48 protein-coding genes and 3 pseudogenes (1 of these 51 running past the window's edge) are annotated in these 53,924 nt (G+C 73.5%); 30 read left to right on the plus strand and 21 right to left on the minus strand.

Annotated features, from left to right (window positions below; all coding sequences use genetic code 11):
• Positions 1 to 364: the 5' end (the start) of a phosphatase PAP2 family protein gene (locus BXY45_RS13215; protein ID WP_109774976.1), read on the minus strand. 497 nt of this gene lie to the left of the window's left edge; the window shows 364 of its 861 coding nt (coding positions 1-364); the start codon lies at positions 362 to 364; the stop codon falls past the left edge of the window.
• Positions 365 to 420: 56 nt separating this feature from the next.
• Positions 421 to 1,176, minus strand: coding sequence for an LmeA family phospholipid-binding protein (locus tag BXY45_RS13220; RefSeq protein WP_170131495.1), 756 nt, complete (start codon positions 1,174 to 1,176; stop codon positions 421 to 423).
• A 33-nt stretch (positions 1,177 to 1,209) separates the two neighbouring features.
• Here BXY45_RS13220 and uraD point away from each other — a divergent pair, with 33 nt between their 5' ends.
• The 13 genes from uraD to BXY45_RS13285 all read left to right on the plus strand — a co-directional run bounded on the left by uraD (position 1,210) and on the right by BXY45_RS13285 (position 14,680).
• On the plus strand, positions 1,210 to 1,713 hold the full coding sequence (uraD, locus tag BXY45_RS13225; protein WP_109774978.1) for a 2-oxo-4-hydroxy-4-carboxy-5-ureidoimidazoline decarboxylase: 504 nt from the start codon (positions 1,210 to 1,212) through the stop codon (positions 1,711 to 1,713).
• An 81-nt stretch (positions 1,714 to 1,794) separates the two neighbouring features.
• A complete protein-coding gene (gene uraH / locus BXY45_RS13230) occupies positions 1,795 to 2,121 on the plus strand; it encodes a hydroxyisourate hydrolase (protein ID WP_109774979.1) in 327 nt (108 codons plus the stop codon).
• A gap of 8 nt (positions 2,122 to 2,129) precedes the next feature.
• On the plus strand, positions 2,130 to 2,990 hold the full coding sequence (gene pucL / locus BXY45_RS13235; protein ID WP_109774980.1) for a factor-independent urate hydroxylase: 861 nt from the start codon (positions 2,130 to 2,132) through the stop codon (positions 2,988 to 2,990).
• Positions 2,987 to 4,369, plus strand: coding sequence for a DUF6986 family protein (locus BXY45_RS13240; protein WP_109774981.1), 1,383 nt, complete (start codon positions 2,987 to 2,989; stop codon positions 4,367 to 4,369). Before pucL ends, BXY45_RS13240 begins: the two co-directional genes overlap by 4 nt.
• Complete coding sequence (gene allB, locus BXY45_RS13245) at positions 4,366 to 5,793, plus strand: allantoinase AllB (RefSeq protein WP_109774982.1); 1,428 nt, start codon at positions 4,366 to 4,368, stop codon at positions 5,791 to 5,793. Before BXY45_RS13240 ends, allB begins: the two co-directional genes overlap by 4 nt.
• On the plus strand, positions 5,790 to 6,878 hold the full coding sequence (gene alc, locus BXY45_RS13250; protein WP_109774983.1) for an allantoicase: 1,089 nt from the start codon (positions 5,790 to 5,792) through the stop codon (positions 6,876 to 6,878). Before allB ends, alc begins: the two co-directional genes overlap by 4 nt.
• A gap of 206 nt (positions 6,879 to 7,084) precedes the next feature.
• Positions 7,085 to 8,401, plus strand: a complete 1,317-nt coding sequence (locus BXY45_RS13255; RefSeq protein ID WP_109774984.1) for an extracellular solute-binding protein — start codon at positions 7,085 to 7,087, stop codon at positions 8,399 to 8,401.
• A gap of 3 nt (positions 8,402 to 8,404) precedes the next feature.
• Positions 8,405 to 9,298: a carbohydrate ABC transporter permease gene (locus tag BXY45_RS13260; protein ID WP_109774985.1), complete on the plus strand. Its 894-nt coding sequence runs from the start codon at positions 8,405 to 8,407 to the stop codon at positions 9,296 to 9,298.
• The gene (locus BXY45_RS13265) at positions 9,295 to 10,119 is read left to right on the plus strand and encodes a carbohydrate ABC transporter permease (protein WP_211319544.1); all 825 of its coding nucleotides are present in this window, start codon (positions 9,295 to 9,297) and stop codon (positions 10,117 to 10,119) included. The genes BXY45_RS13260 and BXY45_RS13265 overlap by 4 nt, the downstream gene beginning before the upstream one ends.
• 121 nt (positions 10,120 to 10,240) lie before the next feature.
• Complete coding sequence (locus tag BXY45_RS13270) at positions 10,241 to 12,325, plus strand: putative bifunctional diguanylate cyclase/phosphodiesterase (protein WP_109774986.1); 2,085 nt, start codon at positions 10,241 to 10,243, stop codon at positions 12,323 to 12,325.
• 11 nt (positions 12,326 to 12,336) lie between these two features.
• Positions 12,337 to 13,293: a tRNA (adenosine(37)-N6)-dimethylallyltransferase MiaA gene (gene miaA, locus BXY45_RS13275; RefSeq protein WP_245961796.1), complete on the plus strand. Its 957-nt coding sequence runs from the start codon at positions 12,337 to 12,339 to the stop codon at positions 13,291 to 13,293.
• A gap of 10 nt (positions 13,294 to 13,303) precedes the next feature.
• Positions 13,304 to 14,275, plus strand: coding sequence for a diaminopimelate epimerase (gene dapF / locus BXY45_RS13280; protein WP_109774988.1), 972 nt, complete (start codon positions 13,304 to 13,306; stop codon positions 14,273 to 14,275).
• 213 nt (positions 14,276 to 14,488) lie between these two features.
• Positions 14,489 to 14,680, plus strand: a complete 192-nt coding sequence (locus BXY45_RS13285) for a hypothetical protein (RefSeq protein WP_109774989.1) — start codon at positions 14,489 to 14,491, stop codon at positions 14,678 to 14,680.
• Positions 14,681 to 14,691: 11 nt separating this feature from the next.
• Here the strand turns inward: BXY45_RS13285 and BXY45_RS13290 are convergent, their stop codons facing one another.
• Positions 14,692 to 15,339, minus strand: coding sequence for a class I SAM-dependent methyltransferase (locus BXY45_RS13290; protein ID WP_245961797.1), 648 nt, complete (start codon positions 15,337 to 15,339; stop codon positions 14,692 to 14,694).
• 122 nt (positions 15,340 to 15,461) lie between these two features.
• On the opposite strand from BXY45_RS13290, the gene hflX reads away from it, so the two are divergent.
• Positions 15,462 to 16,976 carry a GTPase HflX gene (gene hflX / locus BXY45_RS13295; protein WP_109774990.1) on the plus strand — a complete coding sequence of 505 codons (1,515 nt, stop codon included), beginning with the start codon at positions 15,462 to 15,464 and terminating at the stop codon, positions 16,974 to 16,976.
• Positions 16,977 to 17,161: 185 nt separating this feature from the next.
• On the opposite strand, the gene BXY45_RS13300 is transcribed toward hflX, so the two are convergent.
• A complete protein-coding gene (locus BXY45_RS13300) occupies positions 17,162 to 17,386 on the minus strand; it encodes a PDDEXK family nuclease (protein WP_109774991.1) in 225 nt (74 codons plus the stop codon).
• Between the two features lie 151 nt (positions 17,387 to 17,537).
• On the opposite strand from BXY45_RS13300, the gene BXY45_RS13305 reads away from it, so the two are divergent.
• The 3 genes from BXY45_RS13305 to BXY45_RS13315 are packed head-to-tail and all read left to right on the plus strand — an operon-like array spanning position 17,538 to position 21,288.
• Positions 17,538 to 19,667 carry an ATP-dependent DNA helicase gene (locus BXY45_RS13305; RefSeq protein WP_245961798.1) on the plus strand — a complete coding sequence of 710 codons (2,130 nt, stop codon included), beginning with the start codon at positions 17,538 to 17,540 and terminating at the stop codon, positions 19,665 to 19,667.
• A gap of 9 nt (positions 19,668 to 19,676) precedes the next feature.
• Positions 19,677 to 20,087, plus strand: coding sequence for an OsmC family protein (locus BXY45_RS13310; RefSeq protein WP_109774992.1), 411 nt, complete (start codon positions 19,677 to 19,679; stop codon positions 20,085 to 20,087).
• A 34-nt stretch (positions 20,088 to 20,121) separates the two neighbouring features.
• Positions 20,122 to 21,288, plus strand: a complete 1,167-nt coding sequence (locus BXY45_RS13315; protein ID WP_109775028.1) for an NAD(P)/FAD-dependent oxidoreductase — start codon at positions 20,122 to 20,124, stop codon at positions 21,286 to 21,288.
• A gap of 12 nt (positions 21,289 to 21,300) precedes the next feature.
• Here the strand turns inward: BXY45_RS13315 and lexA are convergent, their stop codons facing one another.
• Complete coding sequence (gene lexA / locus BXY45_RS13320; protein WP_245961799.1) at positions 21,301 to 21,972, minus strand: transcriptional repressor LexA; 672 nt, start codon at positions 21,970 to 21,972, stop codon at positions 21,301 to 21,303.
• Positions 21,973 to 22,082: 110 nt separating this feature from the next.
• Here lexA and BXY45_RS13325 point away from each other — a divergent pair, with 110 nt between their 5' ends.
• The 3 genes from BXY45_RS13325 (at position 22,083) to BXY45_RS13340 (ending at position 27,668) form a co-directional block, all read left to right on the plus strand.
• Positions 22,083 to 23,543, plus strand: a complete 1,461-nt coding sequence (locus tag BXY45_RS13325) for a purine-cytosine permease family protein (protein WP_245961800.1) — start codon at positions 22,083 to 22,085, stop codon at positions 23,541 to 23,543.
• A gap of 106 nt (positions 23,544 to 23,649) precedes the next feature.
• The gene (locus BXY45_RS23315; RefSeq protein WP_170131496.1) at positions 23,650 to 25,677 is read left to right on the plus strand and encodes a glycoside hydrolase family 26 protein; all 2,028 of its coding nucleotides are present in this window, start codon (positions 23,650 to 23,652) and stop codon (positions 25,675 to 25,677) included.
• Positions 25,674 to 27,668: a glycosyltransferase family 2 protein gene (locus BXY45_RS13340; protein ID WP_109774995.1), complete on the plus strand. Its 1,995-nt coding sequence runs from the start codon at positions 25,674 to 25,676 to the stop codon at positions 27,666 to 27,668. Before BXY45_RS23315 ends, BXY45_RS13340 begins: the two co-directional genes overlap by 4 nt.
• Here BXY45_RS13340 and BXY45_RS13345 read toward each other — a convergent pair.
• Positions 27,649 to 28,728: an NAD(P)-dependent oxidoreductase gene (locus BXY45_RS13345; protein WP_170131497.1), complete on the minus strand. Its 1,080-nt coding sequence runs from the start codon at positions 28,726 to 28,728 to the stop codon at positions 27,649 to 27,651. The genes BXY45_RS13340 and BXY45_RS13345 overlap by 20 nt on opposite strands.
• Before the next feature lie 133 nt (positions 28,729 to 28,861).
• Between BXY45_RS13345 and BXY45_RS13350 the strand changes: the two genes are divergently transcribed.
• A complete protein-coding gene (locus BXY45_RS13350; RefSeq protein ID WP_109774997.1) occupies positions 28,862 to 29,119 on the plus strand; it encodes a hypothetical protein in 258 nt (85 codons plus the stop codon).
• Here BXY45_RS13350 and BXY45_RS13355 read toward each other — a convergent pair whose 3' ends face one another.
• Both BXY45_RS13355 and BXY45_RS13360 read right to left on the minus strand, forming a co-directional pair.
• Positions 29,120 to 30,355 carry a M20 metallopeptidase family protein gene (locus BXY45_RS13355; protein ID WP_425468330.1) on the minus strand — a complete coding sequence of 412 codons (1,236 nt, stop codon included), beginning with the start codon at positions 30,353 to 30,355 and terminating at the stop codon, positions 29,120 to 29,122.
• 23 nt (positions 30,356 to 30,378) lie between these two features.
• Positions 30,379 to 31,215: an undecaprenyl-diphosphate phosphatase gene (locus BXY45_RS13360; RefSeq protein ID WP_109774998.1), complete on the minus strand. Its 837-nt coding sequence runs from the start codon at positions 31,213 to 31,215 to the stop codon at positions 30,379 to 30,381.
• Positions 31,216 to 31,419: 204 nt separating this feature from the next.
• Here BXY45_RS13360 and BXY45_RS13365 point away from each other — a divergent pair, with 204 nt between their 5' ends.
• The 5 genes from BXY45_RS13365 (at position 31,420) to BXY45_RS24725 (ending at position 37,690) form a co-directional block, all read left to right on the plus strand.
• A complete protein-coding gene (locus BXY45_RS13365; RefSeq protein WP_211319545.1) occupies positions 31,420 to 34,605 on the plus strand; it encodes a DEAD/DEAH box helicase in 3,186 nt (1,061 codons plus the stop codon).
• Positions 34,606 to 34,615: 10 nt separating this feature from the next.
• A complete protein-coding gene (locus tag BXY45_RS13370) occupies positions 34,616 to 35,503 on the plus strand; it encodes an SWIM zinc finger family protein (protein WP_109774999.1) in 888 nt (295 codons plus the stop codon).
• Between the two features lie 74 nt (positions 35,504 to 35,577).
• Complete coding sequence (gene nrdR, locus BXY45_RS13375) at positions 35,578 to 36,081, plus strand: transcriptional regulator NrdR (RefSeq protein WP_109775000.1); 504 nt, start codon at positions 35,578 to 35,580, stop codon at positions 36,079 to 36,081.
• A gap of 8 nt (positions 36,082 to 36,089) precedes the next feature.
• Complete coding sequence (locus tag BXY45_RS13380; protein ID WP_109775001.1) at positions 36,090 to 36,746, plus strand: lipoate--protein ligase family protein; 657 nt, start codon at positions 36,090 to 36,092, stop codon at positions 36,744 to 36,746.
• Positions 36,743 to 37,690, plus strand: a complete 948-nt coding sequence (locus BXY45_RS24725) for a serine hydrolase domain-containing protein (protein WP_342799559.1) — start codon at positions 36,743 to 36,745, stop codon at positions 37,688 to 37,690. The genes BXY45_RS13380 and BXY45_RS24725 overlap by 4 nt, the downstream gene beginning before the upstream one ends.
• 37 nt (positions 37,691 to 37,727) lie before the next feature.
• Here BXY45_RS24725 and BXY45_RS13390 read toward each other — a convergent pair.
• Positions 37,728 to 38,546, minus strand: a pseudogene (locus tag BXY45_RS13390) (GlxA family transcriptional regulator); the annotation flags it as partial.
• Positions 38,547 to 38,588: 42 nt separating this feature from the next.
• Here BXY45_RS13390 and BXY45_RS13395 point away from each other — a divergent pair.
• Positions 38,589 to 39,327, plus strand: a pseudogene (locus BXY45_RS13395) (MBL fold metallo-hydrolase).
• A gap of 21 nt (positions 39,328 to 39,348) precedes the next feature.
• Here the strand turns inward: BXY45_RS13395 and BXY45_RS13400 are convergent.
• The 3 genes from BXY45_RS13400 to BXY45_RS13410 form a co-directional block, all read right to left on the minus strand.
• A complete protein-coding gene (locus BXY45_RS13400; protein ID WP_109775003.1) occupies positions 39,349 to 39,651 on the minus strand; it encodes a hypothetical protein in 303 nt (100 codons plus the stop codon).
• A 132-nt stretch (positions 39,652 to 39,783) separates the two neighbouring features.
• Complete coding sequence (locus BXY45_RS13405; RefSeq protein WP_109775004.1) at positions 39,784 to 40,071, minus strand: protealysin inhibitor emfourin; 288 nt, start codon at positions 40,069 to 40,071, stop codon at positions 39,784 to 39,786.
• A gap of 36 nt (positions 40,072 to 40,107) precedes the next feature.
• Entirely contained in the window at positions 40,108 to 41,175 is a 1,068-nt protein-coding gene (locus BXY45_RS13410) for a M4 family metallopeptidase (protein ID WP_211319547.1), read from the minus strand.
• Between the two features lie 132 nt (positions 41,176 to 41,307).
• Here BXY45_RS13410 and BXY45_RS13415 point away from each other — a divergent pair, with 132 nt between their 5' ends.
• Entirely contained in the window at positions 41,308 to 42,501 is a 1,194-nt protein-coding gene (locus tag BXY45_RS13415) for a TIGR02679 domain-containing protein (RefSeq protein WP_109775005.1), read from the plus strand.
• On the opposite strand, the gene BXY45_RS13420 is transcribed toward BXY45_RS13415, so the two are convergent.
• Both BXY45_RS13420 and BXY45_RS13425 read right to left on the minus strand, forming a co-directional pair.
• Positions 42,438 to 44,045, minus strand: a complete 1,608-nt coding sequence (locus BXY45_RS13420) for a 5-oxoprolinase subunit B/C family protein (RefSeq protein WP_109775006.1) — start codon at positions 44,043 to 44,045, stop codon at positions 42,438 to 42,440. The genes BXY45_RS13415 and BXY45_RS13420 overlap by 64 nt on opposite strands.
• Before the next feature lie 10 nt (positions 44,046 to 44,055).
• Complete coding sequence (locus tag BXY45_RS13425; RefSeq protein ID WP_425468331.1) at positions 44,056 to 44,868, minus strand: LamB/YcsF family protein; 813 nt, start codon at positions 44,866 to 44,868, stop codon at positions 44,056 to 44,058.
• 56 nt (positions 44,869 to 44,924) lie between these two features.
• Between BXY45_RS13425 and BXY45_RS13430 the strand changes: the two genes are divergently transcribed.
• On the plus strand, positions 44,925 to 46,481 hold the full coding sequence (locus BXY45_RS13430) for a diguanylate cyclase (RefSeq protein WP_109775007.1): 1,557 nt from the start codon (positions 44,925 to 44,927) through the stop codon (positions 46,479 to 46,481).
• Here BXY45_RS13430 and BXY45_RS13435 read toward each other — a convergent pair.
• The 6 genes from BXY45_RS13435 to BXY45_RS13460 all read right to left on the minus strand — a co-directional run bounded on the left by BXY45_RS13435 (position 46,459) and on the right by BXY45_RS13460 (position 52,578).
• A complete protein-coding gene (locus BXY45_RS13435) occupies positions 46,459 to 47,547 on the minus strand; it encodes an LLM class flavin-dependent oxidoreductase (RefSeq protein WP_109775008.1) in 1,089 nt (362 codons plus the stop codon). The genes BXY45_RS13430 and BXY45_RS13435 overlap by 23 nt on opposite strands.
• Before the next feature lie 64 nt (positions 47,548 to 47,611).
• Complete coding sequence (locus tag BXY45_RS13440) at positions 47,612 to 48,577, minus strand: GNAT family N-acetyltransferase (protein ID WP_109775009.1); 966 nt, start codon at positions 48,575 to 48,577, stop codon at positions 47,612 to 47,614.
• A complete protein-coding gene (locus BXY45_RS13445; RefSeq protein ID WP_146211197.1) occupies positions 48,574 to 49,584 on the minus strand; it encodes a hypothetical protein in 1,011 nt (336 codons plus the stop codon). The genes BXY45_RS13440 and BXY45_RS13445 overlap by 4 nt, the downstream gene beginning before the upstream one ends.
• A 49-nt stretch (positions 49,585 to 49,633) precedes the next feature.
• Positions 49,634 to 50,350: an SDR family oxidoreductase gene (locus BXY45_RS13450; protein WP_109775011.1), complete on the minus strand. Its 717-nt coding sequence runs from the start codon at positions 50,348 to 50,350 to the stop codon at positions 49,634 to 49,636.
• 56 nt (positions 50,351 to 50,406) lie between these two features.
• Positions 50,407 to 51,633, minus strand: a complete 1,227-nt coding sequence (locus BXY45_RS13455; RefSeq protein WP_109775012.1) for an oxidoreductase — start codon at positions 51,631 to 51,633, stop codon at positions 50,407 to 50,409.
• Positions 51,634 to 51,702: 69 nt separating this feature from the next.
• The gene (locus BXY45_RS13460; RefSeq protein ID WP_109775013.1) at positions 51,703 to 52,578 is read right to left on the minus strand and encodes an SDR family oxidoreductase; all 876 of its coding nucleotides are present in this window, start codon (positions 52,576 to 52,578) and stop codon (positions 51,703 to 51,705) included.
• 78 nt (positions 52,579 to 52,656) lie between these two features.
• Between BXY45_RS13460 and BXY45_RS13465 the strand changes: the two genes are divergently transcribed.
• Positions 52,657 to 53,652 carry a TIGR03560 family F420-dependent LLM class oxidoreductase gene (locus tag BXY45_RS13465; protein WP_109775034.1) on the plus strand — a complete coding sequence of 332 codons (996 nt, stop codon included), beginning with the start codon at positions 52,657 to 52,659 and terminating at the stop codon, positions 53,650 to 53,652.
• Positions 53,653 to 53,723: 71 nt separating this feature from the next.
• On the opposite strand, the pseudogene BXY45_RS23320 reads toward BXY45_RS13465, so the two are convergent.
• A pseudogene (locus tag BXY45_RS23320) lies at positions 53,724 to 53,924 on the minus strand (HNH endonuclease signature motif containing protein); the annotation flags it as partial.

The following is a 53,924-nucleotide window of genomic DNA, read 5'->3' on the forward strand; positions in this document are numbered from 1 at the left end:
TCGCGAAGATCGTGCCGAGCACCAGCCACAGCGACGACCAGCTGCGCCGGCGCCGGCACGCCCATAGGGCCGCGGCGATGACCACGGGTGTCACGAGCCACCGCTGGCCGGTGTGGTCGAGCACGTGCGCGAGCACGAGGTCGGGTCCGGTGTGGGGCAGCGCGCCCATCCATTCGTGGATGCGGACGTCGAGCACGGTGGTGAGGGGACCTGCCAGGAGGAGGTCGGTGAGCACGCCGAGCAGCGCCGCGGTGGCGAGCAACGGCCAGCGGGCCGCCAGCCAGCTGGCGGCCGCCTCGCGGTGCTCGCCGGTCCCGCGCAGCGCGGCTGCACGCAGGCCGAAGGGCATCGGATCAGTGGTCACGTGTCCTTGTTACCCGTTTCACATGAACAGAAGCTGGCAGAAGTGGTGGCCCAGCGTCACGATCCGACAACGATGGTGGAGCCGGTCGTCGAGAGCGCGAGCCCGTCGGCGCGGACGGCCACACCGGTGAGCTGCTGGGACAAGGGCAGCGGTCCCAGAGGCACGTCGAACGCCAGCTGGTCGCGCAGACCCCCGAGCACAGAGCGTGACAGACGGTCGAGCAGTGCGCTCCCCGAGTCGAGCTGGCGGGGGACGGCCTTCACGGTCGAACCGTCGACGCCGGCGTCGACCGTGAGGTCGACCTCGGCCGAGAGCGAGACCTGCTGACCGAAGACGCGCGCGCTGCCCGTCACGCGCAGCGCGTCCCCGTCCGGTGACACGGTGAGGGGCACGCCCAAGGGGACGTCGCGCTGGGCGAGCACCGCGTTGACCTCGGAGTAGGTCAGCAGCGCCGTGGACGTCGCACGGGAGACCTCCACCCGCTCGATGCGCCCCCGCAGCACCTGCCGCAGGGGCAGAACGACGCCGGTCAGCCGCGCGTCGACCTCCGAGAGCACCACGTCCCCCGCCGGCACGTCGCGGGCCACCACGCGGACGTCGTCGTACTGCCCGCGCACCGCCTGCGGGACGAACCACCCGCCTCGGATGCTGACGTCCACGGCCCCGGCGGCACCGGTGCTCCCGACCAGCTCGGCGGCGACGCGCTCTTCGGCGGCGGTGCGTAGCCCGGCGTCGACCACCGGCGCCGCGACGACGGCGCCTCCCGCGAGCACCGCCAGCACCACGAGGGTGAGGAGCAGCCGGCGCAGCACCTGCACATTCTCCTCAGCGCCTAGCCTCGCGGCATGTCGCTGCTCGACGCCCTGCTCGGCCGCACCCCGCCCACCGGTACCGAGGCACAGGCGCTCGCCGCCTGCCTCGACGCCCCGCTGTGGGTGGCGAGCGTGCTCGACGGCGCGCCCTACCCCGACGTCGAGACGCTGCTGGAGCAGGCCGACGCCGCCGCCCGCGCCCTGCCGCCGGAGGCCGTGCTCGTCGCCCTGCAGACTCATCCCCGTATCGGCGAGCGACCCTCCGGTGACAGCGCCCACGAGCGGATGTCCCGGCTGGAGCAGTCGGGGGTCTCGCAGGACGCGGAGACCCGCGAGCGCCTCGCCGCCGGCAACGCCGCCTACGAGGCGCGGTTCGGCCACGTGTTCCTCATCCGCGCAGCGGGCCTGAGCCAGGAGGAGGTGCTGGCCGCCCTCGATGAACGGCTCGGCAACGACGCCGCCACCGAGCTGCTCGTCGCCGCCGACCAGCTGCGGCAGATCGCGCTGCTGCGGCTGCAGGCGGCGCTGGCGGCGTAACGGGCGGATCCGGCACCGGTGTCCCCGCACGCGGCGGTGCCTGGCTAGCCTCCGGCGCATGGAGCACCTGGGGAGCCGGGCATGGGCCTGAGCACGCACGTCCTCGACACCGCCTCCGGTGCGCCCGCCGCGGGCGTCCCGGTGTCCCTGTCGGTGCGCGCCACCGTCGAAGGGGACCTGGAAGCGTGGGCGCCCCTGGTCACGGCCGTCACCGACGACGACGGCCGCGCGGCGCTCCTGTTCGACGAGCCCGACCCGGGCACCTACCGGCTGCTGTTCGACACGTCGACGCGCAGCGGGTTCTTCCCGGAGATCGCCGTCGTCGTCGTCGTCCCCGAGGGGACGCAGCGGCTGCACGTGCCGCTGCTGCTGTCGCCCTTCGGCTACACCACCTACCGCGGGAGCTGACGCACTCGATGAGCCACGAGAAGACCTACGACCTCACCTGGAACCAGTACGGCAAGGCCGAGGTGCGCGTCGTGCACGTCGACAGGTCGGGCCCGCAGCACGTCGTCCGTGACCTCAACGTCACCACCGGGCTGCGCGGTGACTTCGAGCCGGCGTACACCGAGGGCGACAACTCCCGCGTGCTCACCACCGACGCGCAGAAGAACACCGTCTTCGGTCTGGCCCGCGAGACGGGCGTGGGGGAGCCGGAGGCGTTCGCGCTGGCCGTCGCCCGCCAGCTGCTGTCCGCGTGCCCGTCCGCGGACGTCGCGCGCGTGGTCGTCGAGCAGTACCTGTGGAACCCGCTCAGCGGCGGGGGCGGGCACGCCTTCTCGCGGGCCGGGTCGCACGTGGTGGTCGCCGAGCTGGAGCTCAACCGCGACGGCGCGGCTGAGCTGACCGGCGGCGTCGACGAGCTCGTGGTGCTCAAGACCACCGACTCCGAGTACTCCGGCTTCCTCAAGGAGCGGTTCACCACGCTGGGGGAGACCGACGAGCGGATCCTCGCCACGCAGGTCACCGCGCGCTGGCGCTACGCAGAGGGTGCTGCCGAGGGGGCTGACCACGCGGCGGTGAAGGCCGGGGCGCTCGAGGCGCTGCTGGGGGCGTTCGCGGGGCACTACTCCCTCGCCCTGCAGCAGACGCTGCACGCGATGGGCGTCGCCGTCCTCGAGGCCTGCCCCGAGCTGGCCGAGGTGACCCTCACGCTGCCGAACAAGCACCACTTCCTCCAGGACCTCTCCGCATACGGCCTGGACAACCCGAACGCGGTCTACCACGCCGACGACAGGCCCTACGGCCTCATCCAGGGGACGATCACCCGCCGGTGAGCTCCCCCCTGGACGACGTCCTCACTCCTCTTCTGGCTCAGCTCGACACTCAGCTCGCCGACGTCGACGCCGCGCTCGCGGCGTCGACGGTGGAGCTGCCCACACCGCAGGGTCAGCAGCCGGTGCACACCGTGTACGCGCCCGCTGACGTCGGCGACGACGCCACCGCAGAGCTGTGGGGCCGCCGCGCACTGGGCCTGCTCGCCCGCCACGCCCCCGACACCGCGGCGCTGGCCGCTGCGACGGGGCTGGAGGTCGACGACGACGACCGCGAGCGGCTCCTCGAGCTGCTCCGAACCCGGCCGATCGCTGACCTGCGCCTGGACCTCGAAGACGGCTACGGCCTCCCCGGCGAGACGCCCGGGCGCCGCAGCGACGTCGAGGAGGACTCCCACGCCGACGCCGCGGGCGCTGCGCTGGCGCGGATCGCGGGTCGGCGCGTGCGCGGCCAGGTCGCGCCGGGCATCGCGGGGGTGCGGATCCGCTCGTTCGAGCCGAGCACGCGGAGGAGGGCGGTACGGACCCTCGCGCGGGTGGTGGCCGCGGTGGTCGCCACCGCCGAGCGCGGCGCCGACGCCCCCGAGGCGGAGCTGGGGGCGCTGCCCGAGCACCTGCTGCTCACCCTGGCGAAGGTCAGCGACCCCGCGCAGGTCAGCGCGCTGGCGGACGTGCTCGACGCCCTCGAGGACGCCCACGGGCTGCCGCGCGGGTGGGTGTGCGTCGAGGTGCAGGTGGAGGTTCCGGCGCTGGTGGTCTCCCCGGACGGGCGCGCCGCGGTGGCCCGCTGCCGTGAAGCCGCGCGCGGACGGATGACAGGCTTGCACTACGGCACCTACGACTTCTCCGCCGCCTGCGGGGTGCCGCCCGCCCACCAGAGCCTGGAGCACCCCCTGGCCGACCACGCCAAGGCTGTGCTGCAGCTCGCTGCGGCGGGCACGGGCGTCGCGGTGAGCGACGGGTCCACCAACGTGCTGCCCACCGGCGGCGCCGACGGCTCCGACGCCGCCCAGGTGCACGCCGCCTGGACGCTGCACGCCCGGCTCGTGACCCGCGCGCTCGAGCGCGGGCTCGCGCAGGGGTGGGACCTGCACCCCGGCCACCTCGTGACGCGGCACCTGGCCAACCTCGTGCACGCGAAGGCGGGCCTGCCGGACGCGGAGCGGCGGCTGGCGGCGTGGGTGGCGGCCACGGCGGCCCGAGCCGCCGCGGGTGATGACGCCGCCGCGGGCGTCGCCGACGAACCCGCCACCGCGCAGGCCATGGCGCGGCTGCTCGTGCGGGCCGACGTCGTCGGGGCGCAGGAGCTGAGCACCAGCGCGCAGCGGGTCGGCATGGACGTCGCGGCGCTGCAGGCGCTCGCGAGGAGGAGGGTCGGATGAGCGAGCTGGACCTGCTGGTGCTCGCCGAGCGGGCTGTGCTGCCCGACGGTGCTGGTGGGCTGGATGTGCGCCCGGCGGCCGTGGGCGTGCGGGACGGGCGCATCGCCGTCGTCGTCCCCCTCGACCACCGGGGTGACCTGCCCCGTGCCGAGAGGGTGCTGGAGCTCGGCGACGACGAGGTGCTGCTGCCCGGCCTGGTCGACACGCACGTCCACATCAACGAACCCGGCCGCACGGCCTGGGAGGGCTTCGACACCGCCACGCGCGCCGCCGCCCTCGGCGGGGTCACCACGGTCATCGACATGCCGCTGAACTCCATCCCGGCGACGACGACGGTCGGCGCGCTGCGCCTCAAGCACGAGGCCGCGCGCGGGGCCGTGCACGTCGACGTCGGGTTCTGGGGCGGGGTCGTGCCGGGCAACACCGGTGAGCTCGCCGGGCTGGTTGCCGGGGGGGTGTTCGGTGCCAAGTGCTTCACGACGCCGTCCGGTGTGGACGAGTTCGAGCACGTCAACCCCGCGCAGCTGCGCGAAGGTCTGGCCGAACTCGCCCGGCTCGGGTCGAGGCTGCTCGTGCACGCGGAAGACCCGGCCGTGCTCGACGAGGCCGCCGCCGACGTCGCCCGGCGCGTGGCCGACGGGGCTGACCCGCGCTCGTTCGCGCTGTTCCTCGCCTCCCGGCCCGCCGCTGCGGAGGACTCGGCGGTGGCCGATGTCATCGCCGCTGTCCGGGAGGTCGGTGGCGCCGTGCACGTCGTCCACCTGGCCAGCGCGTCCGCGCTGCCGCTGGTGGCCGCAGCCCGGGCCGAGGGGCTCGCGGTCACAGCGGAGACGTGCCCCCACTACCTCACCCTGGACGCCGCGGCCGTGCCCGACGGCGCCACGCAGTTCAAGTGCTGCCCGCCCGTGCGCGACGCCTCTGTGGCTGGCGAGCTGTGGGCGGCGCTGGAGGCTGGTGTGCTCGACTCGGTGGTCTCCGACCACTCCCCGTGCACGCCCGACCTCAAGCTGCTCGAGGCCGACGGACGCAGCGGGGACTTCCTCGCGGCGTGGGGCGGCATCGCCAGCGTCCAGCTGGGCCTGCCCGTGGTGTGGACCGCGGCCCGCGAGCGGGGGGTGCCGCTGGAGCGCGTGGTCGAGTGGATGGCCGCCCGACCTGCTGCCCGCGTGGGTCTGGCGGGCCGCAAGGGTTCGCTGGTGGTGGGCGCCGACGCCGACTTCGCGGTGCTCGCCCCGGAGGAGGAGCTGCTGGTGGATCCGGGGATGCTGGCCTTCAAGAACAAGGTGACGCCGTACGCGGGCCGGACCCTGCGCGGGACGGTGCGGTCGACCTGGCTGCGCGGCACCCGTCTCGAGGTCGCGGACCCCTCCGCCGCCCCGGGCGGCAGGCTCCTGCACGCCGTGGGCCAGGATGAGTCGGCGTGAGCAGCAGCGGAGAGACAGCCCCCCTGACCGACCTGGCCGGCCGCGTGCTCGGCGGAGTGGTCGTGGCGTGCAACGACCAGTTCTACGCCGAGGCGTCCAACCTCCTCCTGCCGTACCCGGCGCGCTTCGACCCCGACGCGTACGACGCCAAGGGCAAGGTCTACGACGGCTGGGAGACCCGCCGCCGCCGCACCGTCGGTGACGACTGGGTGGTGGTGCGTCTGGCGGCGCCGGGCGTGGTGGAGCGGATCGACGTCGACACCGCCTGGTTCAAGGGCAACTTCCCGGCCGCCGCCACCGTCCACGGCGCGTGGCTGGAGGGCTTCCCCGGTCCCAACGACGTGTGGCAGCTGTCCGAGCAGGTGTGGCGGCCCCTGGCGCCCCGCACCCCGCTGACCGGTCACGCCGTCACGTCGCTGCCGGTGACCCCCGAGGGTGCCCCCGAGCTCGCGGGCAAGCGGGTCTCCCACGTGCGGTTGACCATCCACCCCGACGGCGGTGTCGCGCGGCTGCGGGTGTGGGGCCGGGCCGTGCCCGATCCGGCGCTGCTCACCGGCACCCTCGACCTGGCCGCCGCCGAGAACGGTGGGCGGGTGCTCGGCTCCTCCGACGAGTTCTACGGCTCCGCCGACCACCTCATCACCCCTGGCCGCGCCGCGACCATGGCCGACGGGTGGGAGAACGCCCGCCGCCGCGACGGCGGGAACGACTGGGTGGACTTCGAGTTGGCCGGCGCCGGACGCCTGCGCCGGGTGGAGGTCGACACGACGTGCTTCGTGGGCAACGCCCCGGGCCGCGTGGTGCTGCGCGGCATCGACGCCCGGGTCGGTGGCTCGGCGAGCGCCGCCCGGCTCGCGGACCCGGCGAGCTGGCCGGTGCTGCTCGACCTGCAGCCCCAGCCCGACACCCGCCACGTCCTCGCGCTCGGTGCGGTGGGCGCACCGGGTGCCACGGAGCGGCCGGTGACGCACGTGCGGCTCGAGGCCCACCCCGACGGCGGCATGAGCCGCCTACGGCTGTGGGGAGAGCTCGACGACGACGCGCTGGCCGCCGCGGAGCGCCGCTGGGCGGAGACCGCGCTCTGAGGGAGCCCGGACGAGCAGCTGAGGGCGTGGCGGTGGCCACCCGGCGAGGTCTGCTGTCCCTGTGACGGGCCGTGAGTCCCGTCACGATGCGGTGACGTCCCCGTTCTCAGGGTGCGTCCAGCGTCGAACGGACGTACCAAGGGAGGAGTCCGGTGTGTCCCGCCGGTCGCTGATCGTCACCGTCGACCGCCCCGGAGGACTCCGCCATGTCACGCTCACCGTGGTCTCGCCGGCAGTTCCTGGGTGCCCTAGGCGCAGGCGGCGCCGCCGCCGTCGGCGCCGGGTCGCTGGCCGGATGCTCCAGTTCGTCCGGTGCGGGCTCGGGCTCGGCCTCCGCGCGTGGGGGCCTCACCTTCACGCTGTGGGGCGGGGACGAGGAGCTCGCCGCCTTCCAGGCGGTCGCCGATGGCTACGAGCAGGCCGAGGGCACCACGGTGACCCTCGACCAGCTGCCCTACCCCGACGTCCTCCCCTCCGTGGACTCGCGGATCCAGGCGGGTGACCCGCCGGACCTGTTCCGTGTCTCCTACATCGACATCGGCAGGTACACCACGCTCAACGTGCTCGCCGACATCTCGGACGCGCTGCCGAGCGGCTATGCCGACGCCTTCACCCCCGCGCTGTGGAAGGCCGTGCAGGACCCGGACGGCAGGCCCGTCGGTGTGCCCCACCACACCGACTGCAGCGCCATCGTCTACAACGCCCCCGCGTTCGCGGCCGCCGGTGTCACCGCGCCCACGTCGCTCGATCAGGCCTGGACCTGGGAGCAGTTCACCCAGGCCCTCACCGAGGTCAAGGGCGCGAACGGCGGGAAGTACCCGGTGGCGATCAACTGGCAGGCCGCAGGCGCCTACCGATGGCTGAGCTTCCTCGCGCAGGCCGGCGGGTCGGTCTTCGACGACGACCTGGCGCAGGTCACCATCGCCTCCGACGCCGGGCGGAAGGCCCTCACCTACACCCAGGGGCTGTACACCTCCGGCCTGCACGACCCGACCTTCCTCGTGCAGGCCGGCAACTACCCCGACGAGACCTTCCCCACCGGTCAACCGCTGTCCATCGCCACCGGAGACTTCAACCTGCCGTCGCTGGTCACCAGCGCCACCGGCTTCGAGTGGGGCGCCACGTACCTGCCCCGTGACGTCTCCGCCGCCACCGACCTGGGCGGTAACGCCGTGGTGGTCACCGACGGGCCCAACGCCGAGGCCGCCGCGAGGTTCGCCGCGTTCCTCGCGAACGCCGAGAACATGAAGAGCTTCTGCGAGGCCACCACCGTGCTGCCCACCCGCAGCGACGTCACCGGCCTCACCTACGCGGTGCGCCCCGACCTCATGCCCGTGTTCGTCGAGCAGGCCACCACCATCCCGGACAGCCTCGTCGCGGCGAGCACCTCGCCGGTGTTCACGCAGGTCAACCAGGCCCTGCAGCAGCAGCTCGAGGGGGCCTTCGCCGGTGGGGCGGACGTCGACTCCACCCTCGACGCCCTCCAGAAGGCCATCGAGCAGGCGCTGCAGCAGCAGGCTTGAGCCATGGTGATCGTCGGCCGTCGTCCTGCTCGCCACCGAGGGGAAGCCCTCGCGGGACTCGCCCTGGCCAGCCCGGCGCTGCTCGTCTTCACGGTGTTCATGTTCGTGCCGCTGGGCATGACCGCCTACTACTCGCTGACCCGCTACACCGGCTTCGGCGAGCCGCGCTTCCAGGGGCTGGACAACTTCGGTCAGATCGGCTCCGACCCGCTGTTCTGGCGGGCGCTGGTGAACACGGGCGTCTTCACGGTCATCAGCGTGCCGCTGAGCGTGCTCGGCGGGTTGGGTCTGGCGCTGCTGCTCAACCGCCACCTCCCCGGGCGGGGGCTGCTGCGGGCGCTGTTCTACGTGCCGGTGGTGATCTCCGCGGTCTCCGCGGGGATCATCGCCCGCTGGATCTTCAACGAGAACTTCGGTGTGGCCAACCGGCTCCTCACCGGGCTCGGGCTGCCGGAGGTCGGCTGGCAGACGGACGGTCCCGCGGCGCTGGCCTCGGTCATCGCGGTGCAGGTGTGGACGAGCCTCGGCTTCGCGATGGTCGTCTACCTCGCGGGCCTGCAGGGCATCGGCGCCGAGGTGTACGAGGCGGCCGTGCTCGACGGCGCCAGCCGCTGGCGGATGCTGCGGTCCATCACGTGGCCCCTGCTGGGACCGACCTCGTTCTTCATCGTCGTCTACATGGTCATCACGTCGTTCCAGGTCTTCGACATCGTGGTGATCATGACCGGAGGTGGCCCGCAGAACGCCACCACCTTCCTCGTGAACTACGCCTACGACGCCGGCTTCGAGCAGCGCCGTCAGGGCTACGCCGCCGCACTCGGCGCGGTGCTGTTCGTCATCGTCATGGCGCTGACGCTTCTGCAGTGGCGTGCGGGCCGTCGCCGGGACGTCGCGTGAGGGCTCGCGAGCGGCGCGTCACGGGCTGGCGGCTCACCGCTGCCGTGACGCTCGCCGCCGTCGTCGTCTTCCCGCTGTACTGGATGGCGGTGACAGCGTTGTCGAGTCCCGGGGTGCTGACCCGTCCCGATGCCGCACTGTGGCCCACGGAGCTGCGCTGGGAGAACTTCACCAGACCGCTGCAGCAGTTCCCGTTCGCTCGGTGGGCGCTGAACTCGGCGACCATCGCCGTCGTCTCCGTCGCGCTCACGGTGGTCATCAACCTCGCCGCCGGCTACGCCTTCGCCAAGCTCGACTTCCCGCTGAAGAACACCCTGTTCCTCGCGATCGTCGGCACGCTGATGGTCCCCATCCAGGTGATCATGGTGGCACAGTTCCAGGTGGTCATCGACCTCGGCCTGGTCAACACGCCCACCGGGGTGGTGCTCCCGCGCCTGGCCGAGGCGTTCGGACTGTTCATGGCTCGGCAGTTCATGGACGCCGTTCCCGACGAACTGCTCGAGGCGGCCCGCGTCGACGGGGCGGGCGCCCTGAGGGCGTTCGTCGCGATCGTGCTGCCGCTGAGCAAGCCGCTCGTCGCCGTCTTGGTGATCTTCACGTTCATGTGGCGCTGGAACGAGTTCATCTGGCCGCTCATCGTGCTGCCCGACCCCGACGCCTTCACACTGCCGCTGGGGCTGCGGTTCCTGCAGCAGCAGTTCGGCAACGACTACGGCTCCCTCATGGCGATGTCGTTGCTGTCGATCCTGCCGATGCTCGTCGTCTTCGCCGCCTTCCAGCGCTACTTCGTCGAAGGGGTGGCCCGCAGCGGCCTCAGGTGAGGTGCTCCCGCAGCGGCTGAGCCTGCTGCGCGTCGTCACCGCCCAGGAGGCCGGTCCCCCGGCCAGGTGATCTCCGCCGTCGTTCCTCCAGCGGGCAGCGGGCCGGGTCGAGAACCCAGCTGTGACCACGAGAGCCCGCACCGCGCCCGAGACGCGGGTACGGGTCGGAGCGGTCGTCGCTCTGCTGCTCGTGCTCCCGGCCGCGGCGGCACCGCTGTGGACGCCCACCATGCCCCCGACGTGGGTGCTGGTCAGCGCCTGGCTGGCCGTCATGGTCCTGGTGGTGACCCAGACGAGCCTGCTGGCCCAGCATGTGGCGGCGTCGTGGCGGAGCCTGTGGCACGACGCGCTCCTCAGCGCCTTCACCTGCGCGGCCGGGTTGCTGGCACTCCTGCTGCCCGTGCTCCGGCAGGCCACGGGGCTGTCAGAGCCAGTGGCCGTGCTGGTCCTCGTCAAGTCTGCGGCGGCGGTGGTCAGCCTCGGCACGAGCTTGTCGACCCTGACCCACGCCCGGCGCAGCGGCGACCGGCGGGTGGCGTGGTCCGTGGCCGCCGGGGTGGTGGCCGTGGCCGGCCAGATCCTGTGGCCGCTGCGCCTGGCCGTGCCCGCGCTGCGAACACCCGAGGTCTCCGCGGTGCTGGGGGCCGCGGTGCTGCTCGGCTGGCTGGTGGTCGTCATCGGCCTGGTGCGCGCGCCTGCGCCCGTCGCCTGTCGCCGGCGCACCCCACCGTGGGGCAAGGATCTGGTCAGCGTGCTGTCGTGCGGTGCTGTGGCGACGGGCGTGCTCGTGGCGGGCGCCGTCTACGACGTCCCCGGGAGCGCCGCGCTGCTGGCTGCCGCAGCCCTCGTGCTGCTCCTGTCCAAGGTGCAGCTGCTCGTCCGCGAGCTGGTGGCGCTGCAGGGGTCCCACGAGGCGGCGCTCACGGACGAGCTCACCGGCCTCGGCAACCGCCGCGCGCTCGTGGGCCAGCTCGACGCCGCCCTGCGCCGCAGCGACACGGTGGCGCTGCTCATGCTGGACCTCGACGGGTTCAAGCACGTCAACGACGGACTGGGGCACCTCGCGGGCGACGAGCTGCTGCGCCAGGTTGCGGAGCGACTGCGCCGGACCAGCGTGCCCAAGGCCATGCTCGTGCGCCTGGGCGGGGACGAGTTCGCCGTCCTGCTCGTCGAGGAAGCGGCGATGGTGGCAGAGCAGGTGGGTCTGGGCATGCACGCCTCACTGCTGGAGCCCTTCTCGGTGCACAGCCACCGCGTCCACACGACCGCCAGCATCGGCGTGGCCATTCGCCGCGAAGCCTCCCGGCTGACCAGCGAGGACCTCCTGCGCCGGGCCGACACCGCCATGTACGCGGCGAAGGCGGCCCGCTCCGGCGTCGTCGTCCACGGGGCCCACCACGACCGGCGCGCCCGGGAGGTCGTCCAGATCGCCGAGGAGCTGCGGCTGGCCCTCGACGCCGAGCAGCTCCTCCTGCACTACCAGCCCCAGGTGTCCGTGACCGACGGCCGGCTGGTCGGCGTGGAGGCCCTGGTGCGCTGGAACCACCCGAAGCGCGGCCTGCTCTCACCCGCGGCCTTCCTCGACACCGCGCAGGAGCTGGGCCTCGGCGAGCGGATCACCGACCTCGTGCTGCGCCAGGCAGTCCGGCAGGCGTCGTGCTGGCAGGCGGCGGGCACTCCGGTGCGGGTGTCCGTCAACCTCACGGCCGCGGACGTGCAGCTCGCCCTGGTGGACCGGGTCCGCGAGCTGCTGGCCGACCATGACCTGCCGCCGCACCTGCTGGCCCTGGAGATCACCGAGACGAGCGTCGTGGTCGACCCCGTCGGGGCCGCAGCCGTGCTGGGCGAACTCGTGGCGCTCGGCGTGGAGGTCAGCGTCGACGACTTCGGCACCGGGCACTCCTCCCTGACCCTGCTGCTGCAGCTCCCGGTGGCCGAGGTCAAGGTGGACAGGTCGTTCGTGGCGACGGTCTGCGACGACCCCGCCCGGCGGACCGTCGTCCGCACCACGGTCGAGCTCGCCCACGGCCTCGGCATGCGCGTCGTGGCGGAGGGCGTCGAGGACGACGCCGTGCTGGCCCAGCTGCGTGAGCTCGGCTGCGACACGAGCCAGGGGTACCTGCACAGCCGCCCGCTGCCGCCTGCGGAGTTCACCGCATGGATGGCCTCCCGGCTCACCGGCAGTCCCGCGCTCGCCGCTGGCTAGCCTGGCCGACCGTGCCAGCAGCCGTCGTCGCCGTCGTCGCTGTTGTCGGCCCCACCGCCACCGGCAAGTCCGACCTGGCCGTGGAGCTGGCCCTCGCCCTCGACGGCGAGGTGGTCAACGCCGACGCCTCCCAGCTCTACCGGGGAATGGACGTCGGCACTGCCAAGCTGCCGCTCGCGGAGCGCCGCGGCGTCCCCCACCACCTGCTCGACGTGCTCGACGTGCGCCAGGAGGCCCGCGTCGCCGCCTATCAGCGCGCTGCGCGCGCGGCGCTGGCCGACGTCGTGGGGCGCGGGCGCACCGCCGTCCTCGTGGGCGGCTCGGGTTTGTACGTGCGCGCGGCCCTCGACGAGCTGGACTTCCCCGAGACCGACCCGGCGGTGAGGGCGCGCCTGGAGGCGGAGCTGGAGGCCGCCGGGCCGGGTGGGGAAACGCTGCTGCGAACCCGCCTGGCCGCGCTCGACCCGACGGCCGAGGCCGCGATCACCCGCGGCAACGTCCGGCGGTTGGTGCGGGCGCTCGAGGTGGTCGAGGTGACCGGGCGGCCCTTCAGCGCGTCCATGCCGCAGCGCCGCTACAGCGACGCGGTGAGCGGGCTCGGGCGCGTCGTCCAGGTGGGGCTGCGGGCGGATCGTGAGGTGCTGCGCGAGCGGATCGCCACGCGGGTGGCGGACATGGAGCGGGCCGGGCTGGTCGAGGAGGTCGCGCAGCTGGCCGAGCACGGGCTGCGCGAGGGGGTCACCGCCAGCCGGGCCCTCGGGTACGCGCAGCTGCTGGACGCCCTCGACGGCCGCTGCACCGTGGCCGAGGCCCTGGAGGCCACCGTCCACGGCACCCGCCGGTACGCCCGGCGGCAGCTCTCGTGGTTCGGCGCCGACCCTCGCGTGCAGTGGCTCGACACCGACGCCCTGCACGCCTGCGGCGGCCGGGCCGCGGTGGTCCAGGCGGCGCTCAGGCTGCTCGCCTAGGCTCGGCACCGTGACCAGCACTCTCACCAGCACCCTGGCCTTCACCAAGGGACACGGCACCGAGAACGACTTCGTGCTGCTCACCGACCCCGACGGACTCCTCACGCACGACGCCGTGCTCGCCGCGCGCCTGTGCGACCGCCGCGCCGGCATCGGCGCCGACGGCGTCATCCGTGCCGTGCGCAGCGACGCGCTGCCCGAGGGCGCCGCGGCGCTCGCCGAGGACCCGACCGCGCGGTGGTTCATGGACTACCGCAACGCCGACGGCTCCCTCGCGGAGATGTGCGGCAACGGTGTCCGCGTGCTCGTCGCGCACCTGCTGGCGGAGGGGCTCGTCGAGGAGGCCGAGCTGCGCAGCGGTCCCGGCCTGGCCGTAGGCACCCGTGCCGGCGTCCGCCGGGTCCGGCGCGTGCGCGGCCCCGAGGGGGAGGACTGGCTGGCCGTCGACATGGGCCCCTGGCACCTCATCGACCCCGTCGGCGCGTCCGATCGCGGTGCCGACGCCGAGGTCGGCGTGCACGGGCTCGACGGCGTCCGCCGTCCCGGCCTGTCCGTCGACGTCGGCAACCCGCACACCGTCGTGGCGCTGGCGTCCGCCACCGAGCTGGATGCCGCCGACCTGACCCGGGCGCCCGAGGTCGAGCCGCTGCCGCCGCACGGCACCAACGTCGAGCTGGTCATCGTCGAGGACGCCGTCGGCGCCGCAGGCAGCTCCGAGGCGCCCCTCGGCATCATCAGGATGCGGGTGCACGAGCGCGGCGTCGGCGAGACCCGCTCCTGCGGCACCGGCGCGTGCGCCGCGGCGCTCGCCGTGCGCAGCTGGGCCGGCGGCACCGCGGCGGGCGCCCCGGAGCGGTGGCTCGTGCACGTGCCCGGGGGCACGGTGGCGGTGCGCGCCCTGGAGGGCCAGCGTGTGGAGCTGGCGGGCCCGGCAGTGCTGTTGGCCCGCGGGGAGGTCGACCCGGCGCTGCTCGGCGGCTGACTCTGGGGCGGCGGAGAGCGGCGCGCCCGAGGGGGGCGACACGCCGAGCGTGACGCGTTCGTGATGTGACGTCTGACTACTTCTGAGGCAGAAGCGCACGATCATCCCGGTTTGAGTGCCGGGCGTGGATCGTTGGTGGCGTGAGTTGCACCAAAGTGGTTGCCGGTCACGCTGCGTGGGTGAAGGCTTGACCCACGGCAACGAGGGGGGCTGGTGGCGGTGGAGGTGACGTCGACGATGAGCGGACTGCTCGACGCGCGGACGCGCGCGGCGGTGGCGGTGCTAGCTGCCGTCAACGACCCCCGGAGTGAAGGCGACGAGCGCCTGCGCCGCCGCGAGCGCGTCCTGCACCAGCTGGCCATGGAGCGCCAGCGCAAGCAGCGCCGCCTCAGCCGCAGCGCCTGATCAGCCATCGATCAGCGGGAGACTTCGAGGACGCGGTAGCCCTTGCGGGAGGCGGTGCGGTGCGCCGTCCACCCGTGCTCTTCTCCTTGCTCGCCGATCCAACGCAGCAGGGAGTCCGCGCCGAGGTCCTTGGCCACCACGAGGTGGGCCGATCCGCCGGGCGCCAGTCGCGGCAACCACCGCAGCAGCAGGGCGTGCAGTGCCGGCTTGCCGATGCGGATCGGCGGGTTCGACCAGACCGCGGAGAAGCTGACGTCGTCGTCGACGTCCTCCGGAGCCGCGGTGCGGATTCCCGACAGACCCAGCGACGCGGCGTTGGTCGCGGTGAGGTCGCGGGCGCGTTCGTTGACGTCGACAGCCCACACCCGGCGGGTGGTCGGCTCGGGCGAGCGCAGCGCCATCGTCAGCGCCACCGGTCCCCAGCCGCAGCCGAGGTCGAGCAGCTCGCCGTCGGCGGGCGGATCGGGGACGGCGTCGAGCAGCACCGCCGTGCCCAGGTCGAGCCGGTCACCGCTGAACACCGACGGGGCGGTGACCAGCTCCAGCTCCCGCCCGTCGAGGCGCACCCTCAGTGGTCGGCGCTCGTCGGCGGAGGCGGGGGAGGCGCTGAAGTAGTGCTCTGCTGGTCGGTCTGCAGGCAGGTGGGGCTCGTCTGGCACCGCGAGAGGCTACCCGCGGGTGCTGCGAGAGGGCCGAGGAGCGGAAACACCGTCGACGCCGCCGGCGTTGTGAGGAACAGTGGGCGGGTCGCAGGCAGCGACCCGCACGACGCAGGAGGCGCATGACCACCACCGCCCAGTCCACTCGCCAGTCTTCCCGTGCTGACGACGCCGTCACCCGGATCCTCGCCCGCCACGGCGGCGCGGCATCCGGTGCTTCGACCCCTGGGGCCGCGGTCGACGACGAGCCGGGCTACGACGGCGACCAGCTCGACCTCGCAGAGCGCAACGCACTGCGGCGCGTCGGCGGCCTCGCCAGCGAGCTGTCGACCGAGCTCACCGACGTCACCGAGGTCGAGTACCGCCAGCTCCGCCTGGAGCGCGTCGTGCTCGCCGGCGTGTGGTCGAGCGCCAACGCCTCCGCGGACGACGCCGAGAACTCCCTGCGGGAGCTCGCCGCTCTCGCGGAGACCGCTGGGTCGACCGTGCTCGACGGCGTCCTGCAGCGGCGCGACACCCCCGACCCCGGCACCTGGCTCGGCTCCGGCAAGGCCGCGGAGCTCAAGGACGTCGTGGCTGCCGCCGGTGCCGACACCGTCATCGCCGACGGCGAGCTCTCGCCGTCCCAGCGCCGTGCGCTGGAAGACATCGTCAAGGTCAAGGTCATCGACAGGACCGCCCTGATCCTCGACATCTTCGCTCAACATGCGAAGTCGAAGGAGGGCAAGGCCCAGGTCGAGCTGGCGCAGCTGGAGTACCTGCTCCCGCGCCTGCGCGGCTGGGGCGAGTCGATGTCCCGCCAGGCCGGTGGCCGCGTCGCCGGTGGTGAAGGCATCGGCTCCCGCGGACCCGGTGAGACCAAGATCGAGCTCGACCGGCGCCGCATCCGCACCCGGATGGCCAAGCTGCGCCGCGAGATCAAGGAGATGCGCCCGGCCCGGGAGACGCGCCGCCAGTCGCGCCGCCGCGGGGCGGTGCCGAGCGTCGTCATCGCCGGGTATACCAACGCCGGCAAGTCCTCGCTGCTCAACCGGCTGACGGGGGCGGGCGTGCTCGTGGAGGACGCGCTGTTCGCCACCCTCGACCCGACGGTGCGCCGCTCGCAGACGCCCGACGGCCGCACGATGACGCTGTCCGACACGGTCGGGTTCGTCAGGTCGCTCCCCACGCAGCTGGTCGAGGCGTTCCGCTCCACGCTGGAGGAGGTCGGCGAGGCCGACGTCCTGCTCCACGTCGTCGACGCGTCGCACCCCGACCCGGAGGGTCAGATCTCCGCGGTGCGCGACGTGCTCGCCGAGGTGGGCACGCATGGAGGGGACGGGCCCGTGGAGGTCGTCGTCCTCAACAAGTGCGACCAGGCCGACCCGGAGGTCGTCTCGCGGCTGCTGCGCCGCGAGCGAGGCTCGGTGGTCGTCTCGGCGCGCACGGGCGAGGGCCTGGACGCGCTGCGCGACCGGATCGCCGAGGTGCTGCCGCACCCGGAGGTGCTCGTCGACGTCGTCGTGCCGTACTCGCGGGGTGACCTCGTCTCTCGCGTGCACTCCACCGGCGAGGTGCTCTCCACGGAGCACACGGAGGCGGGCACCCGCGTGGTCGCGCGCGTGGCCCCCGACCTCGCCGCGGAGCTCACCGCCTGAGGGGTAAGTCACCGCAGCTGTGCAGAACAGGGGCGTGACGCGAGTCGTCACGCCCCTGTTCTGTCCACGTGGCTCATTGGGCGGCGGGGGGGGGGCTTTCGCACCTGCGCACTTCGAGGGCGAGTAGCGGGGTGAGACGCCCCTGAAGTGCACAGGTGTCAGGGTTGCGACGGCGCAGCCCCGGCTCAGACTCCGGACAGTGCGTGGCGCACCCGGGCGACCGTCTCCTCTCGGACCCATGGCCGGTGCCTGTCCAGGCTGCCGCCGACGAGGACGACGACAGTCCACCCGCTCTCCCGCAGACGAGTCCGCTTGTCTTCGTCGTGGCGCCACTGCGCCTTGCCCTTGAGGCGATGGATGTCGCCGTCGTACTCGACCACGACCCGCTGTTCCAACCACACCATGTCCACCTGCCACAGCCGTCCGGTCGCGTCGGGGATCCAGCGGCCGCACCCTGCGCAGACTGCCGGGAGGAGGCAGATCCTCGCTCCGGTTGTCCACAGGGGCGGGGGCTGTGGATGAACGGCGGGGCGCCGGGCGCGCGCTGCGTAGGGTGGCTCGGTGCCGAAGCCCAGCCGCGGAGCCGACCCCTCCGACCTGCTCGACGCCGCTGTCGCGGCGCTCGGTGGGGCCCCGCGCGAGGGCCAGCAGAAGATGGTCGCCGCCGTTACCCAGGCCGTCAGGTCGGGGCGCCACCTGCTGGTTCAGGCCGGGACGGGCACCGGCAAGTCGCTCGGGTACCTCGTGCCGCTGGCGGCGCACGCCGCCGAGACCGGCACCCCGGGCGTGGTGTCCACTGCGACGCTGGCGCTGCAGGCGCAGGTGGTCGACCGTGACCTGCCCCGGCTGAGCCAGGCGCTGCGCCCCCTGCTCGGCCGGGAGCTCACGTGGCAGACGGTCAAGGGCCGCGCCCACTACGTGTGCCGGCAGAAGCTGCTCGGTGGCTTCCCCGAGGACGAGCCCGAGGCGCTGCCCGGCATGGAGCTGGTCGGCGGCGCCGAGCGCGCCACCGACCGCCGCCCCGCCGCGAGCAGCAGCGGCCCGAGCAGCCAGCTCGGCCGCGAGGTCGCGAGGCTCCACCGCTGGGCGCAGGACACCGAGACCGGAGACCGTGACGAGCTGGTCCCCGGCGTCTCCGAGCGCGCCTGGCGGCAGGTCTCCGTCAGCTCCCGGGAGTGCCTGGGCGCCACGCGCTGCCCGGTGGCGGAGGAGTGCCACGTCGAGCTGGCGCGGGCGCGGGCGAAGGAGGTCGACGTCGTCGTCACCAACCACGCCCTGCTGGCCATCGACGCCGTCGAAGACGTGCAGCTGCTGCCCGAGCACGACGTCGTCGTCATCGACGAGGCCCACGAGCTGGTCGACAGGGTCACCTCCGTGGCCACGGGGTCGCTGTCGGCGGCGGCGGTCGCGCAGGCGGCGACCACCGCGCGTCGCCAGGGCGGCCTCGACCCGACCTCCGCCGAGCGGCTGCGCGTGGCGTCGGACGACCTCGGCGCCGTGCTCGAGGACGCGCCCGTCGGGCGCTACCCGCGGGGTCTGCCGGACCCGGTCCGGCTGGCGGTGGCGGGTGTGCGCGACGCCGCCCGCGAGGCCCTGTCGGGCCTCAAGGGGGAAGCCGGTGGGTCGGGGCAGGGCTCGAAGGACGACGACGGCGAGGCCGCGGCCGGCAAGCAGGTCGCTCGCGCTGCGCTGAGCGAGGTGTTCGACGTGGCGGAGCGGCTCGTCGAGGTCGGCCCCGCAGGCGATGCGTCGGGGGAGGTCAGCGCTGACGTCGCCTGGCTCGAGGCGCCCGGCGCGTGGCGCCGCGACGAGGAGCCCCGCCCCCGAGTGCTCCACGTGGCGCCGCTGAGCGTGGCGATGACGCTGCGCGACCACCTCTTCGGCAGCTCGACCGTGGTGCTCACCTCGGCGACGCTCACACCGGGTGGCTCCTTCGACGCCGCCGCCGGAGCGCTCGGTCTGCAGGGGGCCGGTGCCCCGCAGTGGACCGCGCTCGACGTCGGCAGCCCGTTCGACCACGCCAAGCAGGGCATCCTCTACGTGGCCAAACATCTGCCGCAGCCCGGTCGCGAGGGGCCGGCGCCGGAGGTGCTGGAGGAGGTCGAGCAGCTCGTCATCGCTGCCGGCGGACGCGCGCTGGGGCTGTTCTCCTCCCGCCGCGCCGCCGAGGCCGCCGCGGAGGCGCTCGGCGACCGACTCGGCCAGCACGGCATCTCCGTGCTGTGCCAGGGCGACGACACCGTGCCCAACCTCGTGCGCGAGTTCGCTGCCGAGCCCCGCACGTGCCTGTTCGGCACGCTGACCCTCTGGCAGGGCGTCGACGTGCCGGGCCCGTCCTGCCAGCTCGTCATCCTCGACAGGATCCCTTTCCCCCGCCCCGACGACCCGCTCGCCTCCGCCCGCGCGGAAGCCGCCGACAGGGCCGGCGGCAACGGCTTCATGGCCGTCTCGGCCACCCACGCGGCGCTGTTGCTGGCGCAGGGTGCTGGCCGGCTACTGCGCAGCACCTCCGATCGCGGCGTGGTGGCCTTGCTCGACCCGCGGCTGGCCACCAAGCGGTACGGCTCGTTCCTGCGGGCGAGCCTGCCGCCGCTGTGGCCGACCACCGACAAGGACGTCGTGCTCGGTGCGCTGCGTCGACTGGACGTCGCAGCGAGTGATCAAGAGGCGGCGGCAGCCAGGCCTGCCTAGCGTCGGGTGATGAGCTCCCCAAGCAGCCAGACCACTGTCCAGGATGCCACCGCCACCGCCGTCACCGGGAGCGTGACCACCTCCGACGGCGTCCTCGAGGCGGCCACCCAGCTGGCCGGCGAGGCCGCCGGTGACCGCACCACCCCCGAGCACCTCATGGCCGCCGCCACCGCGGCCTGCCTGCAGCAGTCCATCGGCATCGCCGCCTCGACGCAGGACGTCGACGCCAGCGACGCCCAGGTCACCGCCCACGTCGTCCTGACCACCGCGGAAGAGGCCGGCTACACCTCGCACATCACGCTGGAGGTCAGCGGCCTCGCCGACGACGTCGCCGAGCGGGTCCTGGAGCAGGCCCAGGCGATCTGCCCGTTCACCAAGGCCCTCGCCGGCTCCGACCTGACGGTGAAGCTCGCCGCCTGAGAGCGCCTCCGTGGCCGCTGGCACACTCGGCGGTGTGAGCGAGCACTGGGACCTGGTCGTCGTCGGAGCCGGGCCGGCCGGCTCCGCGGCCGCCCTCGGCGCCCTGCACCAGCGCCCCGACGCGCGGGTGCTCCTGCTCGACCGCGCCGACTTCCCCCGCGACAAGGTCTGCGGCGACGGCGTCGCTCCGCACGCCCTCGACGTGCTGGCCACCGTCGGCGTCACCGGTCTCCTCGGCGACTGGCCGGTGGCGCCGCGGCTGCGCATCTCCGTGGTCGGCGCGGCCGGTGTGCCAGTGGTTGAGGAGGCCATGGCCCGTCCCGCGCAGGTAGTGCCGCGCGCCGTCCTCGACGAACGCCTGGTGCGCGCAGCCGTCGAGCGCGGCGCGGTGCTGCGCCGGGCGCGCGTGCGCGACGTCCTGCAGGACGGCGCGGGTGTCGGCGTCGTCCTGACCGACGGTGAGGTGGTCCGCGGGCGCATCGCGGTCGGTGCCGACGGCGCGCACTCGGAGGTGCGGCGGGCCCTGGGCCCGGCGGTCGTGCCGCCGCAGCGACGGGGGACGACGGCGATCGCCGTGCGCGCCTACGCCCCCGTGCTCCCCGAGCACGCCGGCGTGCAGGTGCTCGCGTTCTCGCAGGACACCGACCGTCCGAGCTACGCGTGGTCGTTCCCGGTCGGTGACGGGCGCGCGAACGTCGGGTTCGGGCAGCTCGTCGACTCGCGCTCGAGCGTGGGGGAGGCGCCCACGCGGGCCCGCCTGCTCGAGCGCCTGGAGGAGCTGCTGCCGGGGACGACGGCCGGGGCCGAGCAGGTGGCCGGGCACCCGCTGCCGCTCTCGACCGGCCGTAGCGGCGTGTGGTCGGTGGGGCGCGTGCTCCTCGCCGGTGACGCGGCCAGTCTCGTCAACCCCGTGACCGGTGAGGGGATCTACTACGCCGTGCTGTCGGGCGTGCTCGCGGGGCGGGCGGCGGTCGGCGGGGGACGCTACGACGCCATGCTCGCCGAGGCGCTCGTGGGCCACCTGCGGCACACCGACCTCGCCGCTCGCCTCGTCCGCAGCGACCGGTTGCTCCACGCGGCGCTGCGCGCGTCGGCGCACGACAGCGCCGTGTTCGACGACCTCGCCGACATCGGCCTGGCGCGCGGTCGCCTCACCCGCCGTGTGGCTGGAGGGATGGCGCGCGCCCTTGTCGGGGCCTGAGCCAGCGACCGGTCAGAGCGCGCGCAGCACCGTGACGACGCGACCGAGCACGGTGGCGTCGGTGCCGTCGATGGGGGCGTAGGCGTCGTTGCGGGGCAGCAGCCACACCTGGCCGTCGCGGCGCTGGAGCACCTTGACGGTGGCCTCGCCGTCGATCATCGCGGCGACCACCTCGCCGTTCTCGGCGACGGGCTGGCTTCTGACCACGACGTAGTCACCGTCGCAGATGGCGGCGTCGACCATGGAGTCACCGACGACGCGGAGCGTGAAGAGCTCACCGTCGCCCACGAGCTGGCGAGGGAGGGCGAAGACATCTTCGACCTCCTCTTCCGCCAACAGCGGCGCACCGGCCGCGATCCGTCCGACCAGCGGCACGAGGGCGGTCTCGACGCCGGCGTCACGCTCGTCGGTGGCGGCGCCCGGGCGGGCGCGGCCCACCTCGACCACCTCGATGGCGCGCGGACGATTCGGGTCCCGGCGCAGATAACCCTTGCGCTCGAGGGAGACCAGCTGGTGGGCCACGCTGCTCGGGCTGTGCAGACCGACGACCTTGCCGATCTCGCGCATGCTCGGCGGGTAGCCCCGCTTGGCCACGGAGTCTCGGATGGTGTCCAGGACGGCACGCTGGCGGCTGGTGAGGTCGTCAGTGCGGGTGGGGGAGCCCTTGGGAGCGGTCGTCGCCACGGACACAGCGTAGTGGATCGATGACCCAGATCTCAAACAGGCGTTCGACGGGATGCCGCTCGCCGATGACGACCCCCGGAGCATGGCCCACCAGCGCCTACTGTTCCGGCGTGACGCCCCCACAGACGCCCTCACTGTCGCGCGTCGAGGTCAACGGCCTCAACGTCATCGACGAGTCCGAGCGGCGGGGCAAGCCCTCCAGCCTCTTCTGGCCGTGGTTCGCCGCCAACGTCTCCGTCTTCGGCATCGCCAACGGCGCCTTCGTGCTGGGCTTCGGCCTCAGCTGGTGGCAGGCCCTGCTGGCCGGGGTGGTGGGCGTCGTCAGCTCGTTCCTCCTGTGTGGCCTGGTCGCCCTCGGGGGGACGCGCGCCTCGGCCCCCACGATGGTCGTCTCGCGCGCCGCCTACGGCGTCCGGGGCAACCGGCTGCCCTCGGCCGTCAGCTGGGTGCTCACCGTCGGGTGGGAGACCATCCTTGTCGCGACCGCGTCACTGGCCACCGCGACAGTCTTCACCGCGCTCGGGTGGGGCGGCGGCACCGTGACGAAGGCGGCGGCGCTCGTCCTCGTCGTCCTGCTGGTCGTGGGGGCCGGGGTGCTCGGCTTCGAGGCGATCATGAAGCTGCAGTCCGTCATCACCGTGGTCACGGGCGTGCTCACGGTGGTCTTCCTCGCGCTCCGCGCCGACGACATCAGCTGGAGCGCGGTCGCGGCCCTGCCCACCGGGTCCTGGCAGGCCCTCGTCGGTGCCACGGTGTTCACGATGACGCTGTTCGGGCTTGGTTGGGTCAACGCCGCCGGCGACTACTCCCGCTACCTGCCGCGCCACTCCTCACGCCCCGGCGTCGTCTGGTGGACCACCTTCGGCGGCGCCGCCGCACCGCTCGTGCTGCTGTCGTTCGGGGTGCTCCTGGCTGCCTCCTCTCCCGACTTCTCCGACGGCGTCAGCACCGACCCCATCGGTGCGCTCGCCGCGGGGCTTCCGGTGTGGTTCCTCGTGCCGTTCGCCGTCGTCGCCGTCCTGTCCCTGGTGGGTGGGGCGGTGCTCGACATCTACTCCTCGGGCCTGGCGCTGCTCTCTCTCGGACTGCCGGCCCCCCGGTGGGTGGCCGCCCTCGTCGACGGGGTGCTCATGGTGGCCGGAGCGGTGTACGTCGTCTTCGTCTCGGCGGACTTCCTCACCCCGTTCCAGGGCTTCCTCATCACCCTCGGCGTGCCCATCGCCGCGTGGGCGGGCGCGGCGATCGCCGACTTCGTGCGCCGATCGGGTGCCTACGACGACGACGCCCTCTTCGACCCCACCGGCCCCTACGGCTCCGTGCGCTGGGGCCCGGTGGCCGTGCTGCTGCTCGCCACCGCCGTCGGCTGGGGGCTGGTGGTCAACACCAGTGCCACGTGGCTCGGCTGGCAGGGCTACCTCATGGGCCCGCTCGGGCTCGGCGGCAAGGGCGGCGACTGGACGTTCGCCAATCTCGGCGTGCTCGCGGCGCTGGTGATCGGCTTCGCCGGGCAGCTGCTGCTCACACCGTCCGCCAAGAAGACCTTCCGGACGGCGGTCCTGAGTCGCCGCTGAGCGCGCACCGCTGGACTCGCACCGCTGGACTCGCACCGCGGAGTGCGCCGATCGGGTGGCGTCCCCCGGCGCAGAGGGACGCGTTGGTCACAACCAGTCAAGGTCCGTGCACTCTGTGTCACGCCTTCGCGAGGAGGCCGGTCAGCGACCGCTGGCTGCCGCGACCGCCGGAGGCACCGTGCCCGACCTGCGCCGCCGTCCCGCCCGCTACGCCACAGCCCTCGCCCTCGTCACGGCCCTCGGGGCCGGCACCTGGACAGAGCTCGACGTCAGGCTCGGCCCCGACGCCGCCCTCAGCGCCGCCCGAGAGCGGCCAGCCGAGGCGAGCACCACCCCGACCCTGACCCCAACCGCAACCCCGACCGGGACGCCGATCTCCTCGTCGGGGTCTTCGTCGGGATCGGGCTCCACGAGTACCGGCAGTGCACCCGGCGCCGGAGGCTCAACCCTCCAGGTGATCCCCGCCGTGCACGCCGCCGCCTCCACCCGCGTGACCACCTGCCTGGCCTACCCCGACCAGGAGTCCGCCCAGGCCGCCTTCGACGGCGACCGCCGCCGCCTGGCCGTGCTCGACGGCGACGGCGACGGCAAGGCCTGCGAGCAGCTCCGCTCTGCCCGCCAGGCGCCCGTCGTCGTCCCGAAGGAAAAGTCCGACCCCACCCGCTCCGGCGGCGGGACCGCCGCGCCGTCCGCCACGGCGAAGCCCACCACCTCGGCGAAGCCCACCACCTCGCCGTCCTCGACATCATCCACACCGCGCTGCGACGGCTACCCGGACCGCGAGACCGCGCAGGCCGCCTTCGACGCCGACCCCGTCCGCCTCGCCGCCCTCGACGGCGACCGTGACGGCAAGGCCTGCGAGCAGCTGCGCAGCCGCGTCACCCCCACGGTGACCGCCACCCCGCCGACGAAGTCCCCGGCCTGGCCGACGGCCCCCACCAAGGCGGAGATCGTCGCCTCGGGGCGCTACTTCGGGCTCAGCACCGCCACCACCCAGGAGGCGGTCGCGCTGGAGGGCAGCCTGCGGCGGCAGTCGAACCTCACGAGCACCTACCAGGGCTGGGACACCGACTTCGAGCCCGCCCGCGTCGTCGAGGCCTGGCGAGCCGGGACCCTGCCCATGATCACCTGGGAGTCGCGTCCGCTGGAGACCCCCGACACGGGCGCCGTCAACTACGCCCTGCGGAACATCGCCTCCGGCGCCTTCGACGACTACCTCACCCGGTGGGCCCGCGACGTCCGCGCCACCGGACTGCCGGTGGCCATCCGCTTCGACCACGAGATGAACGGCGACTGGTACCGCTGGTCCACCGCCACCGGAGGTGGCGCCAGCAACGCCAACACCGCCGGCAACACGCCCGCGGAGTACGTCGCGGCGTGGCGGAAGGTGCACGACGTCTTCCAGGCCGCCGGCGCCGGTGACCTCGTCATCTGGGTCTGGTCACCCAACCGCGTCGACAACATCAGCAGCTCCCGCTTCCCCGCCGTCGGCACGCTCTACCCCGGCGCCTCCTACGTCGACTGGGTCGGTATGACCGGCTACTACCGCCCGGAGGACGTCAGCAGCCGACAACCCCTGACCTTCGACGCCACCTACCAGCGCACCTTCACGCAGCTGCGTCTCGTGGCACCCGGCAAACCGATCCTCATCGCCGAGGTCGGCGCCACCGAGAGCGGAGGTAACAAGGCCGCCTGGGTCGCGGCCTTCTTCTCGGGCCTGGCACGCCAGAGCGACGTGGTCGGTTTCGTCTGGTTCCAGTACGCCGTGAGCCAGAACGGGTTCACCAACGACTGGCGCCTGGACTCCACGACCTCCACCTTCAGCGCGTTCAGCACTGGGCTCACGGCCTCGCAGCACGGCCTCGAGATCGGCAAGAGCTTCCGCCTGCAACCGGTGGGAGCCACCGCGACGGCGACCCCCACCCCGACCCCGACTCCGACCCCGACGACGACGGCGACGGCGACGGCGACGGCGACGGCGACGGCCAGCCCACCGACACCCACGGCCACCCCCACGACGACGACCCCGACGACGACGGCGACCGCCACGCCCGCCCCCACGGGCAGCCCGACTGCCAGCTCCACGGCCAGCCCGACGGCCACGGCTACTCCTAGCGCGACGGTCACCCCGTGAGCGCCGTCACCGCCCCGGCCGGAACGCACCACGCCGCGTTCTGGGAGGAGCCGTTGCGCGGCGCGGCGCTCGTGCGGGCCCGCACCGCCCTCCCCGAGCCGCCGAGCGACACCGAGAAGTACGCCTACATGGGACGCCAGCACCGCTGGCTGCTCGGTGTGCAGGCCAGCGCCATGCTCCTGGTGGTCTGCTCGGTCTCGCAGTTCGCCCTGTCGGACTGGCGGCTGCTGCCGTTCCTGCTGCCGGCGGCGCTCTACGTGGTCACCGGAGCGGTGTCGCTGCTGAGCTCGACCCGCACCAAGCGGACGTCCCTGGCAGACCACCTCGCCCGCGTCTCCCGCTACACGCCGGACGTCTGGCCGAGCGTCGACGTCTTCCTGCCGACAGCGGGTGAGCCGGTCGACGTGCTCGACAACACCTACCGCCACATCGCCCGCCTCGACTGGCCGGGACGCGTCGTCGCGTGGGTGCTCGACGACGCCGACCGGCCCGAGGTCCGCGAGCTCGCCGCGCGCCACGGCTTCCAGTACCGCGTGCGACCGAACCGCGGCCACCTCAAGAAGGCCGGGAACCTCCTCTTCGGCTACCAGCAGTCCGACGGCGACCTCATCGCCATCTTCGACGCCGACTTCGTGCCGCGCACCGACTACCTGCGTGAGCTGGTGCCGTACTTCCTCGACCCCACCACCGGCATCGTGCAGAGCCCGCAGTACTTCGACGCGCTCAAGGGAATGCCCTGGTTGCAGCGCACCGCGGGCGCCACGCAGGAGCTGTTCTACCGGTGGATCCAACCCGCCCGCGACGCCTCCCGGGCCGCCATCTGCGTGGGCACCTGCGCCATCTACCGGCGCAGCGCGCTGGAGGCGGCGGGCGGCTTCGCGCAGATCGGCCACAGCGAGGACGTGCACACCGGCGTCAAACTCATGAAGGCCGGCTACCAGCTGCGCTACGTGCCGGTGCTCGTGAGCAAGGGCCTGTGCCCGGACCAGCTGCTCGGCTTCCTCAACCAGCAGTACCGCTGGTGCACCGGCTCGATGTCGCTGCTGGCCGACCGCAGCTTCCACGCCAACCCGATCTTCAGCTGGCGGCAGCGGATCTCGTTCTGGAGCGGGTTCCTCTACTACATCTCCACCGGCGTCAACATCTTCCTGGCCCCGCTGCCCGGACTCGTCATGCTCTACGTCTTCCCCGACGAGATCCACCCCGGCAACACCGCCTGGCTGCTCGGCGCGGTGCTCCTGTGGTACTTCGTGCTCCCCACCGTGATGCACTGCTACTGGCGCATGGACGTGCTGCGGGTGCAGCAGCTGTACTCCTTCGCCCACGCCGTCGCCATCGCCCACGTCATCACCAAGCGCACCAAGGAGTGGGTGGCCACCGGCTCCGCCAACCACAAGACGACGCCGCTGGCCGTCACCATCACCCGCGTGATGCGGGTCACCGTGGCCGTGACCCAGCTCAGCGTGTGGACCGGCCTCATCACCGCCACGGTGCAGTACGGCATCCATGAGACGTGGGCGGTGGTCTGCTTCGGTCTCCTGGCCTCCTACGTACAGCTGCCGATGCTCGTCATGCGCGCCAAGCCCCGCGCCGCAGCACCAGCTCCATCACCAGCACCTACGGCTGCACCTGCGCCGGTTGCTGTGCCGGTGCCCCCGGTGGCGGCGCTCGAACGCGCGGGTGGCGAGCGGGTCTTCGGTGCCCGCCCGCCGGTGGCGCCCCGGGTGCCCCACCAGCGGCTCCCCGGGCAGCCCCAGCTCCCGCAGTCCCAACCCGAGCGGCGGCGTGGACGGCACCGTGCCGACAGCCCTGCCGACAGCCCTGCCGATAGCCCTGCCGATAGCCCTGCCGACAGCCCAGCAGACCTCACGGCAGGTCTTCCGACCCCGGCGCAGCTCGCCGCAGCCCAGTACGCCCGCAACCGGGCGCTGCGGGCCGCGCGACGCGCGAACGAGGTCGCCGGGGAGGGCGTCAGCGACCCACAGCGTTGAGCAGCGGCGTCCCCGCCTCGAGCCTGCTGAGGTTCTCGGCGATGTCGGCCACCCGCGCCAGCAGCGTCTGGCGGGTGATGCCCGAGGAGTGCGGGGAAGCGACCACGTTGGCCAGCGAGCCCCAGTCGCGCCGACCCGGTGCACCCACCACCGGGTCGGCGCGACCTGGCCGAGCAGCCCCGGCTGATCCGCCGGGTGCGCCCCCGCCGGGGTACGTCCACCACACGTCGAGCACCGCGCCACCGAGCCGACCGGCGGCGAGCGCCTCGAACAGCGCGTCCTCGTTGACCAGCGGCCCACGGCCGACGTTGACGAGCACCGCGTCGGCCGGGGCCAACCCCAGCACCCGCGCGTCGACGAGATCCGTCGTCGCCGGGGTCAGCGGGGCGGACAGCACGAGGACGTCGGACTCGGCAACCAGCCGGTCCAGCCCGCCACGGCCGTCAGCGCCGTCGGTGCGACCGTGCCATTCCAGATCGGGCCAGTTCAGATCGGGCCAGTTCAGATCGGGCCGGGCGAGGGAGCCACTGCCCGTCACCGCCGCCCCCACCGCGCCGAGCGCCGCGAACGGGGCCCAGCAGGCGCGACCGATGGCGCCGAACCCGACGAAGCCGATCCGTGCACCGTCCAGCCCGCCGACCAGGGGGAGCGAGGAGTCGAAGGTGGAGGAGGCCCACTCGCTGCGCTCGCGCAGCGCCGCGTCCTGCTCGCGCAACCGTCGCCGCAGGACGACGACGCCGGCGAGCACGTGCTCGGCGACGCTGCGCTCGTGGTGGCCGGTGTTGGCCACGAGCACCCCAGCGGGCAGCGCCGCCGTGTCGATGGCGTCCAGGCCCGCCGCGGGGCACTGCAGCAGGCGCAACGAGCCGCTCAGCGGCGTCAGGGACGCGGTGTACCGGCTCGCGACCAGGACCTCCGCTCCGGGCAGGTCGCGAGCCACCGCTTCCTTGTCGAACCGGGGATGCCAGCTGACCTCGGTCCCGGGGACGGCGGCCCGCGCGGCCTCCTCCAGCTCCGCGGCGACGGCCGGCAGGTTCGGGTCGATGACGACGATGCGCACGCGGCCACTCTCCCAACCCCGCCGCCGCTCCCGATCCCGGCTCCCCATCCCGGCTCCCGGCCACGGGTCCTCAGGCGGCCTTCAGGTGCGGGGTGTGAAATGTCCAGAACGCTCTGTCGGTCCCGTGTGTCCCGTGTGTCCCGTCGTCTCGGAGGTCACTGTGCGCGCCGTCCGCTCCCTCACCAGCACTGCGTTCACGCTGTTCGTGCTCGCGGCGATCGTCGTCGTCCTGTTCGCCTACGCCCTGCCCCAGGTCAGCGTGCCCGGCGTCGACACCACCGGCCTGGAGGCGCGGTCGCAGGAGCTCGTGCACCAGGTGGTCTCCGTGGTCACCGGGGCCGTCAGCGGCGCGTGGAACGGCGCCCTCGAGGGCGCGCGCTCAGCCGGCTGATCAGCGAACGAGGTGGTGCAGCGCCATCGCGGCCAGCGCGGCGGCCTGGTCGCCCAGCACGGCGTCGTCGAAGAGCACCAGCGGTGAGTGGTTCCACGGCGTCGTCGCCGGGTCGACCCCGTCCGGGCTCGCCCCGAGGAAGAGGAACGCGCCCGGTACCCGGTCGAGCACGAAGCTGAAGTCCTCCGAACCCATGAGCGGCACGGGCATGACGGTGCCGCGGTCTTCGCCGAGCAGGGACCGCACGACGTCCAGGGCGGTGGTCACGGCGCCGGCGTCGTTGACGGTGACGGGGTACTGGATCTCGAAGGAGACCTCGGCGGTACAGCCGTGAGCGGCGGCGATGCCGTGGGCCAGCCGTGCGGCCTCTTCCCGGAGCCGCTGCACGGAGGTGTCCGAGAGGGTGCGGACGGTGGCGCCGAGCGAGGCGGCCGGCGGGATGACGTTGAGGGCCTCACCCGCGGACAGCTGCGTCACGGACAGCACCACCGGGTCGAACACGTCGAAGCGGCGCGTGACCATGGTCTGCAGCGCCGTGACGACCTCGGCGAGGGCGGGCACGGGGTCGAGCGCGGCGTAGGGACGCGACCCGTGACCCCCGGCGCCGGTGACCGTGATGTGCAGCTGGTTGGACCCCGCCATGAGCGGGCCGGGCCGGCTGCTGAAGACGCCCCGCTCGCCGGGAGCCACGTGCACGCCGTACGCCGCGACCGGGTGGCTGCCGGAGGCGGCGAGCACTCCCTCGTCAATCATGATCTTCGCGCCGCCGAAGCCCTCCTCACCCGGCTGGAACATGAAGACGACGTCGCCCGCGAGCTCCTCGCGCCGTGCCGCCAGCAGCCGTGCCGCACCCACGAGGCCGGCGACGTGCAGGTCGTGACCGCAGGCGTGCATCGCGCCGTTGGTCGAGGCGTAGGGCAGGTCGTTCGTCTCGACGACGGGCAGTGCGTCCATGTCGCCTCGCAGCAGCACGGTCGGACGGTCACCAGATGCCGGGGCCGAGCCCCGGAGCACCGCGACCACGCCCGTCGTCGCGCTGTCCCGGGGGCCGGTGCTGACCTCCAGGCCCAGTCCCGCCAGCGCCTCGAGCACCGTCGCCTGGGTGCGCGGCAGCTGCAGGCCCACCTCGGGTGCCGCGTGCAGGGTGCGGCGCAGGGAGACGAGGTCAGGCAGGAGGAGCCGGGAGTCGGTCAGCAGGTCGGTCGAGAGGTCGCTCGAGCGGGTCACCCTCCCCACGGTGCCACAGCACCGCGACGGGCTCAGGTGGCGGAGACGACCCCGGTGCCCACGAGTGCCAGCACCACCGCACCCGCGATAATGCGGTAGACGATGAACACCGAGTAGCTGTGGCGGGCGATGAACTTCAGCAGCCAGTCGACGGTGAAGTACGCCACCACGAAACTCACGGCCGTGGCGAGCAGCGTGTTGCCCCACCCGATGCCGCTGGAGATCTGCGGTGCGGCGCTGATGCCCTGGTAGAGGCTCGCCGCGGTCAGCGCGGGGATCGAGAGGAAGAACGACAGCCGGGTCACGGTGACGCGGTTCAGGCCGAGCACGAGGCCGATCGACATCGTGGCGCCGGACCGTGACACCCCCGGCACCAGCGCGAGGCACTGCACGATGCCGATGGAGAGGGTGTCGCGCCAGGTCACCGAGCTCTCGGGGCGGTGCTGCTTGGCGGTGCGGTCGGCATAGAGCATGACGAAGCTCCAGCCGATGAGCGCGATGCCCACCACCCACAGGCTGCGCAGGGTGGTCTCGATGAAGTCCGAGAAGAGGAAGCCGATGATGCCAATGGGGATGGACCCGACGATCACGCCGATCGCCATCCGCCAGTCGGCGTTCTTCCGGGCCTGGGGGTAGCGCAGCCCGTCGAGGAACGCCGCGATGAGCCTGACGATGTCGCGGCGCAGATAGAGCAGCGTCGCCAGTACCGCCCCCGACTGGATGATCACGGTGAAGGCCGTGATGTCGGGGTCGTCGATGGTGTACCCGAGCAGCTTCTCGAGGATCGTCAGGTGCCCCGTGCTCGAGACCGGCAGGAACTCCGTGATCCCTTCGACGGCTCCCAGTAGGACGGCGTGCCACCACTCCACGTCAGACGGTCCCTCTCACGACGGCGACGCCGGCGGCTCGGCGGCTCCGTCGACGCCTGCCGGCACGGTGGCCCACCGTAGGGGAGAGACCTGACGCTGGGATGACGGTCCGATCCAGTGCGCCGCTTCGGCTCAGCTCACCCGCCGCCGGCAAGGACCGGGCTGTCACCGCCGGAGTCACCGCCAGTCATTAGCATCCACCGGGTGCTCGCGGTCCACGGCGTCTGGGCGCGGCGCGGCGCCCTGTGCCTGTGGGCCGAGCCCCCCACCAAGCTCCCGCTGACGGGCCCCGACACCGACGCCGTGCGCGAGGCCCTCGCTCCCGTCCTGCCGCGCCTGGCGCACGCCCTCGTGGCGCGGGCGCGCGGCACCGTCGAGCTCCAGCTGCCCCAGCCCCAGTCGGTCGGGCGCCAGTCGGCAGGGGACCTGCAGGTGGAGCGTCTGCCCGCCGTCGTCCTCGCCCCGGACCGGGCCGTCCCGGTGCTGCTGGAGCTGGCCGACCACGAGGCCGGCCCACCGCGCGGCGCCGGTCTGCCGTGGCCGCTCGAGGTCGGTGAGGACTTGCGCTGGCTCGCCGGTGTCGCGGCGGCCGCGGCGACCAGGGCCCGCGCCGGGCTCCTCGTGCCCGGGCTGGAGCAGGCCGAGGGGGAGTGGTGGGGCCGTTGGTACCCCCTCGCGGACCGGGCGTGGCGGCGCTGGTGCACGACAGCGGCCGCCGTCGCGCCTCCCGCAGCTCGTGCCGAGGATGTCGGGCGAGCCGGCCGCCCCGCCGAGGAGCTGGTCGGCGCCGTCGTCGCCGATGTCACGGCGCTCGTCGGGTCTCAGCTCGCCGCCGCTCAGCGTGCTACCGCGGTGCCCCAGCCGGTGGACGTCCCGGTGGACGGGCCCGACGCCGCGGGAGCGTGGCTCACGGCGCTGCGCACCCGGGAGCCGGTCGGCCCCGAGGCGCCCGCCCGCGCGCTCGTGGAGCTGGCGGCCCGGGCGGAGAGCTGGCGCGCCAGCGCCTCCACGCAGCCCGCGGAGCTGCTCCTGCGCGTCGCCGAGCCCTCCGAGGAGGACGGCCCGTGGCTTTTGCAGGTGCGGTTGCGCTCCCTGGACGACCCGAGCACCGTCGCCACCCCCGGCGAGGTACGCCGCGGCGTCGGCGGCGAGTGGGGGCAGGACTGGGACGGCGACCTCGACCCGTGGGCCTTCGCCCTGGCCGAGCTGGGCCGCGCCGCCGCCGTCCATCCCCCGCTGCTCGAGCTGGGTGCCTCCCCGGACGCCGATGCCGAGCTGTCCGCCCAGCAGGTGGTCGACCTCGTCACCGACGGGGTGCCCGCGCTCGTGGGGGCGGGCTTCGCCGTCGCCCTGCCGGGCCGGTGGTTGCGCCCGCAGCTGGGCCTGTCGGTGCGCGCCCGTCGCCCCGGGGAAGGGCCGGCGCCGCAGGGCACCTCGGACGTCCCGTCCGCTGTGGGGGCGCCTGGTTCGCTGGCCAAGGCCGACCTCGTCGCCGTCGACTGGACGGTGGTGCTCGGCGACGTCGAGCTCGACGAGAAGGAGCTGGCGGCGCTCGCCGAGCAGCGCGCGCCGCTGGTGCAGCTGCGCGGGCAGTGGGTCCAGGTCGACGCCGACGCCATCGCCAAGTCCCTGCGCTTCCTGCGTCGCTCGGTGCACCAGGCGGCGGCCGATGCCCCGCTGACCCCGCTCACGCAGCTGCTGGGGCAGCTCGCGTCGGGCACCCTGCCCGCCCCGCTGGTCTCCCTCGAGGGCGAGGGGCCGCTGCGCAGTCTCTTCGCCGCGGAGCACCGCACCCTCGAACCGCTGCCCCCGCCGACGGGGCTGCGGGCGCAGCTGCGGCCCTACCAGGAGCGCGGGGTGGCGTGGATGGCGTTCCTCGACGCGCACGGCCTCGGCGGGGTCCTCGCCGACGACATGGGGCTGGGCAAGACGGTGCAGTTGCTGGCGCTGCTGCTGTCCGAGCGCGAGCGAGACGCTGCCGTGGGTGAGGGGCACCCGGCGCCCACGCTGCTGGTCTGTCCGATGTCGGTGGTCGGCAACTGGGAGCGCGAGGCGGTCCGCTTCGCGCCCGACCTGCGCGTGCACACCCACCACGGACCCGACCGCCTGCGCGGCGAGGAGCTGCGGTCGCTGATGAGCGGCCAGCGGGGAGGTGGTGCCCCCGACCTCGTGCTCACCACGTACCCGCTCGTCGCTCGCGACACCGACGACCTCGCCGCCGTCGCCTGGCGCCGCGTCGCCCTCGACGAGGCGCAGCACGTGAAGAACCTCGGCACGCGTGCCGCTCGCGCCGTCCGCCAGGTGGCGGCGGCGCCGCACCCGCCGCGCGGTACCCAGAAGATCGCCCTCACCGGCACTCCGGTGGAGAACCGGCTGGCGGAGCTGCACGCCGTCGTCGACTTCACCAACCCCGGTGTGCTCGGCAGCGCCCCCCGCTTCCGGGAGCGGTTCAGCGTGCCCATCGAGCGCCACGGCGACGAGAACGCCACCCAGCTGCTCACCACGCTGACCCGGCCGCTGGTGCTGCGGCGCACCAAGACCGACCCCGGGGTCGCCCCCGATCTGCCGGCCAAGCTCGAGCTGGTGGTCCGCGCCAACCTCACCACCGAGCAGGCGGCGCTCTACAAAGCCGTGGTCGACGAGATGCTCGCCAAGATCAAGGAGGCCGAGAAGAACAAGAACAAGGAGCAGCGCCGCGGCCTCGTGCTGGCCACGCTCACCCGCCTCAAGCAGGTCTGCAACCACCCGGCGCAGCTGCTCGCCGACGGCTCCCCGTTCCTGCGGCGCGGGCAGCACCGCTCCGGCAAGCTCGCGCTCGTCGACGACATCCTCGACAGCGTCGTCGCCGACGGCGAGAAGGCGCTCCTGTTCACCCAGTACCGCGAGCTGGGCGCGCTGCTCGTGCCGCACCTGGAGCAGCGGTACGGCGTCGAGGTGCCCTACCTGCACGGAGGCGTGTCCAAGAAGGCGCGTGACGCCATGGTCCAGCGCTTCTCCGGCCGGCCCGAGGATCAGGACGACGACGACGGCAGCGCGAGCCCGCTCATGGTGCTGTCACTGCGCGCCGGGGGCACCGGCCTCAACCTCGTGGCGGCCAACCACGTGGTGCACGTCGACAGGTGGTGGAACCCCGCCGTCGAGGCGCAGGCCACCGACAGGGCATTCCGGATCGGGCAGACCAAGCAGGTGCAGGTGCGCAAGCTCGTGTGTGTGGGGACGGTGGAGGAGCGTGTGGACGAGCTCATGACCCGCAAAGCCGACCTCGCCTCGACGGTGGTCCGCTCCACCGAGGTCGACGGCACCGGGACCGGCGAGGGCTGGCTGACGCACCTGTCGACAGCGGAACTGCACGACCTGGTGCGCCTGGGCGCCGAGGCCGTCGGCGAGTGAGGGGCGACTGATGCCGGGCAGGACGGGGCTGACCTCGTGGGACTCTTCATGGCCGCCAGGAACGCGCATCCCCGCGAATGGCCTGCGGCCCCGCTCCAAGCGCGGCGCCTTCGCCACGACGTGGTGGGGCCGGCGGTTCACCGCCGCCGTCGAGGAAGCCGCGGGTGCGGGCAGGTTGTCGCGGGGCCGCACGTACGCCAGGGCCGGGCAGGTGGTGCACCTCGACGTCGGCACGCCCGGCACCCGCACCGCCGGGCGCGTCCTCGCCACGGTGCAGGGCAGCCGCGCGACGCCCTACGACGTTGTCCTCACCCTTGCTACCTGGGACGCAGAGACACGCGCTGAGCTGGCCGATGCCCTGGCCGCCGACCCGTCCGCGCTGACCGCGGTGCTGGGCGGCACGCTGCCGGAGAGCTTCGAGCAGCTGTGTCTTGACGCTGGGCTGGTGCTGCTGCCGCGGTCGCTGTCAGACCTGCGCACCAGCTGCACCTGCCCCGACCTCGTCGAGCCGTGCAAGCACGCCGCCGCCGTCGTCTACCTCCTGGCCGAGCGCCTCGACGACGACCCGTTCACCGTGCTGCGCCTGCGCGGGGTCGACAGGGACGCGCTGCTCTCGCTCGTTGCGGAGCGGCGGGCCGCCCGGGAGAACGACGGCGACGGCGGCGCTGCTGCGCCGACGCGGCGAGCGCGCATCGGTGGCCCCCTGCCCGCTGACGACTCCTTCTGGCGAGGCCGCCCGCTGCCACCGCCCCCCGACCCTGCACCGCCAGCCGGTACGAGTGCTCTGGACGCTCTCGACGCATCGCTGCTCGGGCCGGCCGGTGACGCCATCGTCGCCCGGCTGCGCCCGCTGCTGGTGGCGATGACGGACCGGGGGAGTCAGAACTGCAGTACGTGATCTTTACGCTGGGCTCACGCGCCGGACCCCTCCCAACCTTGCAGGCAGTGTGACGACCCCCCTAGCGTGGGACGGTGCACTGCCCGTTCTGCCAGTTCGCGGACTCGCGCGTCGTCGACTCCCGGACCTCGGACGACGGCCAGTCCATCCGTCGGCGCCGCCAGTGCCCGCGGTGCGGGCGCCGCTTCTCGACGTCGGAGACCGCGAGCCTCACCGTGCTGAAGCGCTCCGGGGTCGCGGAGCCGTTCAGTCGCGACAAGGTCATCGCCGGGGTCCGCAAGGCGTGCCAGGGCCGTCCCGTGACGGGCGACCAGCTCGCCCGCCTCGCCCAGCAGGTGGAGGAGACGGTGAGGACGGCGGGCCGCGCCGAGGTCGACGCGCACGACGTCGGCGTCGCCGTCCTCGCCCCGCTGCGCGAGCTCGACGAGGTCGCCTACCTGCGCTACGCCTCCGTCTACCAGGCCTTCGAGTCGCTGGAAGACTTCGAGGCCGCCATCGCTGTGCTGCGTGCTGATCAAGGGAGCGCTGGACATGGGAGCGCTGACCGGCGCGAGTCCGCCGAGGTGCAGGCTCCCTGACTGACCTCGTGCTCACCCCGCTGTCAGCTGAGGACGACGACGCCCGCCGCCTCGCGCTCCTCGCGGAGGTCGGAGCGGGCCGGCATCCGCAGGTCGTGCGGCTGGTGCGGCCGTCGCCGACGGCGGCGTTCAGTCGCCGCGACGCCCTGCTCCCTGGCTTCGCCGCCGCGCAGGAGGCGGCGCGTGCGCACGGGTTCACTCCCATCGTGAGGCCGGTCGGCGGGCGGATGGCGCCGTACCACCAGGGCACGCTGGTGCTCGACGTCATCGGTCGCAGTGACGACCCGCGCCGCGGTATGACGGAGCGATTCGAGCTGGTCGCCGACGCGATCGCCGATGTTCTGACGGGCCTCGGGCTCGACGCGCGGATGGGGGAGCTTCCTCGCGAGTACTGCCCGGGCCAGCACTCCGTGCACGTCACGGCGGCGGGGGTGGGCGCGACGAAGGTCGCCGGGACCGCGCAGCGCCAGACCCGCACCGCCTACCTCGTCTCGGCGCTGCTCGTCGTGGAGAACTCGGCGCCGCTGCGTGCCGTCACCACCGACGTCTACGCGGCGCTCGGGCTCGACCTCGACCCGTCCACCGTCGGTGCCGTCGCCGACCATGCGCCGGGTGTGACCGTGGACGAGGTGGCCGCAGCGCTCGCTGGCAGGCTGGAGCCGTGAGCGCCAGCATCACCGACCCCTCCCACGCCCTGTCCCGGACCATTGCGCAGCACGTGGCGCAGTGGCCCGACCCGGCCGCGTCCGTCGTCGTCGTCGGGCTCCTCAACGGTGGCGCCTGTCCTGTGGCATCAGCGGGCGACCTCGACGCCGACCGCCGCTGGGCGTCGGTCACCAAGCTGTTGACAGCGTTGACGGTGCTGGTGCTGGTGCACGACGGCGAAGCCGACCTCGACGAGGAGCTCCCCGAGAGCATCGCTCCGCCCGGTGCGACGCTGTCGCACCTGCTGGACCACACCTCCGGGCTCGACTTCGAGGCGGGAGCTCCCGGCACGTGGCGGATCAGGGCGGCGCCCGGGCAGCGGCGGATCTACAGCAACACCGGCATCGAGGTGGCCGCAGCGCATGTCGAGCAGCTCACCGAGGCCCCGTTCGCGGTGCTGCTGCGCGAGCTCGTGGCTCGGCCGCTCGGCATGACCCGCACGCGGCTCGACGGGTCGGCGGCGCACGGGCTCGTGGCGCCCACGGCAGACCTGGCACTGCTCGCGGGCGAGCTGCTCGCTCCGAGGGTGCTGCCTGTCGCCGTCGTCGACGCCCTGCGGACCCCCAGCCGCCCCGGGCTCGTCGGCGTCCTGCCGGGGTTCGGCAAGCAGGCGCACAACGACTGGGGGCTCGGGGCTGAGGTCCGCGCCGACAGGTCCCCGCACTGGACCAGCCCCCGCAACGACCCGGCGACGTTCGGGCACTTCGGCCAGAGCGGCACGTCGCTGTGGGTGGACAGGGCTCACTCGCTCGCGTTGGTCACGGCGTCAGCCGAGCCGTTCGGGGAGTGGGCGACGACGGCGTGGCCCGCCCTGTCGAGTGCTGTGCTGTCGAGTGCTGTGCTGTTGAGCGCTCTGTCGGGGGAACGGTCTGAGCGAACGACTCCCGGTACCGCTGCGGACTGACTCCGAGCACGCGCCGGACGTGCGGGCGCAGGGCGACGGCGCTGCTGAACCCCGTCCGGTGGGCGACCTCCTCGACGGACAGGTCGGAGCTCTCGAGCAGCTGCTGAGCGCGGAGCACCCGCTGGTGGAGCAGCCACTGCAGGGGTGACTCCCCGACGGCGGCCCGGAAGTCGCGGTCGAAGGTGCGCCGGCTGGTGCCGTACCAGCGGGCAAGATCGTCGACGACGACACCCTCGGCCAGTGCTGCCAGCGCTCGCTCCTGCACCGCGGCGATCGGCGCGACGTCGGCTCGCACGGGCTCCGGATCGACGAACTGGCGCTGCGTGCCGGCCCGGCGGGGCGCCACGACCATCCGGCGGGCGATGGCGTTGGCGCTGGCCGCCCCCCACTCGCGGCGCACGTGGTGCAGGCAGGCGTCGAGGGCGGCGGCGGTGCCCGCCGAGGTGATGACGGAGCCCTCATCGACGAACAGCGACGTCTCGTCGGCGCGGGTGCCGGGGAACCTGCGGGAGAAGTCCGCCATCCAGTGCCAGTGGGTGGTGGCACGGCGTCCGTCGAGGAGGCCCGCGTGGCCGAGGGCGTACGCGCCCATGCAGAGGCCCATCACGGTGGCGCCCTCCTCGACAGCACGGTGGAGCGCCTCGACCAGCTCCACCGGCGGGACGGCGGCCGGGTCGGGCCAGGTGGGAACGATCACCACCCCGGCGGTGTCGACGACGGCGAGGGGGCTGAAGCCTGACACGACGAGGCCCGCCGTCGTCCTGATCTGCTGCTGGTCGGCGGTGGTCGTCACGGCGACGCGCAGCGGCGGGGCACCGCTGGCGGTCCGGTCGACCCCGTAGACGCTCAGGGGCACCGACGCCTCGAAGAGGTGGGCGGAATCCGGGACGACGACGCAGTGACACGGATCGGTGGGCCGACCCTTGTCATCGAGGGCGGGGGCGTGCGCTTCGTCGTCGACCCGACTTTCGATCCGCCGGGCGAGTGCCCGGTGGGATCGCGAGTGCTCACCAAGACGTCGGGTCCCGCGCGGGAGCCGCGGGAGGTCGGCGACGTCGACGTCGTCCTCCTCTCGCACGACCAGCACCCCCGACAACCTCGACCGCAGCGGGCGAGCGTTCGCGCTGGCGGCGCCACTCGTGCTCACCACCCCGATAGCTGCTGACCGTCTCGGAGGGCCGGCCCGCGGGCTGGCGCCCTGGACATCAGTGGAGGTCAGCGGCGTCACCGTCACGGCGGTGCCGGCTCAGCACGGACCCGACGGCACGGAGGCGCTCACCGGTCCCGTCACGGGGTTCGTCCTCAGTGGCTCGACGCTGCCGACGACGTACATCTCCGGCGACAACGCCTCGCTCGCCCACGTCGAGCGTGTGGCGGAGCGGTTCCCCGACATCGCGGTGGCGGTGCTCTTCGCGGGGGCGGCACGGACCCCGCTGGTGGACGGGTGCCTCACGCTGACCAGCGCGGAGACAGCGCAGGCGGCGCAGATCCTCGGGTGTCCGCGCGTGCTCGTCGTGCACACGGACGGGTGGGCGCACTTCACCGAGGGAGCACGCGACGTGGCATCGGCCTTTGAGGCCGCCGCGCTCTCGGGATTGCTCGTCGACGCTACGCCGGGGCGGCGGACTCGGCTCTGAGCTGCCGCGCCGCTGCGAAGATCAAGCAGCGCGCCCCGGCTGCGGCCGGACTGCTTCGTCTGCGGGAGCTTCATCTGCAGGGGCTGCAGACGGGCGGACCAGTCTCAGCGGCACCTGAACGTCAACCGGCTGCGCCGCCTGTGCTGATCGTGACGCCGCGATGGCGTCTCCGAACTGCGCGTTCCGGGCGCCGACGAGCGGCATCGCCGTCTGGCGACCGGCCCGCGCCGACGTCACCGACAGCGCCATCACCACCAGGAGCAGCGCCCCTGTTGCCACGAACACACCCAGCCCGACAGCTCCCAGCACCACCACGGTGACCACGTCCTTCGTCTCGGTGGTCCCAGCGTGCGCCTCACGGTTCGAACAGCACACCCCTTGCGGGCGGACGAAACGGGCAGACCGGTTAACCCGCAGGCTGACCGGTCACGCCCGCGTGTCACCGGTGGGGCAGGGTCAGCGCAACAGCCCGTCGAGCAGTTGCCGCGCTCCGGCGGGCATCGACCCTTCGCGTAGCTGGATGCGCTGGGGCGTCCCGTCGGTGGCGTCGTCCTCGACGGTTACCTCGTAGCAGAAGCCGTCGCGGCGGGAGCTGGCACCGCCCGCCGTGGTGTCAGCGCTGGCGCTGGTGCTGACGAGGTTGCGGAGCTGCTGGGCGGTGCCGTCGTCGAGCTGGGAGGTGTCGGCCTCGCCGCGACGCACGATGCCGGCGAACCCGCCGCTGCGCTCCACCACCACCCGCACGTCGCCATCATCCCGCAGCGCGGACGGCGCGTCGGCTCAGAGCACCCCGACCTGCGACCAGGCGTCGCCGACGGCCTCGTGAACTGGCGACCCAGACCGGTGGCCGAGCGCCTCAGCAGCTCGCAGCGTCGTCTGGGCGAACGTCGCGAAGGAGGACGTCTTCGGCAGTGACGGGTCGCGCAGGGCGTCGTACCAGACCTTCCCCGCGACCTCCCACGCCTTCCCGCCGATAGCCGTGGCGGCCAGGTGGAAAGCCTTGTTCGGGATCCCGGAGTTGGTGTGCACGCCGCCGTCGTCGGAGGTGGTGACGACGTAGTCGTCCATGTGCGCCGGTTGGCTGTCGCGGCCGAGCTCGGGGGTGTCGTACGCGGTACCGGGCGCGGCCATCGACCGCAGTGCCATGTCGGGGTGGTCCAGCAGCAGCCCCTTGCCGATGAGCCAGTCAGCCTCGTCAGCGGTCTGACCGAGCGCCCACTGCTTGACCAGCGACCCGAAGACGTCGGACACGGACTCGTTGAGCGCTCCCGACTGCTTGCTGTAGACGAGCTGCGCCTCGTCATCGGTGACACCGTGGGTCAGCTCGTGCCCGATGACGTCGATGGCGATGGTGAACCGCGCGAACACCTCGCCGTCGCCGTCGCCGAAGACCATCTGCGAGCCGTCCCAGAAGGCGTTGTCGTAGTCCTTCGCGTAGTGGACGAACCCGCGCAGCGGCAGCCCCTCGTCGTCGATGGAGTCACGCCCGAACGCCTGCCGGAACAGGTCGAACGTGGCGCCGAGCCCGTCGTAGGCCTCGTCAGCGGCGGCGTCACCCGTGGCAGGAGCCCCCTCGGACCGGACGACGACGGCGGCGCTCAGGTCTTCGCTGCTGCCGCAGTCGAAGATCGTCCGTGACGGCTGGGCGCCCGCGCGGGCGTGCGCGACGACGGTGCGCGGCTTGCTCGGGCGCAACAGCGCGCTCTGCGCCCGCGAAGACCGCAGCGACGCGTCGAGGGAGAGGGTGCGCAGCGCGCCTCGGCGCTGCGAGTCGGTGCCGCGCAGCACGAGGTGCTCCAACAGCACGGGCGGCATGACGCAGGTGGGGAGGAGACCGGTGACTGCCATGCCGACGATGGTGGACCCCACCACTGACAGCCGCACTCACACCCAGCCGCACGGAGGAGGGCGCCGGAACTGGTGCCCTCGGGTCCCCGTAAGTCGGCCTCGCCGCGACCCCCGGCGCGGGACCATGGGACGGTGACCCCCCGCCCCAGCCTCGAGGACGTCGCCGAGCTGCTCGGCAGTCCCGGCCTCGCCTGGGCCGTGCAGCGCGTGCGGGGGCAGCTGGAGAGCGGCGCCGATCCGGTCGCCGTGCTGCAGCTGCTCAGCGCCACCCACGCCCAGCGGGCAGCGGCGCGCGAGCTGCTGGGCCCGGCCGCGGTGGTGCGCGGGACGCAGCTGTCGGTGAGGGTCGACGACGTCGAAGAACTCCTCCGCGAGGTCGCCGGCTGGCCCAGCGACCTCGCGTCAGCCGTCCGAGCGCTCGACGGTGGGCCGCTCCCGGAGCCGGCACCCGAGCCCGAGCCCGAGCCCACGGTTGTCGTGCTGCCCGAGCCCGTGGTGCTCCCGGAGACGGTCGTGCTCGTGGAGACTGCGCCTGCCGTCGTCGCGGGGCCCGTCCTCCGCGAACGTGTGCTAGCTCCGGAGCCGGAGCCTGAGGCAGAACTCGAGCCAGAGCCAGAGCCAGAGCCCGAACCTCGCCCGGAGCTCGACGCCGCGGGCGCGCAGGAGGCCGGGCTCGCGCTGGCCGACGTCGTCGTCGTCCTTGATCTTCCGGTCGCTCCCCACGGGCCGACCGGAACCCTCCTGACAGCGATGGGCGCGGCGGGGCTGCCCGCCGTCGTGACCCTGCAGCAGCTGCGGGAGGCTCCGCCGAGCTGGCTGCCCGCCCCTCCCGGCGGCACCGCTCTCGTGTGCGCCACAACTGCTGCGATGGCTGCCATCGCCGTCGCAGCACCGCGCCGCCGCCTGCGCGGACCGGCATCGTCGACGGCGCAGCACGTGCCCGTCGTGTGCCTCGACGCTTCCGCCACCGAGGCGGGTGCCGACCCCGACTGGCCCGGTGACGCCGTCACCGTGGTGCTGAACGGCTTGCGCGGCGCCGGGTGGCGGCTGCTCCTCAACCCCGGAGACGGGCCGGAGTCCGACGTGCTCACGGAGCTGCTCGTCGACGAGTTCGACGCCGAGGCGTGGCACAGCCCCGCCCCGGACGGCGCGCTGCTGGAGCTGCTCGTCGCTGACGCGCGCGGGTTCCAGCGGGCTGCCACTGTTTCGCCGAAACCTGTGCCACCTGAACCTGTGCGGGTCGACCTGCCCGACGTCCCGACTCAGTCGCGCCTGCCGCTCGCCGGGACCGCCCTGAAGCGCACGAGCGCCCCCGGAATCAGCTGACCCGCCAGGTCGAGGTGGTGCGCCGCGACGCACGCCACCACGGGGTAACCGCCCGTGACGGGGTGGTCGGGTCCGAACAGCACCGGCTGTCCGCTGGGCGGCACCTGCACCGCACCGCGGACGGTGGGCTCGCTGGGGAGCTCCCGCCCGGGTTCGGTGCGCTCCAGCGGCCGAGCCCCTTCGAGTCGCGCCCCGACGCGGTTGCTCTGCGCGCTGACCTGCCACTCCTGGCGGCACAGCAGCTCGCGCGACGCGGGCGTGAACCAGTCGTCTCGGGGGCCGAGCACCACGTCGAGCTCGGTCACCGCGCCCACCCGGGGCAGCGACGCGGAACTCGTCTCCTCGGGGAGGAGCGCCACCGACGATTCCAGCCATGGCGGACCGTCGACGGCGAGCACGTCTCCCCGGCGCAGTGGCCCCGGCCCGAGGCCCGACAAGACGTCCGTGGCGGCACTGCCCAGCGGTCTGGCAGGCACGGGAGCCGCGATCCCTCCGCGCACCGCGACGTAGGCGGCGGCACCGGCGCGCGGAGCGGTCAGGGTGAGCACGTCGCCGTCGTCCAGGGGGATCGGGGTGCCCAGGGCCATCGGGTGGCCGTTGATGAGGACGACGACGGCGGCGCCGGTCACGGCCACGACCGACCGGCCCAGGCCACGGACCTCCAGCGGACCGGCCACCTCGAGCGCCGGGGCTCCCGCGGCTCCGCCGACGGCGCGGTTGGCGGCCCGCAGGGCGCGCCTGTCGAGCGCACCGCTCGGGCTGACGCCGACGTCGGCGTGACCCGGGCGGCCGAGGTCGGTCACGAGGGTCAACGGGCCGGGGTCGAGCACCTCGAGGCCGCCGAGGCGCAGCTCCTCACCCGTGCGTGACGCTGCGTCACGGGGGCTCGCGCGGGTGGCTGACTGTCCATGATCACGGAGGGTTGTGGGGGTGAAGCGGACGCGGACGCCGGGGCGCAGGAGGGCGGGCGGGTCTCTGTCGCCGTCCCACATCGCCAGGTCGGTCCGTCCGATGAGCTGCCACCCACCGGGGGAGGCCCGCGGGTAGACGCCGCTGAACTCCCCGGCGAGGCCCACCGCACCCGCCGGCACGCGTGTGCGGGGCACCTCGCGTCGGGGGACGCGCAGAGTCGGATCACCGCCGACGAGGTAGGCGAACCCTGGCGCGAATCCCGTGAATGCCACCGACCACGGCGTCGCCGCGTGTCGGCGCACCACCTCTGCCGATGTCAGGCCGGTGAGTCGGGTGACGTCGGCGAGGTCGTCGCCGTCGTAGACGACCGGCACCTCGACGGTCTCGCTGCCGAGTGCGTCGTGCTCAGGGGAGAGCTCACGGGACGCCTCTGGAGACGGATCCCACGGAATCCCGGATAGGTCTGGCACCCGCCCGGTCTCCCACCGAAGCAGCAGCGTGCGCGCCGCAGGCACCACCTCCACGACACCCGGCAGCGGACGCTCCCGCAGCGCGACCCGCAGGGCGAGTACCTGGGTGAGGTCGTCGAGTTCGAGCAGGACGGCCGACGAGCCGACCGGCAGTACTCTCACAGCCCAGCCCTCACAGCACAGCCGAGCGGACCGCGACACCGGCGGCCTCGAGCGCCGCCCGCACGGCCCGGGCCACGGCAACGGCGCCGGGGGAGTCTCCGTGCACGCACACCGACTCGGCGTGCACGGGCACGTCGTCGCCGTCGACGGAGCGCACGACACCCTCGGTGACGAGCCGTACCACCCGCTCGGCCACCTCGGCGGGGTCGGTCACCAGCGCACCCGGGAGGCGACGGTTGACCAGCGCCCCGGTGGCCGTGTACCCGCGATCGGCGAAGGCCTCGGCCACGGTCCGCAGCCCCTCGGCCTGGGCAAGCTCCTCCAGCGGTGAGCCGGCGAGGACGACGAGTGGCAGCCGCGGGTCGAACCGCCGCACAGCCTCGACCACCGCCTCGCCGTGCGCGCCACCGGCCGCCGCGGTGTTGTAGAGCGCCCCGTGCGGCTTGACGAAGGAGACCCGCGTCCCGGCCGCCTGCGCCAGACCTGACAGCGCCCCCAGCTGGTAGAGGACGTCGGCGACGAGCTCGCTGCGGCTCGCGTCGACGTAGCGGCGTCCGAAGCCCACCAGGTCGCGATAGGAGGGGTGCGCCCCGACCGCCACGCCCCGCCGGGCGGCGGCGGCGCACACCGCCAGCACCGACTCCGGATCACCGGCGTGGAACCCGCACGCGACGTTGGCGCTGGTCACCACCTCGAGCAGTGCGTCGTCGTCGGTGAGGGACCACCGGCCGAAGCCTTCGCCGAGGTCGGCGTTGAGGTCCACGGCCAGACCAGGAGCTGGACGATCAGGTGGGCTCGCTGCGGGCAAAGGGGTGGACTGCACCACCCGGTGATCCTGCCAGCCTCAAGCGCTGTGTGTCCCCCACCGATGTCCCACGCGTGACCTGGATCTGGGTGTTGGCGCTCGGCGCTGCCGGATCGCTGGCGTATGCCCTGCTCACAGGGCCCGTCGAGGCTCCGCTCGCCGCGGCGGTCGTGTACCTGGCCCTCGGGGCGCTCGGCCTCGTGGGCACCGCGGTCGGCGCGGCCCGCCTGCCCCTGCGCGCCGCCGCCCCGTGGTGGTGCGTCACCGCGATGCAGCTGGCGTGGTGCGCCGTCGACATCCGCTACCTCGTGCTCACCACCCAGGGCGCCTACACGGGTGCGCCCGCGGCGCTCGACATGCCCTACCTCATCGGGTACCCGCCGCTGCTCGTCGCGGTGCTGCTCCTGCTGCGGCGCGCCCGCAGCGCCCGGCCCCCAGGGGCGCTCACGGACGCCGCCGTGCTCGGCGTGGGACTCGCCCTGCTCGGCTGGGCCGCCCTCGTCGGTCCCGTCCTGCACGCCTACCCCGACAACGCGCAAGCCCGGCTCGGAGCGACGCTGTTCCTCGCGTGCGACGTCGTGCTCACCGTGCTCGTCGTCGTCCTGCTCGCCTCCTCACCCCGGGCGCCCGCCAGCACCTGGCTGGCGCTCGCGGCGGCCCTCTCCGGAATGCTCGGAGACTGCGCCTACCTCGTCGGCGACCTTGTGCCGAACGGCGTGCTCGTCGTCCTGGCCGTCGGCTGGACGGCCAGTAGCACGCTGTGGGCGGCTGCCGCGCTGCACCCCAGCGCTGGACGCTCGCCCGTCGACCCCGAGGGGGAGAACCCGGGCGGCACGGGCACCAGTACCGCCGGCTTCGCCCCGCGCCGCATCGCCGCGATGATCGGCGGGGTGGCGCTGGCACCGGTCTCGCTCGGCATCGACCTCGTGGTGAACCGGGGCTCGTCGTCGCTGCCCGCCGTGCTCGCGTCCAGCGCCATGTCGCTGCTGGTGGTGGGTCGGCTCGCGGTGGCCTTGCGAACCACCGCCGCATCCCTGGCCGAGCGCGAGGAGATGCGGCGAGCCCTGGAGCACCAGGCCAGTCACGACGGGCTCACGGACCTGCCCAACCGGTCGACCGCCGTTGCCCGGATCGAGACGGCGCTGGACGGCGCCCGCCGCGACGGCAGCTGCGTCGGGCTCCTGTTCATCGACCTCGACGGGTTCAAGGCCGTCAACGACAGTCGTGGCCACCGCGCCGGTGACCAGGTGCTGCGGACTGTCGCGGACCGGCTCGCCCAGTGCCTGCGCCCCGGTGACACCGTCGGGCGGCTCGGCGGCGACGAGTTCGTCGTCGTCCTGTCCCGCCTCGCCCACGGTGACCCCGGCGACGACGGTGCGCTGCGGACCCTCCTCATGATCGGCGAGCGGATCGTCGCGGTGGTCGCCGAGCCGATCGTCCTCGACGACGGTGACGTCGTCAGCGTGGGCGCCAGCGTGGGAGCCGCACTCGGGGGGTCCCTCCACCAGCCGGACACCGCCGACGCGCTGCTGCACGAAGCCGACACCGCGGCCTACCGCGCCAAGGCGGCGGGCCGGGGGCGGGTCGAGCTGTCGGGTGGGTTCCCGATCAAGCCGCCAGGGCTGCGCTGACCGCAGCGCCCACGAGCTCCACCGACCGCACGCGCGCCGCGGCGGACGGGGCGCCGTGGGCGGTGATGAGCTCGTCGGCGCCGACACGCGCGGCGAACGCGTCGAGCTGGGCGACGACGTCGTGCGGCGTCCCCACCGCGGCGAGCCGGGTCATCCTGTCGACGTGCACTCCCGCACCGGCGTCCAGCAGGGCGTCCGCGGCGGCGTCGAACGTCGCGTCGTCGGCAGTGTTCAGGTCGGCTCCCCCCAGACCTCCAGGCAGCACCCCGGGCCTCACGGTGCGACCGAACAAGGCGACGGCGCGCTGCCGGCGGGCGGCCAGCAGGTGTGCCTGCGCGGTGGCGTCGTCCTCCGCGGCGAAGACGTTGATCGCGGCGATGGCGTGCGGCGCTACCAGGGCGCCCGGGCGGTCGCTCGGGGTGAACTCGCGGCGGTAGAGGTCCATCGCCTGCTCGAGCGCGTCGGGGGCGAAGTGCGATGCGAAGGCGTACGGCAGCCCGAGCGCCGCCGCCAGGCGGGCCCCGAACAGCGACGAGCCGAGGATGTACAGCGGCACGGGCAGGCCGTCGTCGTCGAGGGCGAGGGGGACGGCGCGCACGCCGTCGGGGCGGGGCGTTCCGGCGAGCAGGTCCTGCAGCTCCACGACGTCATCGGGGAAGGTGTCGGCCGCGGACGGGTCACGGCGCAGTGCCGCGCTCGTGGCGCCGTCCGAGCCGGGCGCGCGGCCCAGACCCAGGTCGATGCGGCCCGGGTACGCGGCGGCCAGCGTGCCGAACTGCTCGGCGATGGTCAGCGGCGCGTGGTTCGGGAGCATCACCCCGCCTGCCCCCAGGCGGATGGTCGAGGTGTGCGCCGCGACGTGCGCGACGAGCACCGCCGGGGCGGAGCTCGCGATGCTCGGCATGCTGTGGTGCTCGGCGTACCAGACCCGCCGGTAGCCGTGCCGCTCCGCAGCCCGCGCCAGCTCCACGCTCGCCGCCAACGTCTCGCGGGCGCCTCGCCCGTGAGCAGCGTGACGGTTGATGGGGGCGAGGTCGAGGACGGACAGCGGGACGTGCGCGCTCATGCCCAGGGCAACTGCCCGCACGCCCCGCCTGTTCCTCGGCCCCCTCGCCGTGGCGTCCGACGAGCTATCCGACGAGGTATCGGTACTCGTGGTGCACCCGGAAGCCGACCTTCTCGTACAGCGCCCGTGCGGGGTCATTGACGACGGCGACCTGCAGGAACGCCCGGGCCGCTCCGCGCTGCGCACCCCACGCGAGCAGTGCGCGGGTGACCGCGACGGCCAGGCCCCGGCGCCGGTGCGCGGGAGCCGTCTCGACGGCGGACAGCCCCAGCCACGTGCCCTCAGCACCGAGGGGGGTGCCTCGCGACAGCGACCCCCGCGCGACGGCGAGCACCTCGCCGTCGTCGTCTCGGATGCTCGCGAAGACCTGCTCGTCGGCGGACAGCAGCACCCGCCGCCCGACCTCGCCGACCGGGCCCCGTCCCCGGTAGGTGGCGAGCCAGACGTCATCGGGTTCGTCGTCGAGGCGGAGCCCCACCGGAGATGCCTGGGCCGGGAGCGGCGGATCCAGGCGAGCGGTCATGACGAGGCTGGGGGTGCGGACCTGCCAGCCCCGCAGCTCCAGCTCCTGCGTGAGAGGGCCCGTCGGTGCCGCGATCATCGCGTCCAGGTGTCGCGCGGCGTAGAACGCCCGCACGCGGGCGAGCGCGGTGTCGAGGTCGCAGCCCGGGTCGCCGATGGCCAGCGCCGAGTTCGCGCGGCCCGTGAACCCTCCGGCAGCGCGCAACCGCCACGCCCCGAGGTCCTCGCGTTCCACCGGTCGCCAGTGCTCAGCCGCCACCAGCTCCAGCTCCTCGATGCTGGTCTGGCTGGTCTGGCGACGTGCGGGCGCCGGCGGCACGGCCTTTGCCGCGAGCACGTCGGCGCGTGGCACCACCACCTCACCACGACGCGTCACCACGACGAGGCGCTCCTCGTCCGCGGCGACCAGCTCACCCAGAGCGTCCGACGCCGACCCGTCGGGGAGCCGGTGCCGCACCACCACCCGGCGTCCGACCACGAGCTCGTCGAGCCGCAGTGCGTGCTTCACGCCCGCGGGTCGACGCCGACGTCGTCGAGATCGTCCAGGCCGTCGAGGTCGTCGTCGTGGAGGGCGTTGACGAGGTCGTCGGCGATGTCGAGGAGCACACCGCGCAGGTCGGGGTCGACACGAACGGTGACGACGGGGTCATCGTCGGGGTCACCCGGGTCCAGGGTGAGGAAGCCGGTGAACGCGAGCAGCCGGACGTCGTGCAGCACCTCCTCGGTGGCGATCGACTCACCGATGACCTCATCGAGCGACGTGGTGCCGGTCAGCGCGAGGCGTGCAATCAGGTCGATGATCACCTCGCCGCGCTCGACGTCCTTGAGGGCATCGGCCAGCTCGTCGCGTGCACCGGGCGTGAGCGCGCTCGGGTCGAGGGCGCTGAGGTCACCGGTCTGCTCGACGCTGCCCGCGGCACCCCCGAGCCAGGCCAGGGAGTCTTCCTGGATCGCGGAGTCGTCGCCCTCCACCACCGCCATGAGGTGCTGCGCGAGCACCGCGCGGGCTGCGAGCAGCTGCGCCTCGCCACCGGCGCGCCACTCCGCGGCCAGCTCGTCGGCCTCGGTCCGGTCCTGCAGGAGTAGCGCGGCGCGGCTCCAGCGGTTGAGGACGGCGACTTCCTCCTCGTCCGGCGGGCGCAGTCCCTCCGGACGGACGACGACGGGGTCGCCGTCGTCGTCGGCACCGGACAGCAGCACCTCACCCAGGTGCGCCACCAGGGGATTGGCCAGCAGCGCGGCGGCCACCCGCTCCGGCGGGATCGACTCGACCTCCGCGAGCAGGGCCAGACGGGACTCGCGCTCGGCCGCGGTTTCTGGGTCGTCCTCGTAGCCGTCACGGGCCAGGTCGAGCGGGTCACCCGGACCGAGGAACTGCTGCGCGGCAGGGTCGGAGACCCACCCATCGTTGAGCAGGGAGTCGTCCACGACAGGGCCGGAGCCCCGACCCAGCGGCCTCCGCCGCGGCTTCTGCGCGTTCGCCTTCTTGGGCCGGTGCACCTTCTTCTTCGCCACGCGCAGACCGTACTCACCGGCTGGCGCAACCCTCACCGGCTGGCGCACCTCAGGGGGTGGCGCTGGGCGAGACCACCAGCTCGTCGATGCGGACCCGCGCCGGGGTCGTCACCACGAAGGTCACGACGCGGGCGACGTCGTCGGGGGTGAGCATCACCGCGAGGGCGGCGTCGTCAGGGGCATCGGGCCGGGCGTCGACGAAGCCGGTGGCGATGTCGCCGGGGCACAGGTGCGTGGCGCGCACGCCGGTGCCGGCCAGGTCGTCGTTGAGGCTTGCCACCAGCGCGCCTGCACCGGTCTTGCTCATGCGGTACGCGGCACCGGCGCCCGGGGAGTCGCGGACGGCGGCACGGGAGGAGATGACGACGACGAGACCGTCCCCGCGGTCGCGCATGCCCGGCAGCACCGCCGCCGCGCAGTGCGCCAACCCGGTGAGGTTGGCGGCGACGATGGCATCGAGCGCCGGGAGGTCAAGGTCGTCCCAGTGCCGACGCCGCGTGTTGAGGCCCGCAGCCGCCACGAACACGTCGATCCCGCCGGCGAGCTCCAGGACCTCCCCGGCCGCGGCGACGGCGTCGGGGTCGCCGACGTCGAGGGGCAGGGCACTGGCCGCGCCGCCGGTCGCGCGGACCGCGGCGGCCACCGCCTCGAGGCGCTCACCGCGGCGTCCCGAGACGATCACCTCCAGGCCGGCGGCTGCCAGGGCCAGAGCGCACGCGGCGCCTACCCCTGAGCCACCACCGGTGATCCACGCACGTGCCGCCACGGCCGGACCCTATGCGGAGGGGCCGGCCGTGGCGCTACGTGAGGTGTCAGTTCGCTTCAGTGAGCGGCTGTCGCCGTCGACTGGTGGCGCGCCTGCTGGGGGACGCCCGCTGCTGTGGACTGCGCCGAAGACTCTGCCGAGGCGTCGAGGTCGATCGTGGACGGCTCGGGCCAGCCGATGCTCGGGGCGTGGCCGCGGAAGTTCTTGAGCCACCAGCCGTAGTCCTCGGGAACCAGGTCGAACGGCGACTCGTGGCCCAGCTCACGCGCTGCCCACACCGGCCAGTGCGGGTTGGCCAGCGCCGGCCGTCCGAGGAAGACGAGGTCGAGGCCCTCGCTCACGGCGCGCTCGGCGTTGGCCGGCACACCGAGGTTCCAGCTCACACCCACCGGGATGCCCACCTCGCGCTTGACGCGCAGCGCCCGCGATAGGAAGCCCATGGGCTGCCCGAGCGGGGTGCCGTCCATCTCGGGGGTGTTGAAGCCGGCGGAGACGTCGGCCATGTCCAGGCCGTGCTCCTTCATGAGGGAGATCGCCGCGACGGCCTCGTCCATCGTGGCACCGGCGGGGTGCAGGTCGTCGGCGCCCAGGCGCATCGTCAGCGGGATGCGCTCGGGGATGACGGAGCGCACCGCGTCGAGGGCTTCGGTGTGGAACCGCACCCGGTTCTCCAGGCTGCCGCCGTAGGAGTCGGTGCGCTGGTTGGCGATGGGCGAGAAGAAGCTCGCGCCGAGGTAGCCGTGGGCGTAGTGCATCTCGATCCACTCGTACCCGGCCTCCACGGCGCGGACGGCGGCCGCCGCGTACGCCTCGTGGATGCCCTTGATCTCCTCGACCGTCAGCTCGTCGACGGGGTGCGGGTGGTCGGCGCCGTGGGGCACCGCCGACGGCGCCTTGCACGTCCAGCCCTCGGGGTGGTCGGCGGAGATCTGGTGCCCGCCCTCCCACGGTGCCACGGCGCTGCCCTTGCGGCCGGTGTGCCCGAGCTGGATGGCGCTCACCCCGCCCATGGCCTTGACCAGGTCGGTGGTGCGCTTCCACCCGGCGATCTGGCTGTCGTCGTAGAGGCCACCGCAGTGGACGGTGGTGCGCCCGTCGGGGGTGATAGCGATCTGCTCGGGGAACAGCAGCCCGAAGCCGCCGGCGGCGCGGGCTCCCATGTGCATGACGTGGAAGTCGTTCGCGTGCCCGTCCACGGAGCGGTACATCGTCATGGGCGACATGACGATGCGGTTGCGGAGGGTCACGCCCTTGAGCGTGAAGGGCGAGAAGAGGAGGGCCATGTCGTTCAGTTCACGCTGCGGGAGTTCCCGCTGTGTGACGGATCAGTGCCGTTCGGTGAAGATCCGCTCTCATCGCGCGCGACCGGTCGAGAGGACCTGTTCCAGGGTCCGCGCTGGATGCCCAGTCAGCTCCTCCACCGCGGTGCTCACGGTGCTCAGCTCACCGGCCGCGATCGCCGTGTACGTCGACACCCACGCCTCCACCTGCCAGTCCGGCGCGCCGTAGTGGGCCCGTGACGCGAACGCTTCCTCGAGCGTCTCCGGCTGGTAGCGCGCGGGGCGACCCGTGGCGCGCGTGACGGTCTCCGCGACCTCCTGGAGCGTGAGGGCCTCCGGCCCGGTGAGGTCGTAGGTGCGGCCGGCATGCCCCTGGGGCGAGAGCAGGACGACGACGGCGGCGTCCGCGACGTCGTCCTGAGCCACTGCCGCGACGCGGCCATCGCCAGCCGGACCGCGCAGCACGCCGTCGTCGCCGACCATCCCGGGCAGGAAGTCCGCGTAGAGGCTGTCGCGCAGCGCCGTCCACGCCATCCCCGTGCGCTGCTCGGCGTCACGCAGGTACTGCTCGGTGACGTGATGGTCGCGGGCGAGGGTGAAGACGGCGTCCGGCGCGGCGCCCAGGAACGAGGTGTAGACGAGGTGCCGGACGCCGGCGTCGGCGGCCGCGTCGATGAAGGTGCGGTGCTGCTCCACCCTGTCGAGGCTCTCCGACCCCGACACCATGAAGAGCACGTCGACGCCGGTGAGCGCTCGGCGGGCGGCCTCGCCGTCGTCGTACGACGCCACCATCACATGCGCCGGCCCCGCGGGGGAGGTCAGGGACGGCGCGCGGGAGGCGTCGCGGACGATGAGCCGCAGCGGTCGGCCGCGGGCGCTGAGGAGGCGGGCCACCCTGCCGCCGATCCGACCCGTCGAACCCGTTACCGCGATCTGCCTGTCCGTCATGTGCCCAGCATGCGCGGTGGCGCCGGAAAGGCTGTCGCCTACCGTGACCGTGTGAGTGATGACGCTGTGAGCACTTCACTGCGGTTCGGACTGTTCGTCCCCCAGGGATGGCGGCTCGACCTCGTCGGCCTGGAGCCGACCGACCACTGGCGGGCGATGCGTTCCGTCGCCCAGCTCGCCGACCGCCAGGGCAGCCCGTGGGAATCGGTGTGGGTGTACGACCACTTCCACCCGGTCCCTCTCCCCACCGACGACGCCGTCCACGAGGCCTGGACGCTCATAGCCGCCCTCGCCGCCGCCACCGACCGTGTGCGCCTCGGCCAGATGTGTACGTGCATGGGCTACCGCAACCCCGCCTATCTCGCGAAGGTCGCCGCCACCGTCGACGTCATCTCCGGCGGTCGCGTCGAGATGGGCATCGGCGCCGGCTGGTACGAGCACGAGTGGCGCGCCTACGGCTACGGCTTCCCGCGTGCCGGTGAGCGCCTCGCGCAGCTCGCCGAAGGAGTGGAGATCTTCACGCAGCTGTGGACGACGGGCACCTCGACGTTCTCTGGCAAGCAGTACGTGACGGACGGCGCGCTGTGCAACCCGCTGCCCCTGCAGGAGGGCGGCATCCCGCTGTGGATTGCTGGTGGCGGTGAGAAGAAGACGCTGCGCATCGCCGCCCAGCACGCGCAGTACACGAACTTCTCCGGAGACCTCGAGGGCTTCCAGCACAAGTCGTCGGTGCTGCGCGGACACTGCGAAGACCTCGGGACGTCGTACGACGCGATCACCCGCTCCGCCAACTACAACGTCATCGTGGCCGAGACCGAGGCGGAGGTCACTGACAGGAAGGCGTGGATCCTCGACAGGCTCACGCAGCGGGTCGGAGCCGAGGTCGCCCAGGCTGAAGTGGCGCGGAGCTACGGCGCCTCGCTCGCCGTCGGGACGCCCGAGCAGATCGTCGAGAACCTCCGCCCGGTGGTGGCCGCCGGGATGACTTACCCGCTCCTCTACTTCCCCGAGGTCGCCACTGATACCGCAGGGGTGGAGCTCTTCGAGAAGCAGGTCATTCCGGCACTGACGTGATCCCGACGCTGACGGGCTGGTGACGCCGGCGGGCCTCCTGATGTGGCGGCATGACGGCGCTCCCTGGGTGATCACTCACCGTCGACAAGGCCCGCCAGGTCGGGTAGGAGCGGTGTTGCTCGGCGGTGGTAGACGAGCCCGGTCGGTGAGGTCCACACGAAGCTGCCCGGGCTCGGTTGTTCCAGGGTCCAGTCTCCGTGGGTCTTGGCTTGGTGCCAGGGCACACAGATGCTGCCGAGGTTGCCGGCTTCGGTGAGCCCTCCGCGTAGCCG

It is taken from the genome of Quadrisphaera granulorum, assembly GCF_003149145.1.
GTDB lineage: Bacteria > Actinomycetota > Actinomycetes > Actinomycetales > Quadrisphaeraceae > Quadrisphaera > Quadrisphaera granulorum.

Excerpts from the sequence above, each read along its gene's own strand:
- uraD (WP_109774978.1), top strand. The coding sequence starts at position 1,210 with ATGTCGCTGCTCGACGCCCTGCTCGGCCGCACCCCGCCCACCGGTACC.
- uraH (WP_109774979.1), top strand. The coding sequence starts at position 1,795 with ATGGGCCTGAGCACGCACGTCCTCGACACCGCCTCCGGTGCGCCCGCC.
- pucL (WP_109774980.1), top strand. The coding sequence starts at position 2,130 with ATGAGCCACGAGAAGACCTACGACCTCACCTGGAACCAGTACGGCAAG.
- allB (WP_109774982.1), top strand. The coding sequence starts at position 4,366 with ATGAGCGAGCTGGACCTGCTGGTGCTCGCCGAGCGGGCTGTGCTGCCC.
- BXY45_RS13255 (WP_109774984.1), top strand. The coding sequence starts at position 7,085 with ATGTCACGCTCACCGTGGTCTCGCCGGCAGTTCCTGGGTGCCCTAGGC.
- BXY45_RS13260 (WP_109774985.1), top strand. The coding sequence starts at position 8,405 with ATGGTGATCGTCGGCCGTCGTCCTGCTCGCCACCGAGGGGAAGCCCTC.
- hflX (WP_109774990.1), top strand. The coding sequence starts at position 15,462 with ATGACCACCACCGCCCAGTCCACTCGCCAGTCTTCCCGTGCTGACGAC.
- BXY45_RS13310 (WP_109774992.1), top strand. The coding sequence starts at position 19,677 with ATGAGCTCCCCAAGCAGCCAGACCACTGTCCAGGATGCCACCGCCACC.
- BXY45_RS13370 (WP_109774999.1), top strand. The coding sequence starts at position 34,616 with ATGCCGGGCAGGACGGGGCTGACCTCGTGGGACTCTTCATGGCCGCCA.
- BXY45_RS13410 (WP_211319547.1), bottom strand. The coding sequence starts at position 41,175 with ATGGCAGTCACCGGTCTCCTCCCCACCTGCGTCATGCCGCCCGTGCTG.
- BXY45_RS13435 (WP_109775008.1), bottom strand. The coding sequence starts at position 47,547 with ATGAGCGCGCACGTCCCGCTGTCCGTCCTCGACCTCGCCCCCATCAAC.
- BXY45_RS13455 (WP_109775012.1), bottom strand. The coding sequence starts at position 51,633 with ATGGCCCTCCTCTTCTCGCCCTTCACGCTCAAGGGCGTGACCCTCCGC.
- BXY45_RS13460 (WP_109775013.1), bottom strand. The coding sequence starts at position 52,578 with ATGACGGACAGGCAGATCGCGGTAACGGGTTCGACGGGTCGGATCGGC.